This is a genomic window from Cupriavidus sp. FW305-26 (assembly GCF_058787975.1).
Window position 1 is genome coordinate 1 of sequence record NZ_JBYTAH010000003.1, and the last position, 57,671, is coordinate 57,671.

Genomic DNA, 57,671 nt, shown 5'->3' on the forward strand with positions numbered 1-57,671 from the left:
TCAGATTCTCAGCTGAAACCTCCACCGCCTTCAATCTCCCACCTCAATCCCCCGTACACCACTTCCGAGCATATCTCTTTGTACGGTCGCACCGGGCCTTGATACGTGAGGTGGATCGGCGTCTTGCCGAGGCTGGACTGCCAGTCTACGCGTGGTACGACGTGCTGTGGGGGATTGAAAGCGGGCCGGAGGAAAGCCGCCGGATGCATGAGCTGGCCGATGTGCTTGCCATCGAGCGGTACAACCTGACTCGCCTGATTGACCGGCTGGAGCGTGAAGAACTGGTGACCCGTATCCGGTCAGAGGAAGACGGCCGCGCCGCGTTCGTGTCCGTCACACGGCAAGGTAAGGCCTTGCGCAAGAAGATGTGGGGCATCTACGAGGCGGCGGTCAAAGAACTGTTTCTGGCCGAGTTCCGGCCGGAAGACATCGGGCGATTTTCTCGTGCGCTGGATGCGGCGGCAGCCAAAGCGGGGTGGCCGAAATAGGTTCGAACTCCCTTTTCGTGCGGTGACGCTTCTGGCTCGCGCCGGAGGGGACGAATGTGTCCGCTTTTTGGGACACGTTCGACTTAGTTGGCAACGGCGGTACCCTGACGCCTCAATCAAAGGTCAGTGGCATGACCGGCGCTTACCGACCCACCCTAAGCGGACATCAGGATGGAGCAGAGACTGATATCCATTAGGCGCCCCGCATGACTGAAGAATTCCCTCAGAACGTTGTCTGCAGCGCTTCATTTAATAGCTGGACAACGTATGCTTCGACCGCTTTGTGCCCGGTGAGGGCCTAGCTAGAGCGACGGCTGAGTTCCGTCCGTAGCGACAAAACGTAGTTTGGCTCACCAACTATCGGGGCGGCGCCGTACTTTCGCGAACTACAAGGTCAGGCTCGAACTCGGTCTGATTGCGTTTGGACCCGCCTTCAATCTGATCAACCAGGTTACGAGAAGTAAGTTCGCCAATCAGAACGGGATTCGAGTGTACGGTCGTGAGTGCGGGCGTCATCAGTTCCGCCATCTGCCAGTCGCCGAAGCCTGAAACTGAGATGTCGCTCGGAACCGATAGTCCCAATGTGCGGCACTCCGCGATCGCTGCCACAGCAACGAAGTCATTGATGCATATCAGGGCAGTCGGCTGTTCCTGATGCGGCAGCGAGTCATTACGCTCGAGACAGGTCCGAACCGCTTGCCGGACGGCAGATGCTTCGTACGGTGTCGGGAGAATGCGGTCGTCGGGTATCGAAATGCCGTTCTCACTGAGGACGTCTTGGATGCCCAGAAGTCGTTGAGAGGAGAGAAATTGAGTCTCTAGTGGCCCTGGGAGGACGGCAAACTTTCGATGTCCCTGTTTGACCAAATAGCTCGTCAACCTGCGCATCGCCAAGCGATTGTCATATCCCACCGTGGGATGCATACCCTCACGATCGACGGCCCACATTAGGACATACGGAATGGCATGCTTGTGGATTAGCGAGAAGACGTCAGGGTGATGCTGTGACCCGATAATGGCGATTCCGTCGACTCTGCGCTCCAAAAGCGCGCGCGCGCAGCGTAGTTCTGTCTCACTGTCGTCCCGGTGGCACGTCAATAAAACGGTGTATCCGAGCCGATCGAGCTGCGCCTCTAAGGTATCGACCGCTTTCGCGTAAAGCTCGTTCATCAGTGTCGGCGCAATGATGCCGACCGATCGCGTGCGCCCTTGACGCAGGTCCCGAGCCGAGGAAGACGGGACGTAGTTGAGGCTTGCGATGGCGTTCTGCACGCGCTCCAGCGTGTCAGGTCGCAGCCGATCCGGCGATGTCAGTGCACGGGAGACTGTTGCCGAGGAAACGCCGGCGAGGAGGGCGACTTGCTTGACATTCACCATATCGGATCAGCGGTTATCTTCAGCCTGGGATATCGGCCGACTGCCGTCATTGTAACGACCTTGGTAGTCCACAGGCAGTTTCCGTCGTCGGGGGGTATCCCGACGACGGACCGGCATTCCCGGTGAGGGCTAGTCGAGCCGGACCTTTGCTGAATCAGCCACGCGCTTCCATTTCGTAACTTCGGTGCGCAGAAACGCATCGAATGCTTCCGGGGTGCCGCCTGCGATCTGCGCGCCTTGAGCCATCAGCTTGTCGCGGACCTCCGGATCCTGAAGGGCTTTGTTGAACTGGCTGTTCATCTTAGCAACGATGGCTGGTGAGGTCCCGGTCGGCACCATAAATCCACCCCAAGAAACGGCTTCGTATCCGCTTATCCCGAGCGCTTCATCTACCGTCGGCACATCGGGCAGTGCCGGCAATCGAGTCTTGCTCGTGACCGCAAGAGCCCTGAGTTTTCCACTCTTGACATGTGGCATTCCAGCAAGCGCGGTGGGAAGGGCAACATTGATCTGCTGACCGAGCACGTCTGTGAGCGAAGGCGCGTCTCCCTTATAGGGAACGTGGTTCATCTTGACGCCAGCCATGGTACTAAGGAGTTCCCCGGCCAGATGGCTGCCCGAACCGTTGCCTGCAGATCCAAAGGTAATCTGTCCTGGCTTGGCCTTTGCTAATGAGACCAGTTGGCGCAGGTCCTTCACCGGCGAATTTGCTGCCGTGACGATAATGAGCGGCACCTTTGTCACCAAGACAACTGGCGTAAAGTCTTTCAGCGTGTCATAAGGAAGTCTCCCGTATACGGCCGGGTTGATGGCATTCGGCCCAAGGTTGGCCATCAGCACGGTGTAGCCGTCAGGCTGCGCCTTCGCAACGGCTTCATTAGCGATGATGCCGTTTGCGCCAGGCCGGTTCTCCACAACAACAGACTCTCCCCATGCCTGGCTAAGCTTAGCGCTTAGGAGCCTGGCGGTCACGTCTGAGGCGCCGCCAGGGGGATAGGGAAGAACGACCCGAATCGGCTGGACCGGCCATTCCTTAGCGTGGGCGGCGGCCAGACCGATGGTCAGTGTCACTCCGCAAACGGCTAATGCCCCCGCAATTCGTAGCAATCGATGCATGTCTGTCTCCTTTGAACGTGATCTTTATGGTGATCACTGTGGTCGGGCGGATTACACGTCAGATCGTCCCATCGCGGCGCATTGCCTCAATTTGCTCCACAGACTTCCCGAGCTCATTTTTCAGGATGGTTTCAGTGTGTTCGCCCAGCGCTGGGGGCGCGCGAAGGTAGTCGATACTGCTGCGAGAGAACTTGATAGGGTTCGCAACCTGGGGCGCGCTTGCACCGCTGCTGTGGGGCAAAGAGAAAACCATTTCACGCGCCCGGATATGGGGATCCTCCAGTGCTTCTGGAATGCTCTGGATCGGGCCACAAGGTACGCCGACCGATTCCAGCAGTTTGAGCCACGTGTCTCTCTCTTCTTCTTCAAAGCGAGCCGAGAGCACCTCCACAAGACTTTCACGGTTCTTTAGACGATCCGCATTGCGTCGATAGCGGTCATCATCCGGAAGATTGATTAAACCCAGCGCTTCGCACATGGCTCGGAACTGCCGGTCATTACCGACTGCTACGATCAGAGAGCCATCGCTTGCAGGGAATGACTGATAGGGTGCGAGATTGGGGTGCGCGTTGCCCCAACGACGCGGGTGGCTCCCGCCCACCAAATAGTTCGAGGCCTGGTTTGCCAGCCACGCCACCTGCGTATCCAGCAGGCTCATATCGACGTACTGCCCGCGGCCACTGCCGACTCGCTCAAATAGCGCGCTGACAATTGCAACGCTTGCATACATGCCAGTCATCAAGTCCGATATGGGCACCCCGCATTTTTGCGGGCCGCCACCGGGGACGCCGTCGCGCTCGCCTGTGATGCTCATCAGCCCGCCCATGGCTTGCACCACGAAATCGTATCCAGCCCGCTTGCGGTATGGGCCCGTCTGCCCGAAGCCGGTGATGGAGCAGTAGACGAGCCGAGGATTGATCTCACTCAGGGTCTTGAAGTCCAACCCGTAACGTTGCATATCGCCGAACTTGTAGTTCTCAACGAAGACGTCGCAATCTTTGACTAGCTCGTGCAGCAAATCCTGACCGACCTTGCTGCTGACATCCAGAGTGATCGAACGCTTCCCGCGATTGGCGCAAAGGAAGTACGCCGACTCTTCCGTCGTCGTGCCATCCTCACGAGTAAGGAAAGGCGGGCCCCAAGCTCGCGTGTCATCGCCGGTGCCGGGACGCTCAACCTTCATCACGTCAGCGCCCAGGTCGGACAATAGTTGCGTGCTCCAGGGTCCAGCAAGGATCCGGCTCAAGTCTAGGACCTTGATACCTGCAAGGGGGCCTGCCATATCTCCTACTCCTCTTTTTTGAGTTTCTAACTAATTAGCTCGGGTCGAACAGCACGCCAGGGTTCAAGACCTGGTGCGGATCAAAGGCCTGCTTGGCGGCCTTTAGCGCGGTGCAGAACAGCTCCGGCCGTTCCTTGTCGTACCAAGGGCGATGGTCCCGACCAAGCGCATGGTGGTGGGTCACCGTACCGCCTGCGTCCACCATGGCTTGCTCTCCAATGCGTTTGATCGCTTGGAACTGCTCGGGCAATCGAGCCTTATCGCCATAGGCAAACCACGTGAAATATGGCGCAGGGCCATCAGGGTAGAGGTGGGTAAAGCGGCAAGTCACCGAACCCGGGCGGCCGGTAACTTCGCGAATGGCCCGATGCGTTTCTGCCTTGACGTGCGCGTGAAGAGCGGCGAACTTGTCCCACGTGCACGCGGTTTCCATGGTCTCGCGCATGACGCCGCGAGCAATGGCGTACTCGCGCAGGTATGGGCCGCGCAGGAACTTGTTTCGCCAGCTCGATGTCGCAGCGTCCGCACCACCTTGGTTTCCGCTGACCGGATCATCGTCCCATTCGCCGCCGCACTCCGCGCAAATTTCCAGTGCTCGCTTCAGGCGTGCCTCGACCGGGTGGTCGGCGGACTCGAATCCCAGCACGAGAATGTCATAGCTGCCGTCGCTCGAACCCGTGTACAAGGCTTCTTCGCGTTCCACAAGGCGGGCATTGGCAGGGTTCAGTCCAGATTGAGACAGTACCCGTGTGGCCTCGACAGCGCGCGCATAGTCACGGAAACGTACGGTCACCTGCTTGCGGAAGACCGGCCGGCGGTGAAGCTTGACCCACGCCTCGGTAATGATGCCCAGTGCGCCTTCGGAGCCGAGGAAAAGTCGATCCGGATTGGGTCCCGAACCCGATACCGGGAAACGTCGGGATTCAATGGCACCCTGGGGCGTTACCACTCGCATGCTCTCGACGTGGTCGTCGATCTGAGTGAACGCGGTCGCAAAGTGGCCTGCTGCTCGCGTTGCGATCCAACCCCCCAGTGACGAGAACTCCCACGCTTGCAGGAAGAATCGCATGGTCAGGCCGGTGGGCTTGAGCTGTCGTTCCAGCTCCGGGCCAAGGACGCCCGCTTGAATGCGCGCGGCCTGCGATGTTTGGTCTACCTCCAGCACTTTGTTGAAGTGCTTCATGTCGATGGACACCACGCCACGGTAACGATCGTGCTCGGGCGGATTCACGCCGGCCACGACGCTGGTGCCGCCGCCGTACGGAACTGCAGCAACGTTCTGGCGCCCGCACCAGTCGAACAGGTCCACGATGTCCTGCTCAGTGCGCGGGTAGGCGATGACGTCCGGCGGGTTGGAAAATTCCCGGCGCATTGCGCGCGCAACATCCATGGTGCCCGCGCCGTAGGTGTGATACAGGCGGTCGTAATGATCGCTTGTGCAGATTTCGCGAAGCGACGCGGGCAGCTGTACGCGAGGTTTGCGCAGCGAAATTTCTTCGGGCGTCGGAAAAGGTGTCGCTTCGAAGTGCTCGACACCCAGCAAGCGTGTCCACGCTGCCTCGAACTCCCGGATTTCGTCCGGCGTGACGGTGTCACCCTCATAGCCCCACCCGTAAAACTTACGACGACGTTCCTGCATTGTTGCCTCCTGTGTGATGTGGTAATCGATTACATACGTTACGGTAACCTGCGTCAGAGACTGTAAATAACCAATGCCAGTACGGTGATGAGGCGAAAACAGCACTGCGTGCAATCGATTACATAAGTTTAGATTGGTGCGGCATAATGTCAAGCAGTTAACGCAGTCGCGGCCATGGGTTGGAGCAGGAGTCGACGAAGAGGTCGGATCGCTAAGAGACCTTCCCGCGGCGAGGTCACTGTGGGTTGGAGAGCGACTTACTTGGTGGTCTTCCCTTGCAGGGCGTCAGGTACGTCCTTGCCTGAGGACCCAGTGAGTCGATCCTGAGCAAGCAATCTGGGGGCGCTTGCTCGTTGCAGCGTTGGCATGGTGCTCGAGCGACAGAGCAGCAAGAAGTGTGGCCGCTCCCTAGGCCTCAAGCGATGACATGCGGCATATCCGCCCTGGGTAGCCCACCAAACGGAGAGAAGATATGGCCCTGCAACACATCCCGCCCATTCAATGTCTTGTCACCTTCGAGACGGTTGCAAGGCTTCGGAGCGCCACACGTGCCGCCGACGAGTTGTGTGTAACAACCAGCGCCGTGAGTCATCGAATCCGCCAGCTTGAATCTCACCTCGGTGTTGAACTCTTCGGGCGGAGTGACTTCACGCTTTCTGCACATGGTGCAGCGTACCTGGCGAATGTCCGAAGCGGCCTCGCTGCGCTACAGCAGATGCCGGTCAAAAATGGAAAAGCCTCTTCCACGCGACTGCGGGTCGCGGTGACCCCAACTTTCTCCAGGCAGTTCCTGATGCCCAAACTGGAACTGTTCCGCAACAAGTATCCGGACATCGACCTTATCTTGCAGGTCTCCATCCCATTCCTGGACGTCACAGCCGAGCCATCCGATTTGGAAATCCGGTACGGCGCGGGCGGATATGCGGACGTCGATCATCGCGTCGTTCTCTCGGAGGAGGTGGCGCCGGCTTGCAGCCCTACCTATCTCAACGAGTTCGGCCCCTTCGAAGGCTTCGAAATGGCGGGTGAAATCGACCAGGCGCGTCTGATACGTAGCCCGCTTGAGCCTTGGACGACATGGTTCTCCGCATGTGGATTGACGAGAACGGAGCCGCATGTGGGCGCTCAATTCAACGATCTAGGGCTTCTCTATGACGCAGCCGCGTGCGGGTTCGGCGTGGCACTAGTGAGGACCCGTATGGCGCAGTCATGGCTAGAGGGGGGGCGACTCATCCGCATATCGGATCGATCCGTGCCTTCACAGATGGCGCACTACTTATGCTGGGAACCTGGGGCCCTGGAGAGATGGGAGTGCGCCGCCTTTATGGAGTGGCTCACCGACTCGCTAAGTTGAGCGGCCCAAACACGGCAATCAAGTTTTCTGCAACTCAACCGCAAATAACTCTCAACCTGCTATATCGCGTGATTGTCTACAGTCAAGTCATGGCGTCTCGTCGACGCCTTTGACAGAAGTGTATTAGAACCTCCCCACACAATGCATCGCATTCATCGCTCAACGTTTGAGCCTCAGCGCCCGGAAGCAACGCTCCGCCTTGGAGCTGCAGCATCCGTCCAGGCTGATTGCGCGGTTCGCCGGCTCGCTACGGTCGCGCCGTCGCTCCGCACTGATTATCCAATAGACCGGCACAGCACGACGCAGCTTCATCGCACCAGGAGGGCAAAGTCATGAATGCGACGCGTGACGGCTGGTTGGCACATCCTACTGACGCTGAGCGGAGGGAAGCCCGGCGTGCGGAAGTGGTTTCCGCGCTAGAAGGCGTGCTGCCTAGGGACCTTATCCTGTCGCAGCGCGAGGACACCCAGCCATTTGAATGCGATGGCCTTACGGCCTATCGGGCGCAGCCGCTCGTCGTGGTGCTTCCCGAAACAGAAGAGCAGGTTGTTGCCATTCTGCGAACGTGCAAGACGCTCGGTGCGCCCGTCGTGGCTCGGGGCGCAGGCACGGGATTGTCAGGCGGTGCGCTCCCACATGAGATGGGCGTGCTCCTTTCGCTCGCTCGTTTTAACCGGATCGTCAGGGTAGATCCTGTGAGTTGTACCGCAGTGGTCCAATGCGGTGTACGCAACGCCGCAATCAGTGAGGCAGCCGCTACGTATGGGCTGTACTACGCCCCCGATCCGTCCAGCCAGATTGCCTGCACGATCGGTGGAAACGTGGCCGAGAATTCCGGAGGCGTCCATTGCCTCAAGTACGGACTCACGTTGCAGAACGTAATGAAAGTACGGGGATACACCATTCAGGGCGAGGCGATAGAGTTTGGATCGGAAGCCCTTGATGTCCCTGGGCTCGATTTGCTCGGCGTCGTTGTAGGCAGTGAAGGGATGCTCGCAGTGACATTGGAAGTCACCGTCAAGTTAATTCCTAAGCCAGAACTTGCGCGATGCATCGTTGCAAGCTTCGACACCGTCGAAGCCGCTGGTGACGCCGTAGCCAACGTCATCGCGGCCGGCATCATCCCAGCCGGCCTGGAACTGATGGACAAGCCGATGACCGCCGCCGTAGAGGACTTCGTGCATGCTGGCTATGACCTGGACGCGGCCGCAATCCTATTGTGCGAGAGTGATGGGACGGCGTTGGAGGTCGAGGACGAGATTGTGAAGATGAATGCCGTCCTCACCGCCAGCGGGGCCACTCGTCTTGAAGCAAGTCAGGACGAGGCGCAGCGTCTTCGTTTCTGGAGCGGGCGAAAGAATGCATTTCCCGCGACGGGGCGCATGAGCCCGGATTACCTGTGCATGGATTCCACGATTCCTCGCAAGAGTCTCGCTGCGATCCTTCGAGCAATCAGCGAGATGGAGGTGCGCTATGGGCTTCGCTGCGTGAACGTGTTCCACGCCGGCGACGGGAATCTACATCCGCTGATCCTTTTCGACGCCAACAATCCCGAAGAACTGCACCAGGCGGAGCAATTCGGCGCAGAGATTCTGGAAACAAGCGTCACGCTTGGCGGGACGGTGACCGGAGAGCACGGTGTGGGCGTGGAGAAGCTGAACTCAATGTGCGTTCAGTTCTCAGGCGCAGAGCGAGAACAAATGTTTGCGCTGAAACGTGCATTCGATCCGCAATCGCTCTTGAATCCTGGGAAGGTAATTCCGACGCTGCATCGATGTGCCGAATATGGTCGCATGACTGTTCGGCGTGGGATGCTGCCGCATCCAGAAATCCCGAGGTTCTAGAATGACGACGATCCCCACGGAAGTGTCTCATCTGATTGAGACAGTCCTGCATGCAAGAAAAACGAAGACCTCTCTCAACATCGTTGGCGGCGGTACGAAATGCTTCTACGGTGAAGAGCCGTCGGGTGAACCGTGTGATGTCCGGCGCCTCAGCGGAATTTGCAGCTATGAACCGTCTGAGCTGGTTGTCACCGCTCGTGCAGGCACACCGCTAGAAGAACTTGAGGCCGTGCTGGCCGAGCACAATCAGTACCTTGCCTTTGAGCCGCCACGCTTTGCTAAAGGAAGTACTGTCGGAGGAGCGGTCGCGGCAGGTCTGAGCGGGCCAGCACGCGTCGGGGTAGGGTCCATTCGGGACTTCGTTCTCGGCGCGACCATGATTAACGGCAAAGGCGAGCTTCTGACATTCGGCGGGCAAGTGATGAAGAACGTTGCCGGTTATGACGTTTCGCGTCTCCTGGCCGGCTCAATGGGAATACTCGGTGTTATCTGTGAGGTCTCGCTGAAGGTTCTGCCCATTCATTCATCGAGGATCACCCTGGTCATCGAACGCGACGAAGCAGGGGCGTTGTCTCTCTTAAACGGGCTGACTCGGCAAGCATTGCCAGTCAATGCGAGTGCCTGGCACGACGGAAAGCTGTTCCTCCGACTGAGTGGTGCAGCCTCTGCTGTCACGGAAGCCAGAAAGCGTTTGGGCGGGACTGAGCTGGAACCAGACGAAGCGTTGTCCTGGTGGGATGCCGTCCGCGACCACCGCCACGACTTCTTTTCACAGAGCGACGCGCCTCTCTGGCGTGTTTCCGTTCCGGCAGTCTCCCAACCCTTCTTGGCCGCGAATCAGCTTATTGAATGGGGTGGTGCATTGAGATGGCTATACACCGACGATCCCATCGAGGACGTTCGGGAAATGGCGTCATCGCTTGGTGGTCACGCCACGCTGTTCAGGGATCCGCATCATAGGAGCGGCGTGTTCACGCCACCGAGCGATGCGCTCTTCGAGATTCATCGCAATCTCAAGCAAGCGTTTGATCCCGATGGCATCTTCAATGTTGGTCGGCTCTACCCCGGCCTGTAAGGGGCTCCATATGCAGACAAAACTAAGTCATGAGTTTGCCAACACTCCAGAAGGGGCGGAGGCCGAAGAGATTCTGCGCAAGTGCGTGCATTGCGGCTTTTGTACGGCAACGTGTCCGACTTACCTGCTTCTGGGCGATGAACGTAACGGACCCCGGGGACGCATCTACTTGATGAAGCAGTTGCTTGAGGGGGAAGAGGTCACAGCAAGCACCCAACAGAATCTAGACCGCTGCTTGACGTGCCGGAACTGTGAAAGCACCTGTCCCAGCGGTGTCGAGTACGGCAAGCTAGTTCACATTGGGCGGAAGCTAGTCGATGAGCGAATTCCTCGTCCGCCAAAAGACCGCGCGGTGCGTTGGCTGCTGCGTGAGGGGCTAACTTCGCCATTGTTCTTGCCGGCCATGAAGATTGGCCGAATGGTTCGGCCGCTACTTCCTTCCAAGCTCGCCAACAAGCTTACGCCGAGCAGACCTGCGGGTCAGCGCCCAACGCGCCGCCACGCCAGGAAAGTGCTCATGCTCGAAGGTTGTGTGCAGCCGGCGATGATGCCGAACATCAATTCTGCGACCGCGCGGGTACTCGATGCAGCCGACTTTCAGGTTGTAAGTGTTCCTCGAGCCGGTTGCTGTGGCGCGATCCGGCTGCACACCGGAGATCACAAGGGCGGCCTCGATGATATGCGCAGAAACATCGACGCCTGGTGGCCGGCGATTTCCAGCGGTGAAGTCGAGGCAATTGTCATGAACGCGTCCGGCTGCGGCGCGACCGTGAAGGACTACGCCGACTTGCTAAAGCATGACGCGGAGTACGCCGAGAAGGCAGCTCGGGTTAGCGAGTTGACCCGCGACCTGAGCGAATTGCTTCCTGAACTTCTGCCAAGACTGCGCGGCAAAGTCAAAGCGTGCGACAAGCCGGCCTTGGCGTTCCATCCGCCGTGCACGCTGCAACACGGCCAGAAGCTGCGGGGAGTGGTGGAGGAGCATCTGGGACAGTTGGGCTTTTCCGTTCATCGTGCCAGCGTGGAGAGTCACCTTTGTTGCGGCTCAGCCGGCACCTACTCCGTTCTGCAGCCCGAAATTTCACTCCAGCTCAGAGACCGCAAGATCGAGCATCTGAGCGAGAAGCAACCTGACTGCATCGTGTCCGCGAACATCGGTTGCATCCAGCATTTGCAAAGTGGAACGCCCACGCCAGTAAAGCACTGGATCGAGGTACTGGATGATGCAATCGAGCCGGCAGTCCAACCAGAGGAACAAGTATTTATCTAGCGGCAGGGCAAGAAACGGCGTCGAAGTCGGCACGGGCTGCGAGAGCGGCCCATGCAGTAGTGTTTCGCCTCCTGCAAGTAACGCGGTCGGCGAAAAGTTAGTCACATCAAGATAAGAGGAGCATTTTGTGGCGATCTATCGAATTGGAGAGAAAGAACCGACAATTCATCCGAGCTCGTATGTATCCGAGCATGCGGTAATCATCGGCGACGTGGAAATCGCCGAAGACGTGTCCATCTGGCCCGGCGCTGTGATCCGCGGCGACAATGAAAAGATCACGATTAGGCGAGGCGTGAACGTCCAGGAGGGGGCTGTGTTGCACACCGATCCTGGCTTTCCCGTCGAGGTAGGCGAGATGGTCTCCATTGGACACCAGGCGATGCTTCACGGTTGCAAGGTCGGAGCACGTAGTCTGGTCGGCATTCAGGCTGTGATCCTGAATGGATCCGAACTCGGACAACAATGCCTCGTGGGGGCCGGATCCTTGATCGGCGAGCGCAAGAACTTCCCGGCAGGAAGCTTGGTCATGGGCACACCTGCAAAGCAGGTACGTGAACTAACGGAGGAAGTCAAAGCTGCGATCGAGAAGAACGCTGACGACTACATTAACAAGGCGAAGACGTACAAGAAGGACCTGGTCAAGCTGAGTTAGCAAGCTCCGCGCGTCGGCGGATCAAGCGTCGACGCCTTGAGACGAGAGCGCCAGCCAGCGCCTCGTCTCGTCATCCCTCTCCATCAAGATTGGTGCTCCGGCCATCGCGAACGAACGCGACAAGGCCCGGCCTTGAGTTGCTACCCGGCCACAGGCACAGAACCCCTTCACGCGCCGCCGCTGTCTGCGTGGTCGCTACCCTCACCAGTCGGACCATATCGACTCGGTGCCTCCAGGTACTTCGCGCGATCATTCTTCACTGAATCGTTATATCATCTGCTCAGTGATTGCCCCCTTTTTGTAGACATGACAGAACCTACGGTTGAAATGCTTGCGGACGAACTTAGACCCCGCTTGATGCGGATCGTTGTAGCGCTGCGGCGGGAAATGAGAGCGGCGCACGTGCCCCCCGCGCAGAGCGCTGTTCTTAGTGCATTGCTCGTAAGAGGGCCGATGCGAGTTAGCGATCTGGCCAGGAATGAAGGCGTCAGATTGCCTACGATGACGCAGATTGTCGGGCGGATGGTCGACGCCGAGTTAATCGCGCGCTCCGCACCCGTCGGCTCGTACAACAACATGATTCAGATTACTGATGAAGGCCGGGCTGTGGCCGGCAAATTGGCCGCACAGCGGACGGCGGCACTGGGCAAGCGCATGGAGGGATTGACGCCCGAGGAGTTGCAGACGGTGATCGCGATGTTCCCCATCATCGATAAGATGTTCAAAAGAGAACCGTGGCTGGACCACGAGTAATACCAACGAAATCTTCCTGGAAGACGACACGATTCGAGAAGGCTTATCGCTAGCCGGCCGCGCTTGCGCTGCAACTGCGGAGCCATGCAGGGAGTTGTCAGAGTCGCCGAGAGCAACCGCATCGCCCAATATGGGCCGCACTGCCGCGACCTATACGCTAATAAAAAAGGCGCCTAACACTCACTTAGGCGCCAAAACCTGACTGGGAACGTAGCTTCGGGGGAAAGGGCGACGTATCGCCCTTTGCGGCCCCCGATCTACACTTGAGTTACAAATTTCGTGACGAGATAGCCGTCGAACGTCTCGGTCCCACCCTCACTCCCGATACCGCTATCTTTAATGCCTCCAAACGGTGTTTCGGCGAGAGCGCTTCCAAAGTGGTTGATGTTGACCATGCCGGCCTCAAGGCGGGTAGAGACAGCATGCGCTGTCTTCGCTGACTCGGTAAACACGTAAGACGACAGGCCGTAAGTCAGTTTGTTCGCCCGTGCCAGCACCTCATCCAGATCGTCGAATGCTACAACCGGGGCGACAGGGCCGAATGGCTCGCAAGTCATGAGCATGGAGTCGTCTGAAATGTCTATAACGACGCTGGGCGCGAAGAAATGTCCTGTGTCGCTGCACCTGGTCCCTCCCACGACAACCTTTCCGCCGCGCGCTTTGGAGTCGGCAATCAACCCTTCCATTGCAGCAACACGGCGTTGGTTTGCGAGCGGTCCCATCTGTGTCGAGCTGTCTATACCGTTGCCGACCCGCACTGCGCCAATGACGTCCGTAAAACGCCTGAGGAACCTATCGTAAGCCCCGCGCTGGACGAAGAAGCGGGAGGGCGAGACGCATACCTGACCAGCGTTTCGCAGCTTGTAGTTTGCAAGCATCTCGGCGGCGGTATCGACATCCGCATCGTCGAAGACGATTGCAGGGGAGTGACCACCAAGCTCCATAGTGATTCGCTTCATATGGAATCCTGCGAGAGCTGCTAGTTGTTTGCCAACAGCAGTGGACCCCGTAAAGGAGATCTTCTGGACCAGCGGAGATGCAATGAGGTGTGCTGACACCTCCGCCGGGACGCCAAATACAATGTTTAAGCAACCAGGAGGAAGGCCCGCATCATGGAACAGTTGAGCGATCGCCAGCACGGCACTCGGCGTCTCTTCTGGTCCCTTCAGAATGATCGTACAGCCTGCGCCAAGCGCGGCAGAGATTTTCCGGATCGCCTGATTGAAGGGAAAATTCCAAGGGGTGAAGGCTGCGCAGACTCCGACCGGCTGACGTAGCACGAGCTGGCGGACGTTAGGGTTGCGGCTGGGGATCACGCGGCCGTAGATCCGCCGAGCCTCTTCTGCATGCCAGTCCGCATGCTCTGCACAAACCGTTACTTCGCCCACGGCTTCGTGCAGAGGCTTCCCCTGGTCAATGGTCATGTTGCGGCCGATTTCCGGCGCCCTTTGACGGGCGAGCTCCGCAACTTTACGCAAGATTGCACTGCGTTCCAAAGGCGATGAGTCGCGCCACGTCAGGAAAGCTCGATGAGCCGCCTCGACGGCGGTGTCGAGGTCCTCGCGGGTGGCGAGCGGCAGTCGCCCAACGACCTCCTCCGTCGCAGGGTTGACTACGTCCTGGTGTCGCCGGCCTTCAATGCCGAGAAATTCGCCATTGATGTAAAGGGATAATTCTGGATACACAGCGTGTACTCCAATGACTAAGAGGTTAGCTACGAAATTCTGTGCTTGTGACGGAGGTCGATCTATTCGAGCTTAAAATCACCGACCTTAATTACTGCATCAATGCTCTTCTTGCGCTGCTTAAGGTAGCCCTCGAAATCCTCCGGGGACTGCGTAATGACTTCCATTCCAGTGCCTTGCATCCGCGTGCGAAGCTCGCCGTTCTTCAAAATCGTAGCGACATCGCTCTGCATTTTTTTGATTGCGTTCTGGGGCATCTTGGCAGGCGCATACAGGGCGATGGTTCCCGTAAGCTGGACGTCAATCCCCGCTTCCTTGAATGTAGGGACGTTTGGCAGCATAGGCGAGCGTTCTGGCGTCGACACGGCAAAGGCCTTCACTTTTCCAGCCTTAACGAGTTGCGCGATCGGTGCCATATCGATCATGAGCATATCGATCTCGCCTGAAACGATAGCGGGGACACTTTGCCCAGCACTCTTGTAGCCGACTGGGGTCATCTTTACCCCGGTCTTTTGCGCGAACTCCTCCATACCGACACGCATGCCCAAGTTGGCCCATCCGTACGTGAACTTCCCGTTGGCCGCACGAGCTGCCTTAATGAGGTCAGCGAGGTTGTTGTATGGCGCGGAAGCCGGGGTCACCACAACGAGTGGGGTTGCGGCTAGCCCGCTCACAAGGGTGAGTTCCTTGGTGGGATCGACAGCAACAGTGGGGCGCAAGTTTGCGTCGATGATCAACGTGGACGGGGGCATGACCAGAAGGATCGAACCGTCCGGTTCAGCTCGCGCGACAGCCTTGCTGGCGATCGCCCCGTTTGCGCCTGGCCGATTTTCGACGATTACGGGCCGATTCCAGATTTTTGCCAGCTCTTCGCCAACTGCGCGTGCAACTACGTCGGTGCCACCGCCCGGTCCGTAGCCAACAAAGAGCCGGACCGGCAACGGGCCAGATTGCTGGGCGTACAGGATGGAGGGCAGGGCCAGGGAGCAGAGTAGGACTGCTCTGCGGATAGCCGAAGCGGGTTTTGTCATGTTGTCTCCTCTTTTATTATGAAATACAGCCTTAACCTGCTACCGCAGCTGGAGCGTGGCTCTTCGTCCACTCCTCCTTCAACGGCTTGATGTGCTCACGCGCTTTTCTACTGGCGTTCCAACTAAGAACGCCCATCAAAACGTCTCCCTGGTAGTAGCGAAAGATGCAGGAGTCGTCTTTCAGTTGATCCCCTTCGACAACTTCAACGGTGTATTGAGGGCCGATGCGTCCGTAGCTGTGGATTTGGACCTGGTACTGATCCGACCAGAAGAACGGCAGCGGAGCGTATTCAACGCGAGAGCCGAGCATGTTCTTTGCCGCGGCCATCGCCTGTTCGCTTGCATTCGTCCGGTGTTCAATACGCATGTGCTCGCCGTAGCCTTTGTGAAACCACTCTGCAGCATCGCCGGCGGCATATACGTTCGGGGCTGCTTCACAGTATTCATTGCAGACTACGCCGCTGCGGATGTTTAATCCGCTGCACCACTGCACGCTGGGAACTGCGCCGATAGCCACAACAATTACGTCGCAAGCAATCACAACCCCAGTGTCCAAGCGGACTTCGGTAATGGTGCGGTCACGCCATTTCACCTCCCTGAGTTCGCAGTCGTTGTGGAAAACCACGCCGTTGGCTTCATGGAGTTTTTCGATCCGCTTCCCAACGATATCCCCGACTCGCGCCCCGAGAGGAACTTTCGACTTGTCGATGACGGTCACCTCACAGCCGCTGGTCTTTGCAATCGCCGCTAACTCTGTGCCGATGAAGCCCGCGCCGACTACTAGTACCCGCTTTCCGGCAGTCAGATGTTCCCGAATCGCCAGCGCGTCGTTTAAGTTGCGCAGGCTGTAGCAGTTCGCCGCCTGGCTGAGGTTGGGAATCACTCGAGCGTCCGCGCCCGTGGCGATCAGCAAGCGATCATATTGAAGTGTGGAGCCGTTGCTGAGTTGCAGTGAACTGGCGTCCGTATCGAGGCCGGTGGCCGATGTCCCGTCCAGGTAGTGCAGGTTCAGCGCCTTCATGCCGTCTTCGGACACAAGGTTGAGCGCCTCTACCGGACATTCTCCTGCCATCAGCCGCTTTGAAAGAGGAGGGCGGTCATAGGGCATGCCGCCTTCCTTTCCAATCAGCGTGAGCCGCCCTCCCCAGCCCTGTGCGCGCAGCGCTCGTGCTGCCGTGATGCCGGCGGCCGAGGCGCCGGCAACGACGATGTGCTCGGGGGAGTTCATCACTGATCCTCGTGAATCTCGATGGCGAGCGCTGGGCAGATGCCAGCCGCCAGGCGTGCTGATTCGAATTGGTCAGCCGACGGCTCTGCGTTCAAGAGAATGACGATGCCATTGTCCTTTTGGTCGAACAGATCCGGCGCGTTGACGACACATTGACCAGAACCGCAGCACTTTTCGGGGTAGATTGTGATTTTCATGATGCTTCTCATTTAAGTCGGGATTACCAGCGAACAGGGAGTTCCTTGACGCCATACATGAGTGAATCGCCCTTGAACTCAAGGCTTTCCACGGGAACAGCAAGCTCGAGGTTCGGAAACCGCTCCAGCAAGGCGGTGAACATGATCTGCATTTCGAGCCGTGCGAGGGGTTGACCGATGCACTGATGCGGGCCGTATCCGAACGAGACCTGCGTCCTTGAATCTCGGCGAAGGTCGAACACATTCGGATCTTCAAATTTCGAGCTGTCGCGATTGGCCGAGACACTCAGCACTACAACGGGGTCGCCCGCCTGGATCATTTGTCCGTTCACGACAATGTCCTCGGTCGCGACACGACGCTTTCCTGAATGTGTGACATCCAGATAGCGCAGAATTTCTTCCACCGCATTTGGAACGAGGCTTGTGTCTTGTCGAAGCTCATTCCAGATATCCGGTCGTTGCAGGAGGAAAAGCACTCCCATTGCGGTCGTATTCGCCGTGGTCTCGTGGCCGGCAATCAGCAAGAGCCTTGCAAGGGAAACAACGTCCGTTTCGGTGATATCGCCCTTTCGTACGTGATTGACGATGAGGCGGCTGAGGATATCTTCCCCGGGGTTCTCCGATCTCTTCGCCACCAGGCCCTTCAGGTACACCTCGCACAACTCATGATTTGCGGCGATGGCCTCCTCAAGCGTCGCACTACTCGACGTCAGGACCATCGCCAGTTCCTGAAAGAAGTCATGGTCTTCGTACGGAACGCCAAGCAACTCTGAGATCGCCAATGCCGGCGTAGCCAACGTAAAGGCGCTAACCAGGTCGGAGGGTTGAGGCTTTGTTGCGAAGTCGTCCAGCAGCTTGTCTACGATCGCCTGAATCCGCGGGCGAAGGGCCTCGATTTTGCGGATCGAGAATTCACCTGTCAGCATGCGCCGATGCTCTGCATGCTTGGGTGCATCCATGGTGATGAAGGTCCGGTTACTACCCCGGGCAACTTTCATTGCAGCACTGACAGTGGGATAGCCGGGATTCGTAATGTCAGAACTAAAGCGAGGGTCAGACAGGACCGAGCGGACGTCGTCATAGCGCGTAATCAGCCAGGCGATCTTTCCGTCCCAGAGCCTAGCTTGCCCCAAGCCGCTTCCTTGCTGCATCTGGAAGTACACCGGCGGCGGCGACAAAGGATCGACCCGTTCGGGCGGAAAGTCGGGGATGCCGCTGTCCCCGCCAGCGTGCATCGGACACGTGGACTGCGCAGGTGAGGCCGCGTGAAACGGGCAGCCAGTCGACTGCGTGGGGGTTTGGGGGGCGGTCATGAATATGTCTCCGATGGGAAATTGTGAGTACATATTAGGTAGCCTACCTACTATGTGCAAAAGGGGTTTACCCTAATCGGTGCAGAGGATTGACCTCGCGTCACAAATCTCGAGCGGGACCAGGGGTGGGAGAGGAGGGCGTGGCTAGACTGGGGGAGCCCAGTTGGCCTGAAGGCGGGCGACCGCCGATTTCAGTGGTCAAGATATGCCGCCGGTGACCCACTGGGTATGCGCGAGGACTGTTTGCCTTCTGGTTGTTATAGCTCGTCCCAGGGTAGATATGCGGTCCGGCCGGGCTGGCTGACGACAGAGGTCGGTACCGAGTGAGGCGCGGCCGGAGGCCCGCTTGGGACCTGCTGGAGGCCACCTTTGACGCCGGGACCTTCCGTGAGGTCGGGATCGCAGGGCTTCGGTTCTTACCTATGCATAGGCGTGAAAAAACACCCGCATGGACGTGGGGTTAGAAGTGTGCGATCGCCACCACTCGCTGACCAAGGGGGCAGCCTCACGACGCGTTGTTAAAGAGGCGCGGGGGGACAGTGAAGCCGGTGCAAGAAGGCAAGCGAGAAAGCCGAAGCGACCTCGCTTTGGCAGCCTACAAATCAAATAAATAGGCTCCAGCTCTCCCCTAACTCGGCACTGAGGTACTCGAACATCGACATGAATCGAAAGCGCTCCCATTGATTGAACGCCTCGCGTACCGCTGCCATCAGTGACATAGCTACCTCCGGGGTGATCGACTTTAGTTAGGGGGGCCACCGCAAGAAAAAAGCAGGTCTTTCAACACTCGTTCGCATCGGCGCATAGCCCATTCCACGATGCAATCGATTACATGGAGCATAGGTCGCCACGATGGTCTGTCAAGATAAAGTGTAAAAGTGCCATTTGCGGCTCAAAATCAGCCACCTGACTTCGTTGATGGGAGGGTAAACGCCTATTTGATTGTAATAGGTAGGCTACCTAATATTTACGACAAATAAGAGTAAGCGCGCTTCGGTTTTTCAAACATTGCTTATAGAAGTGGAGACAAAATCAATGCAACATCATCCCCGAAGAGGTTCGACCCCCACCCCCCAGCGGGTCCGGGATGTTCTCAAGCCGATCTCCGGTGCCGCCGTGGGAAACATGCTGGAGTGGTTTGACTACTCGTTGTATGGCTATCTATCCGCCACCCTGGCGAAGGTGTTCTTCCCAAGCAGCGACCCGATCGTTAGCCTGATAGCGGCTTTCGCGGCATTCTCCGTCGCATTCGTTACCCGACCACTCGGCGCTCTGTTTTTTGGATCGCTGGGAGACCGGCTTGGACGGCGCGATACGCTCGCGATTGTCGTTGGTTTGATCAGCGTTTCGACGGTGTTGGTCGGTGTCCTACCGGGATACGAGGCGATTGGCATCGCCGCTCCTTTGCTGCTGGTAGCCCTACGCATGATTCAGGGATTTTCCGCGGGAGGCGAAGCAGGTGGAGCACTCGCATTCCTTGCCGAGTACGCCCCGACACGCCGGCGTGGCGTTGTGATCGGGTTCTTTGGTATGTCGGCTGGAATTGGTGCGTTGAGCGGATCCGGTCTTGTTCTGGCGATCACCAGCATTTTTGGTCAGACGGCAGTTGAGGCATGGGCCTGGCGATTGCCCTTCCTGATCGCTGGCCCGATTGGGTTGGGTGCGTTCTGGCTGCGGCTGCGCATCGAGGAAACACCGGCATTCCGGTTGCACTTGGAACGCGAGGGCGCGGCACAAGCACCATTGCGGGAGGCCCTTCGTGACGACTGGCGAAGCATTGTCAAATGTCTTGGCGTAGCGATCTCACACGGCATCCCTTACTACTTGATCCTGGCGTATCTCCCGTCATATCTCGTGTCAACTGGTCGGTTGAGTAGCGGGCAAGCTCTAGCGGCGTCCGGCCTGGCCTTTCTGGGTTCAGTGATTGTGATCCCATTCGCTGCAGCGCTATCCGACCGCGTGGGTCGACGACCCGTCGCCTTTACGGCGGCATTGGCATACCTCGTCGTTGCGCTTCCTTTGTTCCGGATCGTCGTGGGCTCGACACCAGAGGTGGTAATTGCCACGATGGCTAGCGTCGGTGTACTGATAGGGATGTATGGCAGCGCGCCGTTCTGCATGATGACGGAGCTGTTTCCGACACGCACACGCTACAGCGCCATGTCGATAGGCTACAACATGGCCATGGTGCTATTTGGCGGCACCGCTCCTTTAATCAGCGCTTCTCTGACGAAGCTGACCGGAAACCCTTCATCACCCGCCTATTTCATGATGGGAGGCGCGGTGTTGTCTATTTTTGCCATCTTGGCGTCTCCTGAAACGTCACGAGTACCGATTGACGAGCTCGGACAGTCGGACGAGCACATTCGCCGCGTGCGCATGGCGCTCAAGGCATCGGCTCGCGTTGAGTGATCTCCTGATTATGAAAACCGCTACATACGACTACATTGTTATCGGCGCCGGCTCGGCAGGGTGTGTTCTCGCTTCTCGGCTGAGTGAAGATCCCAGCGTCAAGGTACTGCTGATAGAGGCGGGCGCTCCCGCGTCATCCATCTTTGTTCAGATGCCGGCAGGGATCCGGGTTCTCTATAAGAGTCAAAAATTCAACTGGCGCTATTGGACGGAGCCCCAGACACAGCTGGACAATCGGAATATTTATATACCCCGGGGCAAGGTGGTGGGCGGTTCATCCTCGATCAATTCCATGATTGCTATCCGGGGGAACCGATCCGATTACGACAACTGGGCATCTCAGGGCCTGTCGGGCTGGGACTATGAATCCCTTCGTCCTTATTTTCGAAAGATTGAGGATGCATCACTGGTAACGAAGGCGAGGAATGACGATCGCGGGTACGCGGGTCCGATTCGCCTGTCATACGGCACGCAGCAAAACGCCATATCGACTTCGTTCATAGAGAGCGCAGTATCTGCCGGTATGCCCGAGAACAACGGATTCAATGGCGCGTCGCAGGTAGGCGCAGGATTCTACGAGCTTACGATTGCCGAGGGAAAGCGATCCGGCGCTTATCGTTACCTGGATCGAGCAGGTAACCGATCCAATCTGACATTAATGGCGAACTGTAAAGTCCGCAGGATTCTCCTTGCTGGAAAGCGAGCGCAAGGCGTAGTGATTGAGGATGGATGGGAGGAGGTGGAGCTTCGCGCGGACCGGGAAGTGATTCTGACAGCAGGAGCCATTGCCTCACCGCAACTCCTGATGCTGTCGGGGATCGGACCGGCCAAACATCTGCAGTCGATTGGTATCGCTCCCGTGGTCGATCTGCAAGGCGTCGGTGAGAACCTTCAGGACCATCTTGATTGCGCGATTCGCTTAGAAGCGTCGCAGCCCAATACGCTTACGCCCTATATCGGCCTGGTAAGAGGCGGAATGGCAGGAGCTCGCTATCTTCTTTCAGGAGGCGGGCCGGCTTCCTCTCAAGGCGTTGAGGCAGGAGCATTCTACAGCTCCGGCGGAAATCCGGATCTGCCTGAGTGGCAGGCCCATCTGATCATTGCGATGCGTAATCCACCGCCGAACGAAAAAGTTCCCCACGGATTTGCAGTCCGCGTATGCCAGCTGCGTCCAAAAAGTAGAGGCGTGCTGCGACTGCGTTCCTCAGATCCGTCCGCTTCTCCCCGAATCGACCCTCGCTTCCTCTCAGACGAGTCTGACCTGGAGAGTTTGGTGCGCGGCGTGGAACGCACGTGCGAGATTGTCGACCAGCCGGCGCTCCGGAAGTACATCAAACGAAGGCTCGACATCGATGCTTTCTCCACCGGTGCAGCCCGTAAGGCATGGATACGCTCGCATGCGGAAACCATCTATCACCCGGTTGGCACGTGTCGCATGGGAGTCGACGACAACGCTGTTGTTGATGAGGAGTTGAAAGTTCGCGGGGTTGAGAATTTGAGAGTAATTGATGGATCTGTGATGCCCACGATCATCAGTGGGAACACGAACCTTCCCATTATGGCCATGGCAGAGAAGGCCGCAGACTTGATACGAAATTCACGCACATCCGCTCGTTGAAGTTTTCGGAGAACTCTGTTCACTGGCGATTGGAGCTTGCTCCGTCGCCTTCTTCCCGGTTGTCCCCTTACACGGGGACGAAAGGTTGCAGCATAGATTTCCCAGCATCGAACGGGAACGTCTACGGGCTTGCGTCGTTTGATGGAAGCGTTGGGCCACACCCTTTCTCTCAAGCGCCGAAACCGCCGGAATGCCAAAGCGCGGGTTCCAGCAAAGAGGACCACGTGAACAAGGGACTCGCCAGTCAACACATACCCATCACGGGCGCGTCACAGGGCATCGGCCGCTGGACATTCCCTGTACTTCAATAACCTTAAGGAGATAAGAATGGTCAAGTTCACCTATTTGGTACTCACGAACGCGGTTCCGGGGCGTGAAGAAGAGTTCAATCGCTGGTATACCGAGCAGCACCTTCCAGACGTGTTGCGTGTACCGGGCGTGGTGAGTGCACAGCGCTTCAGTCGCACGGAGCAGCAGCGAAAAGCGGGGCCTCATCCGTGGCAGTACCTGGCACTCTATAACTGCGAAGCCGCTGACCCGCAGGTCGTCACAGATGGGATCCAGGCTCGCGTCAACACAGCGGAGATGCAAATGAGTGACACGGTAGGCGATGTCAAATATGGTTGCTATTTCGAGCCAATCACCGAGGTGATTCGCAGTAAGTAGACGGCATGGAAGTACCTGCTTTCCCGTCGTCTCAAAGATGAGTCGGGTAGAAGCTCAACAGCTTCTCCGCCACGTGAGGCGACGGGCCAGGGCGGGTCGCTTACTCCGCCGTAGCGGCGATGGAAGGCCATGCAACCCGGTGCGAGAGCTTGGGACTTGGGCCCAGGAGGCCAGCCTAAAACCTTCAGCGCTGCAATCACATGGGCGACTGCGTTGTTGCCCGTAGCGGATCACGCATCCATTTCGCGGCGCCAGGCTTGCGGGCTCTGCGATGTCCATCTCCGGAATGCGCGAGTAAATGCACTGTGCTCCGAGTACCCAAGTATCCAGGCCACCTCAGCGAGCGAAAGCCGTGGATCTTTTAGGTAATTCTCTGCAATCCGGCGTCTCGTGTCGTCACGTAGCTCGCGAAATTTCAGACCCAGTTTGTCGAGTCGCCGCTGCAACGTGCGGGGGGTCATGTGCATGGAGGAAGCCACTGTTTCAAGGCTCACTTCGCCTTGACGCGCGAGCCCGGCTACCGCTTGCCTGATGGCATGTTCCATGTCATCCATCTTCGGCATGGCACCCAACACAGCCTGTACCTGAAGCTCCATGATTCGCAGTAGCGCTTCATCAGGTTGACGCAGAGGCGCCTGCAAAAGGTCGGCGGGGAAGCGCAGACTCGTCTCCGGTTGGTCGAACTTCACCGGGCAGCCGAAGTATGCAAGATAAGGGGTGGTGTCTTGAGGTGTTGCGTTAACAAAGCACACCTCCTCCAGCCTCACATCACCATCTGTCATGGCTCGCGTGAAACGGGTCATCGCAGCCAAGGCCGTTTCGTCAACGAGCGGCCCCGTTGGTTCCGTCGAACGGGGCCACGTCATCACGACGGACTTACCTTCGGTTCTTAGCTCCGCCGGCGTTACGTTTGCAACCACACGGTCGTACTGTTGCCAGCGTTGCAAGACAGCCCCGACGTCAGGGCAAGCCCCAAGTGCGTATCCAAGCACGCCGAGATGCGCAGGCGCAATGCGCTGGCCAACGTGCAATCCGAGGAGCGGATCATTGCAAACCTCGGCGGCACGCTCAAGCAAACGCCGCCAGTGATCGAGCGCGTAGAGTCGCACTTCCTGGCAATTAGGGCTGGATTCCCCCAGCACATGCACGGCATCCAGCCCTTGGTCCTGCAAGTAGTCGAAAAGCAGGTTCACGTAGGTGCTGGCGTAGTAAGCGGTGGGCGCGGACATGGGATGACAATGAACAATGTCGCGAAGTGTCAAGAAAGTGTCGAGGACTGTCAATGCGGAGGGTCACCAGTTTGATCAAACTGTCGGCAAGCCAAGCGAACAGGAGTCTAAATTGCCGTCCGATATGATGAACTGGCTGCATTCCATATTTGGGAAGTCCGTGGATTGGAAGCAGGCGTTCATGCTCAGCATGGTTCCTCTCTTCATCATTGCATTCAGTCTCGAGACCCTGATCAATCGAAGGCGTAGAGCCGAATCGACACTGAACTGGAAGGAGGTGTGGGCGAACATCGCATTGGGCACCACTTACCAGATCATGGAGCCCCTGGGAGTGGCTCTTGTGACAGGATCCATCTATGCGTGGGTATATTCAAAACGTTTGTTTGATATCCCGGTGGACGGTTGGACCATTCTCCCAATCATTCTGTCGGTCGAGTTCTGCTACTACTGGTTTCATCGCGCCAGCCATCGAATCCGCTGGTTTTGGGCGGCGCACGTCGTTCATCATACCGGCGAGAGCATGAACTTCACTACGGCGGCACGACAATCGATGCTCAATGTGGTCGCTGGGAGTTTCATCTTTTTCCTTCCTCCCGTGCTCCTCGGTGTGCCGCCGGCCGCAGTCGCACTCATCCTGGCCGTGAATCTGTCCTATCAGTATTTCATTCATACCGAACTGATCCGCCGCCTTCCTGGCTGGATTGAGTACATCTTCAATACACCGTCCCATCACCGTGCCCATCATGGCCGAAACGACCAATATATCGACAAGAACTACGGTGGCATGTTGATCATTTTCGATCGCATGTTTGGCACTTTCGAAGAAGAACGGGAGACGGTGCAATACGGCATCACCCAACAGATTAAGTCCTACAATATCCTGGTGCTGAATCTCCACGAGTTTGTCGACATGTGGCGTGACGTGATGTCACCGGGGCCCGTGTGGCAGCGACTGCAACACCTGTGGCGGCCGCCGGAATGGGTGCGCCGTGGTCATGAACCCATCCACACATGGACGGTGGACAGGAACGAGCCGACCGGCAGTGAGTCGACACCCACTCCGTCAACATCCGCTACCTGAGAGCCAACTCATGCATCGCCTCTCTCAAATATACCTGGCCGTTTCGGCACTGGCTTTCCTGCTAATTGGCTTGCATACGTTTCACGACCCCGTTACGGCAATGGCGGGCCTCGATATGCAACCCCATTCGGTGAATGCCTTCAATGAGATCCGTGCCAACTACGGTGGCATGCATCTCGGTATCAGTCTGTTGCTGGCCCTGGGTCTACTCTCGAAGGCGTGGCGAAAGCCCGCGATGTGGATCAACGTCGTGTTCACCAGCGGCCTGGTGCTCGGGCGGCTGGTCAGCATTTCCGCTGACGGTTGGCCAAATGATCTCGTTCGAATGTTGCTTGGAATCGAAGCAGCAGCGGCATTGACCGGCCTAGCGCTGTTGTGCTTCCTCAACAAACATGATGCGCGCTCTTCCATGAGATGAGCGCTCACTTTGAGCGCCCGCGACGCGTGGACATGAGGTCATCGTTCACCCAGTCCTATCAAGTTAAACTCGCACCGATCAACCTCCACCTGTCCTGATACCGGTCTTGCGGACAACGCGCGAGATATCCGCATTGACGGGCTTCACCGCTTTCTAAGCATCCTTTCATCGCGACGGGTCCGACGCAGCGAAGAGAACGCTAGCTCTCCCGAGAGCAGTCAAGGTGTTGGGGCCTGGCCCCAGTAGAGACTACGGAGGTCGCGTCCAGGACCGTAGTGTTCGGTCTCTTCTGGAGTCTTTCGATGCCGTGTCTGCACAGCGCTTTTTTGACGGCTGCCCGGCGGTCCTTACACGCGTGGGCTGGTCGAGGCAAATCGAGACGAATCGCAATGACAAGCGGGCGCCGGCATCCGGGCGCTGGAGTACCTGCTGTAAAAGCGACTCTATGACCCCAGTCCTATTGGGTCAGATCCGCACTTGTCGCGTGATTGAGCAGACGCGCTCAGCGTGCGGGACGCCAGTTGTGGGGAAGCAGCTCGTCGATGCGGCTGTTCAGATGGGTGGGCAGGCGGGTCAGCACATCGGTGATGTAGGCCCATGGATCGTGCCCTTGCAGCCTGGCTGATTGCACCAGGCTCATCACGACCGCGGCGCGCTGACCGGCCAGTTCGCTGCCAGCGAACAACCACGAGCGCCTTCCTAGGGCCCAGGGGCGGATCAGATTTTCTAGGCTGTTGTTGTCCACACTGACCTCTCCATCGAGGAGGTGGTGCGTCAGCGTCGGCCAGTTCTTGAGGCTGTAGTCGAGCGCCTTGGCTGTGATGCTGCCCTCAGGCACACGTGACCGCTCCAGTTGCAGCCAGGCATGCAGTTGCTCCCACAGCGGCTTGGCGTCGCTGTGCCTCCTGGCCTGACGTTGCTCGCTGCTCAGCGTGGCGAGCTCGCGCTCAAGACGGTAGATCTGCGCGATGCGACGCAGCGCCTCTGGGGCGACCGTGCTGTTGCCCTGGTTCCGCAGCAGTTCGTCGTACCGACGTCGGGCATGAGCAAGACATCCCGCCGCTACGCGACCGGGGCTGGCTTGCAACACGCTGTCATAGGCAGCGTATTCGTCGCGCACCAAGGTACCTTGCCAACATCGCTCGTTGCGGTCTTCGCTAGCACCTCCCAGGAAGGCAATCGGGTACTGCGCGCCTCGGCCAATACAGAAGTCGTAGATCACGCCAGGCAGTGGATCGAAGGCGCCGCGCGAGTAGGCCCAGACGTACGCTCGCTTGGTCTTGCCGGCTCCCGGGTCGAGCAATGCCACCGGCGTCTCGTCGGCGTGCAGCCCCCTTGCTGCAAGTACGAAGCGCTTGTGCGCTTCATAGAGCGGTTCAAGCGCCGCACCAGCACGCCCGGACCAGGCAGCCAGTGTTGAGCGCGGCGTGTGTACGCCCGAACGGGCGTTGATCGTCTCCTGCCGGTAGTAAGGCCGATGGTCGACGAAGCGGCTGATCAGCGTGTGCGCCACCAGCCCGGCTGCAGGCAGCCCACCGTCGATGATCTGGGGTTCGACGGGTTCCTGCACCAGGCGTTGGCAGCAGCGGCAGGCCCACTTGCCATAGATGTGGCGGTGCACGAAGAACTCCGCCGGCACGATATCCAGCTTCTCGCTGACGTCCTCACCCACGCGTACCATGGTCCGTCCACAGCCCGGTGTTGGGCAGTGAGTATCCTCGGGTTCGTGGTGATGCTCGACTCGGCGCAGGTGGGCCGGCAGTGGCTGGCGACGGGGCTTGCGCGTGGACCTGGTGTTGTCTTCAACAGAGGGCTCGCCCTTGGCCTGCTGTAACTGCGCTTGCAGACTGGCCTCGTCCTCGGCCAGGGACTCCTCGAACAGCCGGCGCTGCTCAGCGCTCATCGCCTCGGTCTTGGCCCCGAACTTCCAGGCCTTGAGTCGCGCCAGCTCGAAGGTGATCTTCTCGATCTTGACGTCCTTGAGCTTGATCTCGCGTTCCTGCTGCTGAATGTGTGCGAGCATCTGCTGCGCCAATGCCAGCACGTCCTCGGGCGCGAGGTCCTGAAGGCCTTGATCTTGTAGTTGGCGCAGGTTCAGCATGGAGCCATCGTGCCAGCCACCGGGCACTACCACCATCCGGATTTATGCTGTCAACGCGCCGTGATCATCCTCATATCCGCGTAATGGCGCGCAGGTCCTCCAGGCGCTGCCAAGGCAGGCCGAGGACCAGGGCGTCGAACTGCGCCTGCGTCAGTTGTGCGCCGGTGGCGCCGGCCTGTACCGCAGGCCAGACAAATCGTCCCTGGTTGAGGCGGCGAGCGGCGCACCACACGCCAAAGCCGTCATGTATCAATAGCTTGACGCGGGTGTGGCGGGCGTTCGCAAACAGGTAGGCGTGATGAGACTGGGCTGCGCCGAAGACCTGTACCACGCGCGCCAGCAGCCGCTCGGTGCCGGCACGCATGTCGATGGGCTCGACGGCCAACCACAGCGCGTCGATGCGGATCATCGCAGCCAGTCCCGAAGCAGTTGGGCACATTGCTGTGCCGCTGACAGAGGCCAGTGCACAACCAGCGTGCCGCCTGGGCGCTGGATCTCGATGCGGATGGCGTCGGGAGCTACCGGAGCTGGCGTCTCGCATGGGACCGCCTAGGCCGGCTGCATGGTTGGTGTCAAAGGCTGAACATGCAGTGGAATAAACGCACGGCCCTCGCGCTGCGTTGCCCGCATCTGGCGTTCACGTTCCTCTCTGACCCATCTGTGCACCATGTTCGGGTGCAGCCCATGGCTGAGCGCCACGCCGGCTACCGATGCCCCAGGCTGGCGAGCTTGCTCCAGTACCGTCGCCTTGAACTCGGCGCTGTACTCTCTGCGGCGCGGCCGCTCGATAGTTGTCGACACTCGATCCATCGTCCCCACGATCCTCCATCGTGGGGACGATGCAGGATCCCGTGGATCGATTCAAGGCGGAAGAACTGGACGCTTACCCCTCATGTTCCGTAAGCAGCTCTTATAAAATGCAATTAATCGCCTTGATGCGACCAAAAACTTGAACGGAAGCTTGTATCAATGGGATGGCGCCGAAATTTCACGATGGTGAAGGTTCGGCGCAGGCTGCTATTTCTTGCTGCCCCAGCCGATCCGATGCCGCTCCTGAGTAGCTTCATGCCGCGCATCCTCTTCGCTGTGCAAGTAGCCGCTCGTCGTCGGCTGTGCCCAAAGTTGTCGCGCGCAGCCAGTGCGCTGAGGCGCTGGCCAGCACCGCGGCTTGCGGTTCCCATCCCGGCGCGCGCCCCCGCACGCGCTGCGCGGCCATGCGCCCCTACGCGATAGGCTGGCAACCTCAGACTACCATCGGCGTGGTAGCGCCATCGATCGACAGGATGGAGCCCGAAATATAGCTGGCCCGTGGCGAGGCGAGGAACAGCACAGCGTCCGCCACCTCTTCCGGCGTGGCCAGGCGGCCCAGGCCGGTGCGCGCGTTGGCGCGCGCCAGCGCCTGCTCCACTGTCATGCCGCCGATGCGCGCATCCACTTCCATGCCCTGCTGCAAGCGCTCGGTATGCGTAGCCGACGGATTGACCGCGTTGACGCGCACACCCTGCTTGCCGTAGGCATTGGCCAGTCCGGCGCTGGCCAGCATCAATGCAGCGTTAGCTGCGCCACCCGCCAGGTGGGCGGGGTTGGCCATCTTGCCACCCATGCCCACGATGTTGACGATGGCGCCGCGCCCTTGCTGCGCCATGCGCTTGACCACCGGGTCAATCACATTGATGTAGCTGAAGTACTTGGCGGTCATGGCTTCCTGCCACAGTTGTGGGGTCAGCTCGTCCGGCGGCCGGCGCTTGGCCGCGCCGGCCGAGGTCACCAGAATGTCGATGCCGCCAAGTCCTGCCACCGCTTCTTCCACCGCGCGTGCGGCCTCGGCGATATGGGTCAGATCGGCGGATACCGCGACCACGTCCTTGGCAAATTCGCCCTGGCCTTCGGCCAGCTTGGCGCAGGCCTTCGCCAAGTTTTCTGCGCTGCGCGAAACGATGGCCACGCGCGCGCCCTCACGCAGAAAGCCGACCGCGCAAGCGAGGCCGATGCCGCGGCTGCCGCCGGTGATGAGCACCCGTTGATTGCGGAGTTCGAGATCCATGATGGTGTGCCTTGGCTGGTGGGGAGTGCGGGCGTCGTTCGACAAATGGCGCATCCCCATGTGTGGCGGGCCGGTTGCAACGCCGGTGAGATGATAGGGGGTGATCATAGCGCGCCTGTTGGTGCCCACTATAGTTTCATGATGGTGAAATAATTTCCACGGGCGTCTACCTCTTGCTGCCCCAGCCGATCCGATGCCGCTCCTGCGTGGCTTGATGGCGAGCATCCTCCTCGCTGTGCAGATAGCCGCTCGTCGTCGACAGCGAGCTGTGCCCGAAGTTGTCGCGCACAAAGCGCAGGTCGACCTGTTGGTCGGTCATGTGCGAGCCGGCGGTGTGGCGCAGCCAGTGCGCCGAGGCACTGGCCAGCACCGCGGCTTGCGCCTCCCATTCCGGCCCGCGCGCACGCAGGCGCGCCGCGGCCATGCCGAACACCTCTTTCAGGATCAGGTGCAGCGCGCCGCGTGACAGCGGTTTCTCGCTGCCCGCTTTTCCAATCACCGGCAGCACCAGCGGACGCGTCTCCCCGAACTGCGGGGTAGGCGGCAATTCGTGGGCGCGGCGGTAGCGCGCCAACTCGGCAATCAACTCGTCGGTCGCCGGCACCAGCCGGGTCTTGTTGCCCTTGCCGGTGACCTCCAGCCACCAGCGCTCGATGCCCTGGGCATCGCGCCGGCAGAAGAACGCGCCCATGGGGGTGGCCGTCAGCTCGGCGGCGCGCAAGCCGCCCAGATAAAGCACCGTCAGCACCCAGCGGCAACGGGCCGCGTGCAGGCGTTCCCGCGCCGTCTCGGCCGGCATTGCTGCGACCGTGTTTTTGACCACCTCCCACAGGTCGTGGCTCAGATAGCGGGTGATGCGCGCCTGGGCGGGGGCGCGGCGGCGGCGGGCGAGGGCGAGCGGGTTGCCGGCCAGGTAGCCCGCCTCGGTCAGCCAGGCGAACAAGGCGTTCAGGATCACCAGCGCCTGGCGCACGCTGCCGGGCGACAGCGGCCCCGCAAACGGGCGCCAGTCCGGATGATTGCGCGCGAGCTTCTTGGTCCCGGTCAGCACCCAGCGCGCGGCCGGTTGCGGATCGGCGAGGAAGCGCTCGTAGGCAAGCAGGTCTTCATGGGTCAGCGAGGACAAGGGCTTGCCCAACTGAAGCACGGCCCACAGGATCAGCCGCTCCACCTCGCGGCGATACGTGGTGAGCGTCGCGGTGCTGTCTGCGTAGCGGGCAAGCCAGGCGGTCACCGCGGCATTTCCTCAGCGTCGCAGCACGACAAACGTTTCAACCATCGATCGAAATGCAGCACACTTCGCCGGTGCATGAGTCCGAGAAACTCCCGCGCGAGACTGCGGACCTCGCCCACCACGGGTTCGATCTTGCACAGCGCCTTCACGAACCGCTCGTGGTCCGCACTCTTTGGCTCCTCGATGGCGAGGTTCCTCCATCGTAGAACGGAGCAAGTCTGTCACTCCGGAATCCAGCTGGAACCCGCGTCGAATATAGAAATCCGGCCGGTGAATTGACACTATTGCTTGCACTCCCCACGAAGCAAAATCGTCAATTCGCATTAGTCCGGATTAATTTCGTCAATTGGCGTCCTAGACTTCGAATCCCGCTCGTAAGGCATTGATCTCATGGAAGATTCTCTGCATATAGCGGAGCCGGTTGCGCTCGTCCGCCCGCGCGGTGCGCACCGCTTCGAAGCATTCAGTCCAAAGCTGAAGCGGCGGCTGACTTTCTACCGACGCTGTGCGCTCGATCAATGGGTCTTGATCGAATCCGATCCGGCAATCGGCCACTTTTGTGAGCGCCCCGGATTCATTCAGTTTCGAGAGAGGCGGCACTTAGCAGACTTCCTGGTCTCGTACTCCGATCGTCAAGAGTTGATCCTCCTGCCGGATCCAGTGATCGATGAAGAAGCGAAGGAGGGCCTCGAGTTGAACGCTGATACGGTCAATGTCCGGTTGGTCGACGCGGCCGAACACGCCGCTTCACGCGTCTGGATAGAAAACTGGCTGCGTATGCTGCCGAGTATCATAGCCACGCAAGGTCTCGTGTCGGTGTCCTTGCTTGATGCGGTCGAGCGCTTTGTCGCCAGTCGAAAGACGCTTTCAGCCATCGAGCGAGAGTTCTCGAAAGGTGACCCCGTGCTCGTGCGGGCCGCCATCTTCAATCTGCTGCATACCGGTCGCGTGCATGCTGAGGAACTGCGAACCGACGCATTGTCGTGGATGACGAAGTTTGCAGTCAGGGAGTCCTGATGATGCCGCGCCGAAAGCCTGAGTTCCAATCCCTCGATTTGAACGCGTGGCCTAGCATAGCGTGGACGGAGCTTGACGCCGAAGTGCGAGAGGTCACGAAGGTAAGAGTGCAGGCCATCGAGCGTTATGCGAGCGGCGAAAGTGTCAAGGAAATTGAGAAGGCAACCGGCGTGGACCGTCGACAGCTCTATCGGTGGCTCGAGCGAGGCTTGGCGCTGCATCCTGACGGACGCATCTTTGGATTCCGCGCCTTGCTGAGGTACGTGCGGGTCAATGAGTACGTCCGCATAAGTCCCGTCAATGGTCGGCCCAGCGAAGATGGACGGGGTAAAGCAGGCGCGTTCGCGCTCTTCTTAGAAAGCTATCCGGCGCTGGCAGGATGGCTGCTCCTAAAAATAAAACAGCGCCGCGTGTTGCTCAAACAGGTGCATACCAATGGACGACTTCATACGCGCTTGGTCGGCCTGCATGCCCTGCACGGGGAGTTTCTGTTGCAATGCCGGTCCCTCGGCCTGACGGCGGTGGATTACCCCTTCAATACGGAAGGCGGTGCCATTCGGTCGCTATCCGCGCGCCTTAAAGACGAGTTGTCGCGCAGTTTCCGCACCGCGGCACGGGCGGCAGGCGCCACGCACCTGAAGGGGCTTCCGCACTACGATCAGGCGGAAAGTCGGCCGGCCATGCGCCCCTACCAGGTCGTAGAATTCGACGGTCACCGACTCGATATCCGTCTCAAGGTGGTCGTACGCGATGCATTGGGCTTTGAGCATGAATTCGAGATCGAACGCGTTTGGTTACTTGCGATCATCGACGTCTGCACGCGTGCGGTGCTGGGCTTTCACCTTGGGCTTGGCCTACGCGCAAGAGAAAAAAGATGGACATCAGGCCGAGCCTTGAAATTACTGGAATCGGCAGACCGCGAGACGTCCATTAGATTGGGAGAAAAAGTGGACACAACGTCCGTCGCGTGTCCATCTTCCTCCACAAGTTTGCTATATCGTATTTCGAGATCTAGCGCGACTGCAAGGGCAGGACACTACCGCCACGCAGCGCGGCCAGCTCCTTGCGCAGGCTGAATACCTGGCGCAGCAGGGCGAGTTCGCGAGCCAGCGACTCGTCAAGCTGTGCCTGCAGATCCTTCGCGTTGCCCTTCGCTCGGTTCAGACGTTCGGTCAGTTCGAGCTTTGGCCGCTCGGTTACGGCGTTGGCCGCATCGATTGCTGCGATCAGCTCGGCAAACTGAGGACGCGACTTCTTGATGCTGCCTTTCTTGCGGCCCGCCTCGATCGCCACGGTATCGTTGTTGATACGCGCACCCTTGCGCTTCTTCAGCCGCTCAAGGGCGGCGTAGTAGTCGGTCATGGCATCGCTCATGCGGCCTCCGGTTTCATCAGTTTCTCTTGCGCGTCAAGAAGTCGTTGCAGCGTCTGTGCCTCGATGCGGCATTCGACGCTCGCCTCATCGACAGCGCGCAGCTTCTCGACTGTGGTGCGCTGTGCCTTGATCACGCGCTGAAGCTTCGACGGCACGATCACGAGGTTACGGCAGTTCGATTCAAGGCAATCCAGACGCATCCAATCGAGCGGCGTCGACTTGCACGGCTCGACGCTGGCGCACCCGCCAAGCACCGTCTCACGGTACGCCAGTTCGCCCTTCCCGAACATCCTCACCGTCTGCTCGCGTGAGTAGACCGACACAGGCGACGCCTGCACGGCACGGCTCTGTGTCCATGCTGCGTGCCCCCCGAACAGCCGCTCGTCAGAGAACAGCACCTGCTCAGCGTACGCAAGGTACTCGGACAGGCCCTGTGCCTCGGCCCATTCTTTCGCGAAGTGAGCCTTGTCGGTGTCAATGAAGCCCTGCGCAAACGCCGAGCCGCGAGCGTAGTACATGCTCATTTCCTGCGTGATGTGCTGCAACTGACGTTTGAGCGTCGGTAGCGTGACGAGGCCGCTGCGTTGCGCATACAGCGCGAGCGAGCGGCGAAGCTGATGACGCGTGAACGGCCACTGCTGCCCGACCGCGTACTTCGGTTCGTCTTCCCATGCGCGGTGCATGTCGACACGCTTCAGTTCAGCGATGTCCTCGGCCGTGATCGTCGGGAAGACGCGCTCACGAAAAGCTTCGACTTCGATATATATGGTAGTGGGCGCCCGGTTTGCCACGTACTTGAGATGCAGACCCATCCGACAGAACAGCAGGTGGGAACCGTCCTTCGATTCGGCGTAGCCTGGTGCGCCGTGCGCACGATGCGCTTCGCCCGACAGCCGTTGCGCGAGCCTGACGGCGCGAGCACCGAGCGGGCTCGTCACCCAGCATGCGCGTTTGGGACGCCCGCCGGACAGCTTGGTCGTCACGCCCTCGATGGCGTAGTGCATCACACCATCCAGCCGGGTCTCCCTCAGACAGTCGTACGGCAGGTTCTCTGCTTCCATCGCGCGCATGCCGGTGAACGACAGGATGACCAGCTGGCATAACGCGCTGATCGAGGCCACAAGCGACATCACGACGTAAGGGGAGTCCGTGCACCCGAAGTGGACAGCAGCCGTCTTCAGTGAGGCACAGACGTCAGGGCGTTCGCCAGCGTATGCGCGCGCGAGGTAGTCCGATAGCGCGTTCGCGACGCTCTCGGCGATCCCGAGATCATGCTCGCAGGTCGACAGGAAGTGCTGGTAAATCCGCGTCGGGATGACCGCGTATTGGGAGTTTCCGGCGTGTTGCGCGGAGCGTTCGAGCAGGGGCTTATGCAGTTGGGCCAATGGCACGCGCAGCCCTGTGGCCTCGGCGCCCACTCGGTAAAGTTTCGCCAGAATCGAATGAAGGCGTTGGGCCTTCATGTCCATCCCGGCTTGTGCCGCATAGTCCAGAACAACGGCGACGCTGGATAGCCCCTCATAAAGAGTAAGCTGGCGTTCGGCGGCAAAGTAAGCAAAGTCCTTCAGGTAAACTGAGCAACCTTGAAGAGTACTGGACGCAGGTACCGTCTCGCTCGCTTCGTGCATCAGAAAGTACATGACCTGCTTCCACTGACGTGTAGTCGCGTCTGAAAGGGTGCGGCCTGCGTCGTTAAGCGGATGACCCCTAAAGTGGATACTGGTGCGGCGCGATCCAATCGTATATGCACGGATGTCCCAGGCGTCGTCACCAAACAGCGAAGCAGCTTTCCCGGCCTTGTCGGGTGTCACGACCGCATCGTCTTCGATCCGATACCAGTCTGGGCGCTCGGCGAGCGCCGCGATCAGCGTATTGTTCATGCCACTCCCAATTCGTAAAGCTGATCAAGCTTGGTCGACCAGAAAGCGTCCAGGTTTCCATCAATATCAACGTCGTGCTCGATCTGACCGACCAGCGCGGCGTCGCGCTTCCGTATTTCATTCAGGAGGAAGTCGACCCTTCGCAGCACCGCGCCGAACGAGCTCTCGTACTGCTCGAACGAGTCAGCACGCCCGCTTACGAGCCTGACGCAGTGACGGCAGCTCAGCAGCTTGCGGATGTCGGCGGCGTCAGCGTGCACGCGGTACTGATCGCAAAAGATACACCCTTCGGTCGAGCGGCAGTCAGGCAGTACGGTGACCGAAGCCGCGATCGGCGCGGGCTTGTGGAACTCGATGCAGACGCCCACCGCGCTCTTGATGGAGCCCGCCGGGTCGTTGCCAGCCTTCAGCACCGTCTTCTCGACTGAAGCGAGGAATGCACCCATCTCAGCCTTGTGCGCGGTGTCCGTGCCGTTCGAGTACGAGCGCAGCGCCGTGGCCAAGGAGTGGCCCATCAGCCTGGCTGCAACGACAGGACCGTGATTGCTCACCGCCCAATCCTGCTTCGCCGCACGCCACTGACGAGCGCTGATGCGCGGCAGCACAATCCCGAGCGTCTCGAGCCGACTATAAAGCCGATCAAGGAACTGGGCTGAGAGAGCCGTTAGCCGCCGTAGCTGCGCATGATGCCCGAGTACGACGAACAACGCGTCACAGTCTTCGTCCTGCACAAGATACCTGCGCAATGCCAGATACGCCTTGAGCTTTGGCATGAAGGCCAGCGAGACGGTGAACGCAACTTCCCTTCCACCTGCACGGTACTTAACCTCGCGAAACTTCTGACGTACAACAGATGCATCCTGCAGGGTCGCGGCGAGCTCCGGGCTCCATTTCATTGCCAGCAGCTGCGCGAGGCTGACGCCCGTTTCAGCCAGAAACAGCGTGGCGAAGCAAAAGGCCGCCAACGAAGCGTGCGAGCGACGGATCGGTGACTGTGCGTCTTCGTTGGCCGCCACGAGATGTTTGGCAGTTAACCACGCGATGCCCCACGAACGATGGCGAGGATTGTTAGCTCCAGCCTCGGCCAAGCGCCTCGTGATCTCTTCCCGGGTGCGCAGCTGTCCCGTCTCCAGATTCCAGCCAAGCAAGCCGTACGAGTCGTGCCCTTTTCTGCGGCCATGTGTGTGCGGAACGAGGCAAAGATTCTCACCTCGCGCCGTGGTCACGCGCAACGGATAAGGCTTGAAGTCGAGCACCAGCGTGCTGATGCTGCTGAAGAGCGCGTCAGCCCACGCGAGCAAGGCGGCTTGTGCCTCGGCGTCGGGCACAACTGTCGTTCCATTAGCATACCATTGCTGGCGCAGCACCCTCGCATCGGCGCAGAAGTCGTCGTTTCTGAAGAACTCACGAAGCATCGACAACAGATTAGGCTGAATGCCCGCGACGGTATTGTGGTTCAGCTTGCCTAGTGAGACCTGTTCACGCTTTTCGCGAAAGAAGCGATGAACTGCCTCCGCCGTAGCATTCTCGTCACAGAGAACCTGATGCAATCCCAGCCTGTCGGCCCAGTTGGCGAAGTCAAGCACGCCGCGCAGAGCACCGTAGATAGTCTCCGGACGCAAGGCGCCAAGGGTCAAACGCTCGGAAAGCTGCGTCACCAGCAGGCGTACAACCTTAGTGCGTTCGCTGCTAAAGCTTCTGGGATCGAACGTGTGCCGCGCGTGCCGCGTGTTCGACGTGTCACGCGTCAGGTAGCAGATCTGCCCGATATCGGAACGGGTGCGAATTCCTTCCCACTTTAGCAGCGCGCGCTCGGGATGCAGCAGCGTCGTGCCCACCGCGAGTGGCATGCGAACTTCCTCGTACACCCGGCTCATACTGCCACCCCGGTGTCTAGGGCGCGCGTGACCAGCGTCGACAGGTGTGTGCCCCAGCTGTCCTGCACAGCGTCGAACAGCTTGCGGTTCTCGCGGTAGCTGAGGTAGCCCTCGGTGGTGGACAGTCGTGCGTGCCACATCAGCTGCCGCAACTGATCGAGCGCCCGTGTGTACCTGGTCTCATTCGCGGTCATCGCGTCGACCATGTTCAGCCCAAAGGTTGCACGCAGGTCGTGGAAGCTAAACTCGTACCTGAGGTTGCCGAGCCGCTCGCGCATCATGGGCAATAGTTCGTCCTTGATGAACTGGCGCACGGCCTGTCCAGTCTTGACGTGACGGCGCACCTTTGGGCCAGTGCTGACCGGGCCGCGCGATGCGAGATCATCGTAGAGCGGCGCACCGCGATGGCTCAGAAAGAGCGGCTGGTCGTGGTCATCTCCGCCGTCTGCCAGTTGGCGACGCTTGCGCGCACGATCGCTGTGCACGTAGATGTACAGCCGCTCGTAGAAACCCCGGGGCAGGTGCAACACGCCCTTGACACCGCCCTTCGTGTCGATGCCCGTACCCGGCCCGCAGGCGAGACGGATGTCGTCGCCGTGAAACTCGCCTGGCTTGCGCATTACGTGTTTCGCGCGCACGGTCAATACCGTCTGGATGCGAGCGCCCGTCAACAAAGCGAACAGATGAACGAGCGTCATCTCGATGTTGCCGAGAGCGGCTAACGATTCAAGCAACACCGACTGCTCGGAAGAGGAGAGCGGGCGCAGGCGCCCGCCGTCCTGAATGCGATCGTCCCACGGGTCTTCCGCGCGGCGACAGCGGATCGACAGGTCAGTGGTCTTGACCTCGATCACGCCGCTGAATCCCTTCTGGTCCTTGACCTCAATGAAGCGATCAGATTCAACCCACGGCGCGTTCGCGGGCCTGAAGCCGGCTTCGGTTATGAGCCAGCGATAGAAGCGGGCTATAGCACCCATACGACGCTTCGCGACACCCGCAGACAGTTCGCCCGCCTGCACGGCCAGCCTGATCGATGCGCTATAGCGGTAGGTCGGCCGTTGTCGCTTGTTTGCGGGGAACGTTAGCCAGTCGATATCCTCGTCGTCCAGGTAACGACGGAACGCCACCAGATCGTCAGCGATGCTGGCGAACGTCAGCATATTGGGCGAGGACTTCGACTCCAGCATATCGATGAGCCAGATGTTCGCTTCAGCCCACGGCGCGCCGTCAGCAAGTCGGACAACGGGAAAGAGAGGGAAGGTGCTTGGGATCCACTGCGGTCGTGCGTCGCGCCGCTTGCCGGTGGCGGGGTCTGCGAGCGGGACCGTGTGATAGACGGTGCCACCCTCGGGTGTGGTGATGCTAACCGGCGTCGCGCCGGGAGTGTCGCGGTCAACGACCTCGGTAAGCGGTAGTTGCCGGATGGTGGTTCTTCTTGCGATCATCGCCCAGATCCTCTTATGTGTTTGGAGGTGTCTGCTTTAACACAGCCTGCGAGTATCAGCAGATCGTTCTTGGCTTGCGCATATTGGCCGCGAGTATAGCCGCTACGACGTCATCAAGACCATCGAGTCGGCCTTGGAGCCGCATCGACTGCGCGACTTCACGATTCCTGGCTTGGCCTACGGTCCGCACGACGGCTTTCCCTCACAGCGCCTCCCAGAGCTGGCGTATACAACCTGGGAATGGATGAAGCTGGACAACGCGAAGGCGAATCTCGCCAAGGAGACGCTCGACGCGTTGTGTGAGTTCGTTGGCTGTTGCGCAGACACAGGACCGAAGTACAGTCCCGATGATCGCCCCTACATCGAACGCTTCTTCGGGACTATTGCGAGCAGGCTGTCTTCCAGATTGCCTGGCTACACGGGTTCGCATCCCCGTGATTTGCGGCGCGCGCTGGCCGATCCGAAGGGAAAGCTACGCTTGTATGTGTCGTTTGACGAGTTAGAGGAGTTGGTCGAATACGCTATTGCGAGCTACAACGGCACGCCGCATGCCGGCCTGAACAATGTCACGCCGCTTGAAGCGATGGAGTATTTCATTCGCGGCAAGGAACAGTTGGTGACATGGCTGCCCGAGCATCGTCGCCGTACCCTTTGTCTAATGCAATCGGCCAAGCGTTGCACCGTACGAGCATATCTCCAGCAGGGCGTTCGACCGCACATCAACTTGTATGGTGTGCGCTACACAAGCAACGTCCTTGCGTGCAGCACGGATTTGATCGGCAAGAGCTTGCTTATTTACCTGAATGCCGATGATCTTCGCTGTGTCCGCGCGTTCCAACCAGACGGCGCTGAGTTTGGGGTCTTGGAGGCGCAAGGGGCTTGGGGCGTGATACGGCATAACCTGAAACTACGCCAGCAAATCAATCAGGAGAAGAAAGACAAGAAGCGGTCGCGTGGGCCCGTTGATGCGGATCCCATCGGAGACTACGTCGACGGAAAGATGGCGCAGGCAAAGAAGTCACGGAAGGCGGCATCCGAACTGGCGGAAGCAAAGCGGATTCTGTCATCCGCGCCGACGGCGCGAACTGCGATGGGGCGGGGAGCATCCGCCGCGCAGACCGCAACGAACGCCGCGTCAGAGCAGAAAGTAGACAAGGCTTCCGAGCAGAAAAAAACACCGACTCGACCGAAGAAGCTGTCTATCGGTACCGGCCAAGTCTTTTAACCCTGTCCTCCGCGAGGGAGTCATCATGTCGCTTCAGATACCGCGTCCGATCGATCCATCGCTGCACCCCTTGGTCACCGGCAACTATCGTATCGCCACGCCGGCCATCGAAGAGCTCTACGAACTGGTCACTCGATGTCTGCGCTACAGAATTATGGGCGCCCTGATCTACGGCCCGTCGCGCATCGGTAAGACACGGGCGATCGAGTACGTGCGATTGCTGTTGGCACGCGAACACCCACGGATGACCAGCTACCACGCACGATGCGAACACAAGCCGAGGCATGCCGAGGGACCATTCTTCGCCAACCTGCTTGAAGCGGTTGGCGACCCGGATCCTAACGCTGGCGCCAACCCGGCCAAACGTATGCGCCTCGCACTGAGGATTCGTGAGGCCGCCGCTCGGGCAGGAAGTGGGACGGTTCTGCTTTTCTGTGATGAGGCGCAGCGCTACAACGACAATGAATACGAATGGCTGCGTGATGTTCACGATGCGCTGGATCGACAGCAGATCAAGTTGTTCACCTTCCTCGTCGGGCAACAGGAATTGCTCGCTCAGAAAACGGCCATGCAGTTGGCTGGGAAAACTCAGATTGTCGCGCGGCTGATGGTCGAGGAATTGGCCTTCTACGGCATACGAAATGCGAAGGACGTGGCAACGTGTTTGAGCGGCTATGACGAGACGGCTTATCCCGAGCGTAGCGAATGGAGCTTTACCCGATTTTACGTTCCGCAAGCCTTTGATGCTGGCTATCGACTGGTCAGCGATGCCGACGCGCTGTGGGACGCGTTCGAGACGGCGCACCACAAGGCCAGCTTGCCTGGGGCTCTCGAGATCCCAATGGAGTCGTTTGTCCGTGCCGTAGAGATCCTGCTAAAGGATAGCGAGCTCAGGGATTGCCCGGGCTACTGTCCCGAGCCAGCGCTATGGGCGCACGCGGTACGGCATTCCGGTTACGTCCAGTCACGCCATGCAATCGGTCGTGTGCTCGTCTCCGCTGCCTTGTGAGGGCATTCTAAGGTGGCCCGCTTCCCTATCCTCACGCTCGACGAGGCGAAGCTCACTCCGGCGCTGGGCTACGTGTTCGACAAGAAGTGGATCGATCCACGGGAATCGCTCGTCTCGATCCTCTGGAAACTCAAAGTGGCGAATGCCTTGTCAGGCGTCGCTGTGATGCGGTTGGTAAGGTTGGACATCGATCCCTACGAGAGCCTTCCGCCGCAGAGAGGATTCATCGATGTCGTTCGGCTGAACGAAGCGCTGGGCTTGCCAACCAAATCGCTGCACATGGCACTCATCGAGCAAACCAATCAGCGACGCTATAGCGAAGTGTTTCGCTACTGCCATTTCTGTATGGTGCGTGGGTACCACTCCCTCTTGCACCAACTAGAGACAGCGAGTCGATGTCCTGCGCATCGTTGCCCTGTGGAGTCGGCATGTAGGCAGTGCGGACATCAAGCGCCGTATTGCCTGAATGTGCAGCTTCTCGAGGCACCACACCGTTGCGCGCATTGTCATGCATTCTATGGCAACGGGGCCTGGCGACCCGACCGACCACGGCCCATGAGGCCGGACCAACGCAAAGCGTTCGCGCGCTCGTACTTTGAGCAAGGCCTGGGATGCAGGAGCCATGGGTAGAGGGACCTTTACCTCTTTCGGCTCTCCGATGTCGGCTCGCCAGATGGAGCCGGCGTAGCATTCCGGGTCCGTGCAGGCATTTGCACGCCTTCGATTGACACTTCGCGACCCTCAGCCGGTGACAATATTAGTTCGCTGGGCGTAAGTCCTTGATTCTTTTGATGGTACGCCCGGTTGCCGCGCCGTTGCCGCGCGAATTGACGACATTCCTTCGGAAACGGTGACACTCTTCCTTTGTTCTACGGATGCAGGGTCAGTTCGCGCCGTTCCTCGCCCAAGTATGCCGAGACCCTCAGATTGCGTCCAGCCACGGCCGACGTGATCAGAGGGACACCGCCAAGTTCCTCCAGCCGCGACGGCATGGCGTGCCCGCAGGCGTACTCGACCGACGCACAGGTGACGCAGCGCACCTGCGCTAGCTCGATTGCCACCATCTGTTGCGGGGGGTCGGACATCACCCGAATCGCCACGTCCACTTCCTCGCGCAAGAGGTCGTCGACACGGTTGTCGAACAGCAGATCGAGAGCGATGTCGGGATATAGGCGCTTGAACTCGATCAGCCAGCCGGACATCACTATGTGCCCAAAGCCGGTTGGCAGGCTGAGCCGGACCGAGCCGTACAGGCCTTTGCCGAACATGGCCACCGACTCCTTGGCCGCCAACACTTCATTGCGAATGACACACCCATGGTGGTAGAGGCGTTGGCCGACCTCCGTGAGCTCGACCCGCCGTGTCGTGCGCCGCATCAGCTGCATGCCGACCGATTTTTCAAGCTGGGTCAGGTGATAGCTGATATTGGCCCGGCTCATCTTCATGTTCCGCGCGGCCAGGCTGAGATTCCCCGCTTCCACGATGTCGACGAAGAGTGTGAGTGCGCTGCCGTTGATCTGTCAAAAAATATTGAACAGAGTGTTCACTCTCTTTCTAATTGTCAAATTCATTCGATCATTAAACAATCCCTCCCATTCAAAGGAGATTCCCATGGCGCTTGATCAGGAAACTTTCCAACTGCTCAAGGACAGCGTCCAACGCTTCGTCCGGGAGCGGCTGGTGCCCGCCGAAAACCATTTGGAGGAGCACGACGAAGTGCCGGCCGACATCGTGGCCGACATGAAGGAGCTCGGCCTGTTCGGTATCTCGATTCCCGAGGAGTACGGCGGTATCGGGCTGTCGATGGCCCAGGAGTGCGAGGTGGCCTACGAACTCGGCCAGACGGCGCTCGCGTTCCGCTCGGTGGCGGGCACGAACATCGGCATCGGCTCGCAGGGCATCCTGATGGATGGCACGTCCGAACAGAAGGCCGAATACCTGCCGCGCATCGCCAGTGGCGAGTTGATCATCTCGTTCGCGTTGACCGAACCCGACGCCGGATCGGACGCGGCGTCGCTGAAGACGAAGGCCGTGGCCGACGGCAGCGATTACCTCATCAGCGGCACCAAGCGCTTCATCACCAATGCGCCGCGCGCCGGCGCCTTCACGCTGATGGCGCGCACCGGCGGCGCGGGGGCGGGCGGCATCTCGGCCTTCATCGTCCCGGCCGGTCTGCCGGGCCTGACGCTCGGCAAGCCCGACAAGAAGATGGGGCAGAAAGGCACGCGGACCTGCGATGTCAACCTCGACAGCGTGCGCGTTCCCGCCGCCAACATCATCGGTGGCGAGGCGGGCAAGGGTTTCAAGACGGCGATGAAGGTGCTCGACCGCGGCCGCCTGCATATCTCGGCCCTGGCGTGCGGCATGGCGCAGCGCATTCTGCAAGAGAGCGTGGCCTATGCGCAGCAGCGCAAGCAGTTCGGCCAGCGCATTGGCGACTTCCAACTGGTGCAGGCCATGCTGGCCGACAGCCAGGCCGAGCTGCTGGCAGGCTGGGCGCTGGTGCAGGGGACTGCGCGCCGCTATGACGCCAAGCCATCCGGCGTCAGCGATCCGGAGGTGAGTATGCAAGCCTCCTGCACCAAGCTGTTCACGACCGAGATGGTGGGTCGCGTGGCCGATCGCGGCGTGCAGATCCACGGCGGCTCGGGCTACATCAACGAGTTCCCAGTCGAGCGCTTCTACCGCGACGTGCGCCTGCTGCGCCTGTATGAGGGCACCACGCAGATCCAGCAGCTCGTCGTCGGCAAGCATCTGATGAAGGCCGCGTGAGGTTGACCATGCTTGACATCCGCAACGGCATCGCCGTCATCACGCTGGTCCACCCGCCCGTCAACAGCCTGGGCCACGCGCTGCGCGAACGCATCGTGCAGCAACTCGATGCCGCGTTGGCTGATTCCGCAGTGCGCGGCATCGTGCTGACCGGCAATGAGAAGACATTCTCCGCCGGTGCGGACGCCACCGAGTTCGGCACGCCGCGCCAGCTGCAGGACCCCATTTTGCGCACGGTCATCACCCGCATCGAGGCGAGCAGCAAGCCCGTCGTGGCGGCCATCACCGGTGTCGCCCTGGGCGGTGGCCTTGAACTCGCTCTGGGCTGCCATGGGCGCGTCGCGCAGGAAAAGGCCCGGATCGGTCTGCCGGAGATCACCCTGGGCCTGATTCCCGGCTCGGGTGCAACCCAGCGGCTGCCCCGGCTGGTGGGCATTGCTGCCGCCCATGCGCTGATGTCCGGCGGGCAGCCCCAGAGCGCCCGCCAACTCGCCAAGTCGGGCCTGTTCGACGACGTCGTGGCTGGGGACACGGTTGGCGCAGCCGCCGCTCTCGCGACGATGCTCGCTGAAAAGGGGCTTCCTTACCCACGGGCGCTGGATGGCGAGGTCGACGCCACCGAAGTCCAGGCAACGGTGGCCGCGCAACGCGCAAAGCTCACGGCCCGCCAAAAGCTGCAGCCAGCATACGGCGCGCTGCTCGACGCGCTGGCCGCATCCGCGCTGCCGTTCGACGAAGGCATGCAGAAGGAGCGCGAGCTGTTTCTGGCCCTCGTGCCCACGACGGTGGCCCAAGCGCTGCGCTACCAGTTCAAGGTTGAACGGGAAGCTACGAAGCTGCCGCCGGCGCTCCAGGCACCCGCGCGCGAGGTGCGCTCCATCGCTGTGATCGGGGCCGGAACGATGGGCTCAGGCATTGCCATCTCGGCGCTCGATGCCGGCTTGTCCGTACTGCTGCTGGAGCAGGATGAGGCCGCGCTCGAAAGCGGGAGGCAGCACATTGGCGATCACTACCGTGAGCGCGTGGCGGCGGGCAAGCTCTCCGCCGAGGCCGCGTCGTCCAATGAGGCACGCCTGCAGACCAGCCTCGAATGGGAACGCCTGCAGCAGGCCGATCTGGTGATCGAGGCTGTCTTCGAAGACATGGCCGTCAAGCAGGAGGTATTCCGCAAGTTCGATACCCATGCGCGGGCGGGCGCGGTGCTGGCGACGAACACGTCCTACCTCGATATCGATCCGATTGCCGCGGCGACTTCACGCCCGCAGGACGTGCTGGGGCTGCATTTCTTCAGTCCGGCCAACGTGATGAAGTTGCTGGAGGTGGTTCGCGGCGCAAAGACCGCCCCCGATGTGCTGGCCACCGGCATGGCGCTTGGCGCGACCCTCAAGAAGATGCCGGTGCTGACCGGCAACGCATTCGGGTTCATCGGCAACCGCATCTACAATGCCTATCGCCGCCAGTGCGAGTTCATGCTCGAAGACGGCGCGTGGCCTGAGGACGTGGACAATGCGCTCACTGGGCTGGGTTTTGCGATGGGGCCATTCGCGGTCGCCGATCTTTCCGGCCTTGACATCGCTTGGCGCATGCGCAAGGCGCAGGCGGCGACGCGCGATCCGCGCGAGCGCTACGTGGCCATTCTCGACCGGCTATGCGAGGCCGGGCGCCTGGGGCGCAAGACTGGCGCGGGCTACTACGCCTACGTGGACGGCAAGCAGGTGAAAACCACCGATGCGGCTGTGCGCGACGTGATCCTGCAGGCGAGCGCGCAGCGCGGCATCAACCGGCGCACGCTTGCACCCGAAGGGATCCAGCGCCGCGCCTTGCTCGCCATGGTCAACGAGGCCGCCTTGCTGTTTGCCGAAGGCGTGGCAAGCCGCCCCAGCGACATCGACGTGGTGCTGGTGCAGGGCTATGGCTTTCCGCGCTGGGAGGGCGGCCCGGTGTTCTGGGCTCGCCAGCAGGAGCGAGCCCGGCTTGAAGCCGACCTCAAGCACTTGGCAGAAGAGGCCGGTCACGGCTTCTCGTTGGGCGATCTCGATCCGCTGCTTTCAACCTGATTCAAAAATCATCATGAACACTTCCCAAGCCTTCATCTGCGACGCCGTGCGCACCCCCTTCGGCCGCTACGGCGGCGCTCTTGCTGGCGTGCGCACCGACGACCTCGGTGCTGTGCCCATCAAGGCGTTGATGGAACGCAACCCGAATGTGGACTGGACCGCCGTGGCCGACGTGCTCTACGGCTGCGCCAACCAGGCCGGCGAGGACAACCGCAACGTGGCACGCATGTCGTCGCTGCTGGCCGGCCTGCCCATCGACGTGCCCGGCGCCACCATCAACCGCCTGTGCGGCTCGGGCCTGGATGCCGTGGGCTCGGCCGCGCGCGCCATCAAGGCCGGCGAGGCCCGATTGATGATCGCCGGCGGCGTGGAAAGCATGAGCCGCGCGCCCTTCGTCATGCCCAAGGCCGAGAGCGCCTTCAGTCGCAGCAACGCGGTGTACGACACCACCATCGGCTGGCGCTTCGTCAACAAGCTGATGAAGGCGAAGTTTGGCGTGGACTCCATGCCTGAGACCGCCGAGAACGTGGCCGATGACTTCAAGATCGAGCGCGAGGCGCAGGACCGAATGGCCCTGGCCAGCCAGCAGAACGCTGCCGCTGCCATTGCCGCTGGCTACCTGGCCCAGGAGATCGTGCCCGTGTCCATTGCCCAGAAGAAGGGCGACCCCATCGCCGTGAGCCAGGACGAGCACCCCCGCGCCACCACGCTGGAGGCGCTGGCCATACTCAAGGGCGTGGTGCGCCCCGATGGCACGGTCACGGCCGGCAACGCCAGCGGCGTGAACGACGGCGCCTGCGCGCTTCTGCTGGCGAATGAGGAAGCCGCCAAGCAATACGGCCTGGTGCCCCGCGCCCGCGTGGTCGGCATGGCCACGGCCGGCGTGGCGCCGCGCATCATGGGCTTCGGCCCCGCGCCGGCCGTGCGCAAGGTGCTGCAGCTCACCGGCCTGACGCTCGACCAGATGGACGTGATCGAGCTCAACGAAGCCTTTGCCGCCCAGGGCCTGGCCGTGCTGCGCGACCTCGACATCGCCGACGACGACAAGCGCGTCAACCAGTGGGGCGGCGCCATTGCGCTGGGCCATCCGCTGGGCGCCTCGGGCGCACGCCTGGCCACCACCGCCGTGAACCAACTGCACACGCTGGGGGGCCACTATGCGCTGTGCACCATGTGCATTGGCGTGGGCCAGGGCATTGCCGTGATTCTCGAAAAAATCTGACGCCCCAAGCTGACCGATCGCCGCACCGTCCTGTGCTGCGTGTCGCTTTTCCGAGTTCCGAACAGCAGCACAAGAACAATCGCTGGAGACTACCCACCAATGAGCCCTGAAGACATTCTGAGCACCTACGGCCCGCGTGAAGCGATGGAATACGACGTGGTCATCGTCGGCGCGGGCCCGGCAGGCCTATCGGCCGCGATCCGCCTGAAGCAGCTGGCCGCCGACAAGGGCGGCGAAATCAACGTGTGCGTGCTGGAAAAAGGCTCCGAACCGGGCGCGCACATTCTCAGTGGCGCCGTGATGGACCCCAAGGCCATCACCGAGCTTTTTCCGGCCTGGAAGGAACAGGGTGCGCCGCTGAACCAGCCTGTCACCGGCGACGACGTGCTATTCCTCTCCGAGACCGGCCACAAGCGCACGCCTGACGCCCTGGTGCCGCGCAACTTCCACAATGATGGCAACTATGTCGTCAATCTGGGGGCCGTCACGCAATGGCTGGGCCAGCAGGCCGAGGGCCTGGGCGTGGAGATCTTCCCCGGCTTCGCGGCCGCCGAGGTACTCTACAACGAAGACGGCTCCGTCAAGGGGGTGGCCACCGGCAATATGGGCATCGGCAAGGACGGCGAGCCGACCGAGAACTTCCAACTCGGCATGGAGCTGCATGCCAAGTACACGGTTTTCGCCGAGGGCGCGCGAGGCCATCTGGGCAAGCAGATCATTGCCCGCTTCAAGCTCGACGAGGGCAAGGACCCGCAAAGCTACGCCATTGGCATCAAGGAGCTGTGGGAGATCCCAGCCGACAAAGCCAAGCCCGGGTTGGTGGTGCACACCGCCGGCTGGCCGATGGGCAACGACACCTATGGCGGCGGCTTCCTCTACCACCTCGAAGGCAACAAGGTCACGCTGGGCTTCGTGACCGGGCTGGACTACAAGAACCCCTGGCTCTCGCCGTTTGAGGAGATGCAGCGCTGGAAGAGGCACTCGGCGATCAAGGCGCACATCGAGGGCGGCAAGCGCGTGGGCTACGGCGCGCGCGCCATCACTGCCGGCGGGTTGCTGAGCCTGCCCAAGACCGTGTTCCCGGGCGGCGCGCTGGTCGGCTGTGACGCGGGCTTTCTGAACGCAGCGCGCATCAAGGGCAGCCACGCGGCCATCAAGACCGGTATGCTGTGCGCCGAGGCGGCCTTCGAGGCTGTGACGGTGGGCCGCGCCGGTGACGAACTGGCAGCCTACCCGGCGGCCTTCGAGCAGAGTTGGCTGCGCACCGAGTTGCACCAGTCGCGCAACTTCAAGCAGTGGTTCAAGAAGGGCAGCACCATCGGCGCGCTGATGACCGGCATCGAGCAGTGGTTCCTGCCCAAGGTCGGCGTGAGTACCCCGCCCTGGACCATCCACCGCACGCAGGCCGACCACCTGTACCTCAAGCCGGCGGCCGATTGCCCCAAGATTAGCTATCCCAAGCCCGACGGGGTGCTGACCTTCGACCGGCTCTCCAGCGTGTTTATCAGCAACACCAACCACGCCGAGGACCAGCCCGCGCACCTGACGCTCAAGGATGCCGGCGTGCCGGTCAGCGTCAACCTGGCCAAGTTCGGCGGCCCCGAAAGCCGCTACTGTCCGGCCGGCGTGTACGAGTTCGTCAACAAGGACGGAGCCGACCAGTTGGTGATCAACGCGCAGAACTGCGTGCACTGCAAGACCTGCGACATCAAGGATCCGACCCAGAACATCGTCTGGGTCTCACCCGAGGGCGGTGGCGGGCCGAACTACGCGGGGATGTAGCTCCCGCCCGAGTACTGGCCGAGGGAGTCTCGGCTCGGATGCAAGGACTACTGCCGCCTGTCGCGCAGGCCAGGCGGCCCATCGTACGCTACCCCAACTGCTTGACGAGCTCTGGAACGGCCTCGAAGAGATCCGCTTCCAGGCTGTAGTCGGCCACCGAGAAGGTCGGCGCCTCGGGGTCCTTGTTGATCGCCACGATCACCTTGGAGTCCTTCATGCCCGCCAAGTGCTGGATCGTACCCGAGATGCCGGCAGCGATGTAGAGCTGCGGCGCAACGATCTTGCCCGTCTGGCCCACCTGCAGGTCGTTCGGGGCGTAGCCCGCGTCCACGGCCGCGCGGCTCGCGCCGATGGCCGCGCCCAGCTTGTCGGCCAGCGGGGTCATGACTTCCGTGAACTTTTCGGCGCTGCCGAGGGCCCGGCCACCCGAGACGATGATCTTGGCGGCGGTGAGTTCGGGGCGGTCGCTCTTGGTCACTTCGCGGCCCACGAAGCTGCTCTTGCCGCTGTCGGCGGCCGCTGCGACGGTTTCGACGGCGGCGCTGCCGCCCGTGGGGACCGCGGCGTCAAAGCCCGTGGTGCGCACCGTGATGACTTTCACGGCGTCGCTGCTCCGCACGGTGGCGATGGCGTTGCCTGCGTAGATGGGGCGCTCGAAGGTGTCGGCGCTGTCGACCTTGGTGATGTCGCTGATCTGCGCCACGTCTGCTTGGCGGCGACGCGGGGGGCCACGTTCTTGCCGCAGGCGGTGGCGGGGAACAGGACATGGCTGTAGCCGCTGGCGATGGCGAGCACCTGGGCGGCCAGGTTTTCGGCCAGGCCGTCCTTGAGGCTGGCGCCGTCGGCGTGGATCACCTTGGCAACGCCGGCGATCTGGGCTGCCGCCGCGGCGGCATGAGCAGCGCTGAATGGCTGGGCGAGCACCTGGCGGGGCTTAGGGCGTGGCCTTCAAATGCGTCAAAAATTATGTCAATATCCTCGCGTAATGCCGCTAAGATGAGCGAGGGGCTGTCGATGCTCGCAGGGCATAGGCGAGACGCGCCTCGATGAATCGCGGCACGGTGGCCATCCGTCGTCCGCGTGCGGCGATCTGTTACCTGATGGCTGAGGCCTGAACTTTCATGCTCCGAGTGGGGGCCGCCGCTTTTGGGAAGTGTCGGCAGTTCCAGATCGAGCATCTGACTCGGATTCCAGGTGTTCAGGATCTAGAAACTGAGGTTTCCACGCAGACGGATAAAGCTGACGTTGGCCCTACCTGTCAGAGTCTTTGAAACTGTCTGAATACATACATGCCCATATCCGATAACGACAACTACGATCAATCGGTCTCCGCGGTTCACAACCGATTGTTTTTTCGCCTGTTCCAGGCTGGCAATACCTTGGATCGCCAGTCCGTCAAGGAGCTTGGCATCACGACAGTTCAGTGGGCTACGCTGGGGGCTCTGTCGCGCCCGCAGGTGAAGGACGGAATGTCGTTTTCCGATCTCGCGGACTATCTGGTCGTGAGCCGTCAAAGTCTGGATGGGGTTCTCAAGCGTCTCGAGCGTGAGGGGCACGTGGAGCGCGTCGTCGATCCCGCCGACAGGCGTGCCAAAAAAGTGGTGTTGCTGCCCTCGGGGCGAGCGTTCTGGAGCGATATCCAGCCAAGAATCTACGAGTTCTATCGCCAGGCGGTTGCAAGCTTTCGCTTCGACGACAAGATCGCCCTGCTGCACCACATCAACCTGCTCAATGATGGCATGTCGAAGGTTGACCTTGGGGCTGGCGCCAAACCTGGAGAGATGGAAGGCTAGAGCCAGGGCGAGGTTCGAAGGCAAGCCTTCGTGAGTTGCGTTGAACGTCGCGGGCTGGTAGGAAATCATGGCTGCCGGCCCCCCTCGCCTGAAGGGGCTCCGTGCCAATGCAACGGTAGTTCAAGCGTTTGCTTGACCACCGTGCAGGGAATTTCGGTCTGGACGCGCCGAACTCCGTTGGCAGGGGTCAGGTGTTGGGCCAGGAATCGTCGATAGTCTTCGAGATCGCTGGCGACGACCCGCAACAGCGCATCGCAGTCGCCGAACATCAGATAGCACTCCAGCACCTGGGGCAGTTCCGACATCGCAGCGGCGAACTGCTGGGTGGTGTCCCCGTCTTGCGCTCGCAGCGAGATCCGTGCGAAGAAGGTGTGAGGCAAGCCCACTTCGGATGGAGCCAGCACGGCAGTGTAGCGGCGGATCACTCCTGTGTCCTCCAGCATGCGCAGCCGGCGCAGGCAGGGAGAAGGAGACAGCCCCACTTCCAAGGCCAAATCGTTGTTCGAGATCCGCCCATCACGCTGCAAGGCAGCGAGGATGCGCCGATCTATGGTGTCAAGGACCGGCATGGACGCAGGAATCCTTCTTCGCGTGGTACGGGCGTGGACGTGAACCTGAGGATCGTCAAGCCGATGTCACGGCGCTTCGCCAAAGCCCTCCACGATCACCAGCGAACCTTTCGAGGCGCCTTGGCGAATCGGTACCAGCGCCTGGTATTCGGGTGACTCGTACCAGGCGCGGGCTTGCGCCACGGATGGGAACTCCAGCACGACGAGGCGGTCGGCCGGAAGTGTGCCTTCGCGCAGTTCCTTGGCGCCATTGCGGATGAGGTACTTGCCGCCATGGGCCGCGATCGTTGCGGGAGCGCCTGCTGCATAGGGGGCATAGCTTGACGGGTCTTCCACGTCAATGAATGCGAGCACATAGGCTTTCATCCGGGTCTCCGAAGTGTGTTTTGGAGTGCATCACTCTAGGAGGCGCGGGCCCGGTTGTCCTTCAGATGGGGACATACCGGACTTTTCTGAAATCAATATCTGGCGCGATGCAGCGCGGGGTGCCCGAGAACACCGAGGGGCGTCGCAGTCGTCGCGTTCAGTTATAAGGGGCGCTCATATCTGATAGAAGCACCCCCGACTCGCACTGGCCCATGCGCCTTCCTACCATTTGCCGCAATGCAATTGAACTAGGGGCACATGCCATGGAGACAAGAACAGCACTCGTATGCGGTGGGACAGGAGGGCTTGGCGGCGGCGTCGCGCAGGCTTTGCGGGATCAAGGTGTGCGCGTGGTCGCCACCAGCTCGCGAGCGAATCCCGCCGCCGGTGTGGTCGATGGCGTAGCCCATCTCGACTTCACGGACAGACGCTCGATTGCGGGATGTGTTCAGGCACTGGAGCGAGCTGGGATCCGCCCGGACATTCTGGTGCTGAATGGGCCAGGCCCGGCCAAGGGGCGTACTGCCGAGGTACCTGAGAGCGCGTGGTTTGAGGCATTTGAAACGCTCTGGGCCGCACCCTTGACGTTGGTTCGCACGCTGCTGCCATCGATGGAGGAGCGCGGCTGGGGGCGCGTCGTCTGGGTGACGTCGGTCGCATGCATGCACTACGTCCCTGAGATGGCGATCTCCACCTCTTTGCGGGCCGGGTTACACGGCCTCGTCCAAACGCTGAGCGCCGAGTACGCGGGAAGCGGCGTGACGGTGAACGCGATTGCACCGGGTTACCACGAGACCGACCGGATGCGTCAACTCGGCGTGCCGCAATCGATCCTGGGCCAGATACCGGTGGGGCGGTTGGGGACGACAGCGGAGTTTGGTGCCGGCGCGGCCTTTCTCGCATCGGAGTCTGCCGGGTACGTGACAGGCCAGGTTCTCCTGTGCGACGGGGGATGGGGCCATGGGCACGGCGGGCCTCGCCCGGCGACCGGAGCAGGGCATTGACGCCGTTTAGGACAGAGGAAATCACATGAACAGTCCACTTCCCGAGGCGATCCGCAAGTCTCTCGAAAAAGTCACGCTCGACGACAAATACAGCCTGGATCGCGGCCGGGCATTCATGAGCGGCGTACAGGCGCTGGTTCGCCTGCCGATGTTGCAGCGCCAGCGCGACCTTGCCGCTGGCTTGAATACCAGCGGCTTCATCAGCGGCTACCGCGGCAGCCCGCTGGGCGGCTACGACCAGGCACTCTGGGCCGCGAAGAAGCACCTGCAGGCGAACCACGTGGTCTTCCAGCCGGGGCTGAACGAGGAACTGGCCGCCACCGCGCTGTGGGGGTCGCAGCAACTGGATCTGTATCCCCAGACCAAGAAGTACGACGGGGTCTTCGGTCTCTGGTATGGCAAGGGGCCGGGGGTGGATCGCTGCTCGGACGTCTTCAAGCATGCCAACATGGCCGGAACCGCGAAGCACGGCGGCGTGATCGCCATCGCGGGCGACGACCACGCATCCAAGAGCAGCACGGCGGCGCACCAGAGCGACCACATCTTCAAGGCCTGCGGGATGCCGGTCTTCTTTCCCTCGAGCGTGCAGGAGATCCTTGATCTCGGCCTGCACGCCTTTGCCATGAGCCGCTTCTCCGGCGTGTGGATGGGCATGAAGACGATTCAGGAAGTGGTCGAGTCCACGACCTCGGTCAGCGTCGATCCGGATCGGGTGCAGATCGCTCTGCCGGAGGATTTCGCCATGCCCCCCGGCGGCGTTCACATCCGCTGGCCGGATCCGCCGCTGGAGCAGGAAGCCCGGCTGATGGACTACAAATGGTATGCCGCGCTCGCGTACATGCGCGCCAACCGCCTCAATCGCAATGTGATCGAGGGCCCTCAGGATCGCTTCGGCATCATCGCCAGCGGCAAGGCGTACAACGATACCCGGCAGGCCCTGGTCGATCTGGGCCTGGACGACGATACCTGCCGCCGCCTGGGCATTCGCCTGCACAAGGTCAACGTCGTCTGGCCGCTGGAGGCGACCGCCACCCGCGAGTTCGCGATGGGCTTGCAGGAGGTGCTGGTGGTGGAGGAAAAGCGCCAGGTCATCGAGTACCAGATCAAGGAGGCGCTCTACAACTGGCGTCCCGACGTGCGGCCGAATGTGCTCGGCAAGTTCGACGAGCAGGAAGGTGACCACACCGGCGGCGAGTGGTCCATGCCCAACCCCAGCGAGAACTGGCTGCTGCGTGCCAAGGCCGACCTCACGCCGGCCATCATCGCGAAGGCGATCGCCAAGCGCTTGCGCAAGATCGGCATGGCGCCGGAAGGCAGCGACATCGCCGCGCGCATGGATGCGCGACTGGCCGTGATCGATCAGCGCGAGCGAGCCATGGCGGAGATGAAGATCGACACCGGGGATCGCATGCCGTGGTTCTGCAGCGGCTGCCCGCACAACACCAGCACCCGCGTGCCGGAAGGCTCGCGCGCGCTGGCGGGCATCGGCTGCCATTACATGTCGCAGTGGATGGACCGCAGCACCAGCACCTTCAGCCAGATGGGCGGCGAGGGCGTGGCTTGGGTGGGGCAGGCCCCGTTCACGACCGACAAGCACGTGTTCGCCAACGTGGGTGACGGCACCTACTTCCACAGCGGCCTGCTGGCCATTCGCCAATCGATCGCGGCCGGGGTGAACATCACCTACAAGGTGCTCTACAACGATGCGGTGGCCATGACCGGCGGCCAGCAGGTGGGCGAGCGCCCCGAAGGCCACAGCGTGCTGCAGATCCAGAAGAGCCTGGTCGCGGAAGGCGTGAAGAAGCTGGTCATCGTCACCGATGAGCCGCAGAAATACGACGGCGTGACGCTGGAGGCGGGGGTCACCGTGCATCACCGCGATGACCTCGACAAGATCCAGCGCGAGCTGCGCGAGATCGCGGGCTGCACGGCGATCATCTACGACCAGACCTGTGCCACCGAAAAGCGCCGCCGCCGCAAGCGCGGCAAGCTCGCCACGCCGGCCAAGACCGTGGTCATCAACGAGTTGGTCTGCGAGGGTTGCGGCGACTGCTCGGTGCAGTCCAACTGCCTGTCGGTCGAGCCCCTGGAAACCGAGTTCGGCCGCAAGCGCCGCATCAACCAGAACTCCTGCAACAAGGACTACAGCTGCGTCAAGGGCTTCTGCCCGAGCTTCGTCACCATCGAGGGTGGCGAGCTCAAGAAGCCCAAGAAAGAGAAGAAGGGGGACCTCGCCGCGCTGCCCCGCATTCCCGAGCCCGTGCTGCCGGTCGCCGAGGAGGCCTGGGGCATTCTCGTCGCAGGCGTTGGCGGAACCGGCGTGATCACCATCGGGCAAGTGCTGGGCATGGCCGCGCACCTTGAGGGCAAGGGCATTGTCACGCAGGACGCGGCGGGCCTGGCGCAGAAGGGCGGATCGACCTGGAGCCATGTCCAGATTGCCAACCGGCCGGAAGCCATCCACACAACCAAGATCGATACGGCCAACGCGGACCTCCTGATCGCGTGCGACGCCATCGTCGGTGCGAACAAGTACGCAACGGGGCTGATCCGCGAAGGGCGCACGTTCGTTGCGCTGAACACGCATGGCACACCGACCGCTGCCTTCACGCAGAACCCCGACTGGCAGTTCCCCGGCGGCAACTGCGAAGCGGTGCTGGCCGCCGCGGCGGGTGCGCAGATGGTGTCCAGCTTCGACGCGGAGCAGGCTGCGGTGCAGTTGCTGGGCGATTCGATCTACACCAATCCGCTGATGCTGGGCTATGCGTGGCAGATGGGCAAGGTGCCGCTCTCGCACGCTGCCTTGATGCGTGCCATGGAACTCAATGGGGTGCAGATCGAGAACAACAAGGCGGCCTTCGAGTGGGGACGCCGGTGCGCCCATGACCTCAAGGCGGTGCAGGCCTTGTACCAGGCCGCGGCCGTGATCGAGATCGTGCGCAAGCCGTCGCTCGACCAGGTCATCCGCAAGCGCGTCGAGTTCCTGACGGCGTATCAGAACGCAGCCTATGCGGCCGACTACCAGTCCTTCGTTGAGAAGGTTCGCTCGTCTGAAACACGCCTAAAGAGCACTCGCCTGACCGAGGCGGTGGCGCGCTACCTGTTCAAGCTGATGGCCTACAAGGACGAGTACGAAGTGGCGCGGCTGCACACCGATGCGGCATTCACGCAGAAGCTGGCCGACATGTTTGAAGGCGACTTCAAGGTAGTGCACCACCTCGCGCCCCCGACGTTTGCCAAACGCAACGACAAGGGTGAACTGGTCAAGCAACCCTTCGGCCCCTGGATGCGCCGCGCTTTCGGAATCCTCGCCAAGATGAAGAGCCTGCGCGGCACGGCGCTCGATCCCTTTGGCCGGACCGAGGAACGCAGGACGGAGCGCGCCCTGATCCAGGACTATCGCGCCAGCGTCGAGGAGCTGCTTCCCATGCTGTCGCCGGAGAAGCTCTCCCTCGCCGTGGAAATCGCCCGCATTCCCGAAGAGATCCGGGGGTATGGCCACGTGAAGGAGCGCCATCTTGCGGCGGCACGCGAGAAGTGGGCGGCCCTTCGCCACCAGTGGCGCAACGGGACCGTGGCGAAGGAGGTCGCCTGATTCACCAGCCTTCGGCATGACGCGGTGCCCGAAACACCGGGCATTGCGTCATCGCCGGTTTCTCCGGTCAGGCCACGCAGGCCAGACCGACCTGCGTAGTTCTTTCCTCGAAATTCAGATCGATTCCGGACAACACCGGCATAGCAACCATGAAAACAACTCGCTCATTCCTTGCGATTCCGGCTGCGGCCGTGCTTGCATGCTTTGGCCCGTCCGCGCACGCGGAAACGGTGAAGATCGCTTTGGCTGGCCCCGTGAGCGGCCCCGTCGCGCAGTACGGAGACATGGCAAAGGCCGGTGTGTTGACGGCGGTCGAGCAGATCAATGCTGCAGGCGGCACCGGCGGGCGCAAGCTTGAGGTCGTCATGATGGACGATGCCTGCGAACCCAAGCAGGCCGTGGCGGTCGCCAACAAGATCGTCAGCCAGGGGATCCGGTTCGTGATCGGCCACCTCTGTTCGGGATCGACGATTCCCGCCTCGGAGATCTACGAGAACGAGGGCGTGGTGATGGTGACGCCTTCCGCGACCGCGCCGCAGCTGACCGAGGGCAAGAAGCGCAAGTTCATCTTCCGCACCATCGGTCGCGACGACCAGCAGGGCCCTGCGGCGGCCCGGTACGTCATTGCCCAGAAAGGCATCAAGGCGGTGGCCGTCCTGCACGACAAGCAATCCTACGGCCAGGGCATTGCCGCCACTGTGAAAAAGAACCTCGATGCGGCCAAGGTTCCCGTCGCATTGTTTGAAGGCATCAACGCGGGCGATACCGACTACTCGGCCATCATCACCAAGCTCAAGTCGCAGAAGATCGACTTTGTCTATTACGGCGGCTACCACCCGGAAATGGGACTGCTGCTGCGTCAGGCGCGCGAGCAAGGCATCAAGGCCGTCTTCATGGGGCCGGAAGGCGTTGGCAACAAGGACGTGACCGCGATTGCCGGTGCGGCTTCCGAGGGGATGCTGGTCACGCTGCCTGCGGATTTTTCGACCGACCCCGCCAATGCGGCCGTGGTGAAAGCCTTTGCAGACAAGAAGCGTGACATCAATGGTCCGTTCCAGCTGCCGTCCTATGCCGGCGTCAAGGTGCTTGCGGATGCCATTGCCGGCGCCAAGAGCACCGACCCCGCCAAAGTGGCTGCGTTCATGCACCAGAACAGTTTCCAGACGCCCATTGGCAAGGTCGAGTACGACGCCCAGGGTGACTTGAAGTCTTTCCGGTTCACCGTCTTCACCTGGCACAAGGACGCCACCAAGACGCCCGCCAACTGATTTTCCGCTGGGTCCGTCACGCTCCGGGAGGGCGGGGCGGGCCTCGGTGCTTTGCCCATCCCTACCTATTTCAACAATGGAGACTGCCATGAAATCCACGATTCGTCCTCATCGGCTTGCTGCGGCTGCCGTCCTCGCCGTCCTGGGGCTGTCCGCGCAAGCCCAGACCGTCAAGATCGCCATTGCTGGCGCCATGACGGGTTCGGTGGCCCAGTACGGCGACATGATGAAGGCAGGCGCCCTGACCGCCATCGAGCAGGTCAATGCCGCAGGTGGGGTGAATGGGAAGAAATTGGAGCCCGTCATCAT

The 57,671-nt window shown here is 60.7% G+C and carries 44 protein-coding genes and 5 pseudogenes (1 of these 49 running past the window's edge); 25 read left to right on the plus strand and 24 right to left on the minus strand.

Annotated elements, in window-relative coordinates:
* The first annotated feature begins 98 nt into the window (after positions 1–98).
* Positions 99–488, plus strand: coding sequence for a MarR family winged helix-turn-helix transcriptional regulator (locus tag AC3WQZ_RS03075; RefSeq protein WP_492300050.1), 390 nt, complete (start codon positions 99–101; stop codon positions 486–488).
* A gap of 357 nt (positions 489–845) precedes the next feature.
* On the opposite strand, the gene AC3WQZ_RS03080 is transcribed toward AC3WQZ_RS03075, so the two are convergent.
* The 4 genes from AC3WQZ_RS03080 to AC3WQZ_RS03095 form a co-directional block, all read right to left on the minus strand.
* Positions 846–1,865 carry a LacI family DNA-binding transcriptional regulator gene (locus tag AC3WQZ_RS03080; RefSeq protein ID WP_058698231.1) on the minus strand — a complete coding sequence of 340 codons (1,020 nt, stop codon included), beginning with the start codon at positions 1,863–1,865 and terminating at the stop codon, positions 846–848.
* Between the two features lie 129 nt (positions 1,866–1,994).
* Positions 1,995–2,981 (minus strand): Bug family tripartite tricarboxylate transporter substrate binding protein, encoded by a 987-nt coding sequence (locus AC3WQZ_RS03085; RefSeq protein ID WP_043355346.1) that lies wholly within the window; start codon positions 2,979–2,981, stop codon positions 1,995–1,997.
* 58 nt (positions 2,982–3,039) lie between these two features.
* Entirely contained in the window at positions 3,040–4,263 is a 1,224-nt protein-coding gene (locus AC3WQZ_RS03090) for a CaiB/BaiF CoA transferase family protein (protein ID WP_058698232.1), read from the minus strand.
* A 34-nt stretch (positions 4,264–4,297) separates the two neighbouring features.
* Positions 4,298–5,902, minus strand: coding sequence for an FAD-binding oxidoreductase (locus AC3WQZ_RS03095; protein ID WP_043355342.1), 1,605 nt, complete (start codon positions 5,900–5,902; stop codon positions 4,298–4,300).
* Between the two features lie 472 nt (positions 5,903–6,374).
* On the opposite strand from AC3WQZ_RS03095, the gene AC3WQZ_RS03100 reads away from it, so the two are divergent.
* The 6 genes from AC3WQZ_RS03100 (at position 6,375) to AC3WQZ_RS03125 (ending at position 12,850) form a co-directional block, all read left to right on the plus strand.
* Positions 6,375–7,256: a LysR substrate-binding domain-containing protein gene (locus AC3WQZ_RS03100; RefSeq protein WP_058698233.1), complete on the plus strand. Its 882-nt coding sequence runs from the start codon at positions 6,375–6,377 to the stop codon at positions 7,254–7,256.
* A gap of 332 nt (positions 7,257–7,588) precedes the next feature.
* A complete protein-coding gene (locus AC3WQZ_RS03105) occupies positions 7,589–9,100 on the plus strand; it encodes an FAD-linked oxidase C-terminal domain-containing protein (RefSeq protein ID WP_043355338.1) in 1,512 nt (503 codons plus the stop codon).
* Position 9,101: 1 nt separating this feature from the next.
* Positions 9,102–10,175, plus strand: coding sequence for a glycolate oxidase subunit GlcE (glcE, locus tag AC3WQZ_RS03110; protein ID WP_058698234.1), 1,074 nt, complete (start codon positions 9,102–9,104; stop codon positions 10,173–10,175).
* A 10-nt stretch (positions 10,176–10,185) separates the two neighbouring features.
* On the plus strand, positions 10,186–11,445 hold the full coding sequence (glcF, locus tag AC3WQZ_RS03115) for a glycolate oxidase subunit GlcF (protein WP_043358198.1): 1,260 nt from the start codon (positions 10,186–10,188) through the stop codon (positions 11,443–11,445).
* Positions 11,446–11,572: 127 nt separating this feature from the next.
* Positions 11,573–12,097 (plus strand): gamma carbonic anhydrase family protein, encoded by a 525-nt coding sequence (locus AC3WQZ_RS03120; protein ID WP_058698235.1) that lies wholly within the window; start codon positions 11,573–11,575, stop codon positions 12,095–12,097.
* Positions 12,098–12,484: 387 nt separating this feature from the next.
* Positions 12,485–12,850 (plus strand): MarR family transcriptional regulator, encoded by a 366-nt coding sequence (locus tag AC3WQZ_RS03125; protein WP_224040759.1) that lies wholly within the window; start codon positions 12,485–12,487, stop codon positions 12,848–12,850.
* Positions 12,851–13,107: 257 nt separating this feature from the next.
* Here AC3WQZ_RS03125 and AC3WQZ_RS03130 read toward each other — a convergent pair whose 3' ends face one another.
* The 5 genes from AC3WQZ_RS03130 to AC3WQZ_RS03150 all read right to left on the minus strand — a co-directional run bounded on the left by AC3WQZ_RS03130 (position 13,108) and on the right by AC3WQZ_RS03150 (position 18,304).
* On the minus strand, positions 13,108–14,535 hold the full coding sequence (locus AC3WQZ_RS03130) for an NAD-dependent succinate-semialdehyde dehydrogenase (RefSeq protein ID WP_058698237.1): 1,428 nt from the start codon (positions 14,533–14,535) through the stop codon (positions 13,108–13,110).
* A 62-nt stretch (positions 14,536–14,597) separates the two neighbouring features.
* Positions 14,598–15,566, minus strand: a complete 969-nt coding sequence (locus tag AC3WQZ_RS03135; RefSeq protein WP_043355327.1) for a Bug family tripartite tricarboxylate transporter substrate binding protein — start codon at positions 15,564–15,566, stop codon at positions 14,598–14,600.
* 31 nt (positions 15,567–15,597) lie between these two features.
* Positions 15,598–16,794, minus strand: a complete 1,197-nt coding sequence (locus AC3WQZ_RS03140; RefSeq protein ID WP_058698238.1) for an NAD(P)/FAD-dependent oxidoreductase — start codon at positions 16,792–16,794, stop codon at positions 15,598–15,600.
* Positions 16,794–16,991, minus strand: a complete 198-nt coding sequence (locus tag AC3WQZ_RS03145) for a ferredoxin (RefSeq protein WP_043355325.1) — start codon at positions 16,989–16,991, stop codon at positions 16,794–16,796. The genes AC3WQZ_RS03140 and AC3WQZ_RS03145 overlap by 1 nt, the downstream gene beginning before the upstream one ends.
* A gap of 23 nt (positions 16,992–17,014) precedes the next feature.
* A complete protein-coding gene (locus tag AC3WQZ_RS03150; protein ID WP_196765234.1) occupies positions 17,015–18,304 on the minus strand; it encodes a cytochrome P450 in 1,290 nt (429 codons plus the stop codon).
* Between the two features lie 1,035 nt (positions 18,305–19,339).
* Here AC3WQZ_RS03150 and AC3WQZ_RS03155 point away from each other — a divergent pair.
* From AC3WQZ_RS03155 to AC3WQZ_RS03165, 3 genes are all read left to right on the plus strand, one after another.
* Complete coding sequence (locus AC3WQZ_RS03155) at positions 19,340–20,716, plus strand: MFS transporter (RefSeq protein ID WP_070940839.1); 1,377 nt, start codon at positions 19,340–19,342, stop codon at positions 20,714–20,716.
* On the plus strand, positions 20,709–22,334 hold the full coding sequence (locus AC3WQZ_RS03160) for a GMC family oxidoreductase (RefSeq protein WP_199414553.1): 1,626 nt from the start codon (positions 20,709–20,711) through the stop codon (positions 22,332–22,334). Before AC3WQZ_RS03155 ends, AC3WQZ_RS03160 begins: the two co-directional genes overlap by 8 nt.
* Before the next feature lie 327 nt (positions 22,335–22,661).
* Positions 22,662–23,000, plus strand: a complete 339-nt coding sequence (locus AC3WQZ_RS03165; RefSeq protein ID WP_052495067.1) for an EthD domain-containing protein — start codon at positions 22,662–22,664, stop codon at positions 22,998–23,000.
* Positions 23,001–23,230: 230 nt separating this feature from the next.
* Here the strand turns inward: AC3WQZ_RS03165 and AC3WQZ_RS03170 are convergent, their stop codons facing one another.
* Positions 23,231–24,229, minus strand: a complete 999-nt coding sequence (locus AC3WQZ_RS03170) for an AraC family transcriptional regulator (RefSeq protein WP_116318641.1) — start codon at positions 24,227–24,229, stop codon at positions 23,231–23,233.
* Between the two features lie 16 nt (positions 24,230–24,245).
* Here AC3WQZ_RS03170 and AC3WQZ_RS03175 point away from each other — a divergent pair, with 16 nt between their 5' ends.
* Both AC3WQZ_RS03175 and AC3WQZ_RS03180 read left to right on the plus strand, forming a co-directional pair.
* Positions 24,246–25,310, plus strand: coding sequence for a sterol desaturase family protein (locus AC3WQZ_RS03175; protein ID WP_327077466.1), 1,065 nt, complete (start codon positions 24,246–24,248; stop codon positions 25,308–25,310).
* Positions 25,311–25,320: 10 nt separating this feature from the next.
* Entirely contained in the window at positions 25,321–25,728 is a 408-nt protein-coding gene (locus AC3WQZ_RS03180) for a DUF4345 domain-containing protein (RefSeq protein WP_058698241.1), read from the plus strand.
* Positions 25,729–26,230: 502 nt separating this feature from the next.
* On the opposite strand, the gene tnpC is transcribed toward AC3WQZ_RS03180, so the two are convergent.
* The 6 genes and pseudogenes from tnpC to AC3WQZ_RS03210 all read right to left on the minus strand — a co-directional run.
* The gene (gene tnpC / locus AC3WQZ_RS03185; protein ID WP_058698262.1) at positions 26,231–27,829 is read right to left on the minus strand and encodes an IS66 family transposase; all 1,599 of its coding nucleotides are present in this window, start codon (positions 27,827–27,829) and stop codon (positions 26,231–26,233) included.
* A gap of 70 nt (positions 27,830–27,899) precedes the next feature.
* Positions 27,900–28,238, minus strand: a complete 339-nt coding sequence (tnpB, locus tag AC3WQZ_RS03190; protein WP_058698242.1) for an IS66 family insertion sequence element accessory protein TnpB — start codon at positions 28,236–28,238, stop codon at positions 27,900–27,902.
* Between the two features lie 140 nt (positions 28,239–28,378).
* Positions 28,379–28,639, minus strand: a complete 261-nt coding sequence (gene tnpA / locus AC3WQZ_RS03195; protein WP_233528040.1) for an IS66-like element accessory protein TnpA — start codon at positions 28,637–28,639, stop codon at positions 28,379–28,381.
* A 207-nt stretch (positions 28,640–28,846) separates the two neighbouring features.
* Positions 28,847–29,045: pseudogene (locus AC3WQZ_RS03200) on the minus strand (tyrosine-type recombinase/integrase); the annotation flags it as partial.
* A 27-nt stretch (positions 29,046–29,072) separates the two neighbouring features.
* Positions 29,073–29,873 carry an SDR family oxidoreductase gene (locus tag AC3WQZ_RS03205; protein WP_058698243.1) on the minus strand — a complete coding sequence of 267 codons (801 nt, stop codon included), beginning with the start codon at positions 29,871–29,873 and terminating at the stop codon, positions 29,073–29,075.
* A gap of 166 nt (positions 29,874–30,039) precedes the next feature.
* Positions 30,040–31,113 (minus strand): annotated as a pseudogene (locus AC3WQZ_RS03210) (tyrosine-type recombinase/integrase); the annotation flags it as partial.
* 384 nt (positions 31,114–31,497) lie between these two features.
* Between AC3WQZ_RS03210 and AC3WQZ_RS03215 the strand changes: the two are divergent.
* The gene (locus AC3WQZ_RS03215) at positions 31,498–32,124 is read left to right on the plus strand and encodes a hypothetical protein (RefSeq protein ID WP_058698244.1); all 627 of its coding nucleotides are present in this window, start codon (positions 31,498–31,500) and stop codon (positions 32,122–32,124) included.
* Positions 32,091–33,200, plus strand: coding sequence for a helix-turn-helix domain-containing protein (locus AC3WQZ_RS03220; RefSeq protein ID WP_327077467.1), 1,110 nt, complete (start codon positions 32,091–32,093; stop codon positions 33,198–33,200). The genes AC3WQZ_RS03215 and AC3WQZ_RS03220 overlap by 34 nt, the downstream gene beginning before the upstream one ends.
* Here AC3WQZ_RS03220 and AC3WQZ_RS03225 read toward each other — a convergent pair.
* The 4 genes from AC3WQZ_RS03225 to AC3WQZ_RS03240 are packed head-to-tail and all read right to left on the minus strand — an operon-like array spanning position 33,136 to position 38,700.
* Positions 33,136–33,498 carry a hypothetical protein gene (locus AC3WQZ_RS03225; RefSeq protein WP_058698246.1) on the minus strand — a complete coding sequence of 121 codons (363 nt, stop codon included), beginning with the start codon at positions 33,496–33,498 and terminating at the stop codon, positions 33,136–33,138. The two genes, AC3WQZ_RS03220 and AC3WQZ_RS03225, sit on opposite strands and share 65 nt — an antisense overlap.
* The gene (locus tag AC3WQZ_RS03230; RefSeq protein ID WP_116318642.1) at positions 33,495–35,378 is read right to left on the minus strand and encodes an integrase; all 1,884 of its coding nucleotides are present in this window, start codon (positions 35,376–35,378) and stop codon (positions 33,495–33,497) included. The genes AC3WQZ_RS03225 and AC3WQZ_RS03230 overlap by 4 nt, the downstream gene beginning before the upstream one ends.
* Positions 35,375–37,228 carry a hypothetical protein gene (locus AC3WQZ_RS03235; RefSeq protein WP_058697491.1) on the minus strand — a complete coding sequence of 618 codons (1,854 nt, stop codon included), beginning with the start codon at positions 37,226–37,228 and terminating at the stop codon, positions 35,375–35,377. The genes AC3WQZ_RS03230 and AC3WQZ_RS03235 overlap by 4 nt, the downstream gene beginning before the upstream one ends.
* A gap of 23 nt (positions 37,229–37,251) precedes the next feature.
* Entirely contained in the window at positions 37,252–38,700 is a 1,449-nt protein-coding gene (locus tag AC3WQZ_RS03240; protein ID WP_058697492.1) for a site-specific integrase, read from the minus strand.
* 82 nt (positions 38,701–38,782) lie between these two features.
* On the opposite strand from AC3WQZ_RS03240, the pseudogene AC3WQZ_RS03245 reads away from it, so the two are divergent.
* Positions 38,783–39,796 (plus strand): annotated as a pseudogene (locus AC3WQZ_RS03245) (integrase core domain-containing protein); the annotation flags it as partial.
* 154 nt (positions 39,797–39,950) lie between these two features.
* Entirely contained in the window at positions 39,951–40,934 is a 984-nt protein-coding gene (locus AC3WQZ_RS03250; RefSeq protein WP_058697493.1) for an AAA family ATPase, read from the plus strand.
* An 872-nt stretch (positions 40,935–41,806) separates the two neighbouring features.
* Here AC3WQZ_RS03250 and AC3WQZ_RS03255 read toward each other — a convergent pair.
* A pseudogene (locus AC3WQZ_RS03255) lies at positions 41,807–42,451 on the minus strand (LysR family transcriptional regulator); the annotation flags it as partial.
* Positions 42,452–42,545: 94 nt separating this feature from the next.
* Between AC3WQZ_RS03255 and AC3WQZ_RS03260 the strand changes: the two are divergent.
* The 4 genes from AC3WQZ_RS03260 to AC3WQZ_RS03275 all read left to right on the plus strand — a co-directional run bounded on the left by AC3WQZ_RS03260 (position 42,546) and on the right by AC3WQZ_RS03275 (position 48,767).
* Positions 42,546–43,706, plus strand: coding sequence for an acyl-CoA dehydrogenase family protein (locus AC3WQZ_RS03260; protein WP_058697494.1), 1,161 nt, complete (start codon positions 42,546–42,548; stop codon positions 43,704–43,706).
* 8 nt (positions 43,707–43,714) lie between these two features.
* On the plus strand, positions 43,715–45,763 hold the full coding sequence (locus AC3WQZ_RS03265) for a 3-hydroxyacyl-CoA dehydrogenase NAD-binding domain-containing protein (RefSeq protein ID WP_058697667.1): 2,049 nt from the start codon (positions 43,715–43,717) through the stop codon (positions 45,761–45,763).
* A 13-nt stretch (positions 45,764–45,776) separates the two neighbouring features.
* The gene (pcaF, locus tag AC3WQZ_RS03270; protein WP_058697495.1) at positions 45,777–46,985 is read left to right on the plus strand and encodes a 3-oxoadipyl-CoA thiolase; all 1,209 of its coding nucleotides are present in this window, start codon (positions 45,777–45,779) and stop codon (positions 46,983–46,985) included.
* A 99-nt stretch (positions 46,986–47,084) separates the two neighbouring features.
* Positions 47,085–48,767: an electron transfer flavoprotein-ubiquinone oxidoreductase gene (locus AC3WQZ_RS03275; protein WP_058697496.1), complete on the plus strand. Its 1,683-nt coding sequence runs from the start codon at positions 47,085–47,087 to the stop codon at positions 48,765–48,767.
* 88 nt (positions 48,768–48,855) lie between these two features.
* On the opposite strand, the pseudogene AC3WQZ_RS03280 reads toward AC3WQZ_RS03275, so the two are convergent.
* A pseudogene (locus AC3WQZ_RS03280) lies at positions 48,856–49,670 on the minus strand (electron transfer flavoprotein subunit alpha/FixB family protein); the annotation flags it as partial.
* 386 nt (positions 49,671–50,056) lie between these two features.
* On the opposite strand from AC3WQZ_RS03280, the gene AC3WQZ_RS03285 reads away from it, so the two are divergent.
* Positions 50,057–50,560 (plus strand): MarR family winged helix-turn-helix transcriptional regulator, encoded by a 504-nt coding sequence (locus AC3WQZ_RS03285; RefSeq protein WP_058697497.1) that lies wholly within the window; start codon positions 50,057–50,059, stop codon positions 50,558–50,560.
* A 65-nt stretch (positions 50,561–50,625) separates the two neighbouring features.
* On the opposite strand, the gene AC3WQZ_RS03290 is transcribed toward AC3WQZ_RS03285, so the two are convergent.
* Complete coding sequence (locus AC3WQZ_RS03290) at positions 50,626–51,129, minus strand: Lrp/AsnC family transcriptional regulator (RefSeq protein ID WP_058697498.1); 504 nt, start codon at positions 51,127–51,129, stop codon at positions 50,626–50,628.
* A gap of 66 nt (positions 51,130–51,195) precedes the next feature.
* Complete coding sequence (locus AC3WQZ_RS03295; RefSeq protein ID WP_058697499.1) at positions 51,196–51,495, minus strand: DUF1330 domain-containing protein; 300 nt, start codon at positions 51,493–51,495, stop codon at positions 51,196–51,198.
* Positions 51,496–51,758: 263 nt separating this feature from the next.
* On the opposite strand from AC3WQZ_RS03295, the gene AC3WQZ_RS03300 reads away from it, so the two are divergent.
* The 4 genes from AC3WQZ_RS03300 to AC3WQZ_RS03315 all read left to right on the plus strand — a co-directional run.
* Positions 51,759–52,499, plus strand: a complete 741-nt coding sequence (locus AC3WQZ_RS03300; protein WP_158577652.1) for an SDR family oxidoreductase — start codon at positions 51,759–51,761, stop codon at positions 52,497–52,499.
* A 25-nt stretch (positions 52,500–52,524) separates the two neighbouring features.
* Positions 52,525–56,094 carry an indolepyruvate ferredoxin oxidoreductase family protein gene (locus AC3WQZ_RS03305; RefSeq protein ID WP_058697501.1) on the plus strand — a complete coding sequence of 1,190 codons (3,570 nt, stop codon included), beginning with the start codon at positions 52,525–52,527 and terminating at the stop codon, positions 56,092–56,094.
* Positions 56,095–56,243: 149 nt separating this feature from the next.
* Positions 56,244–57,362 (plus strand): branched-chain amino acid ABC transporter substrate-binding protein, encoded by a 1,119-nt coding sequence (locus AC3WQZ_RS03310; protein ID WP_058697502.1) that lies wholly within the window; start codon positions 56,244–56,246, stop codon positions 57,360–57,362.
* A gap of 88 nt (positions 57,363–57,450) precedes the next feature.
* Positions 57,451–57,671: the 5' end (the start) of a branched-chain amino acid ABC transporter substrate-binding protein gene (locus tag AC3WQZ_RS03315; protein WP_058697503.1), read on the plus strand. Its footprint extends 898 nt past the window's final position; only the first 221 of its 1,119 coding nucleotides appear in the window; it begins with the start codon at positions 57,451–57,453; its stop codon lies off the right edge, out of view.

What these genes read in the sequence shown, in the direction of transcription:
- AC3WQZ_RS03080 (WP_058698231.1), bottom strand. Translation starts at nt 1,865, where the DNA reads ATGGTGAATGTCAAGCAAGTCGCCCTCCTCGCCGGCGTTTCCTCGGCA.
- AC3WQZ_RS03085 (WP_043355346.1), bottom strand. Translation starts at nt 2,981, where the DNA reads ATGCATCGATTGCTACGAATTGCGGGGGCATTAGCCGTTTGCGGAGTG.
- AC3WQZ_RS03090 (WP_058698232.1), bottom strand. Translation starts at nt 4,263, where the DNA reads ATGGCAGGCCCCCTTGCAGGTATCAAGGTCCTAGACTTGAGCCGGATC.
- AC3WQZ_RS03095 (WP_043355342.1), bottom strand. Translation starts at nt 5,902, where the DNA reads ATGCAGGAACGTCGTCGTAAGTTTTACGGGTGGGGCTATGAGGGTGAC.
- AC3WQZ_RS03100 (WP_058698233.1), top strand. Translation starts at nt 6,375, where the DNA reads ATGGCCCTGCAACACATCCCGCCCATTCAATGTCTTGTCACCTTCGAG.
- AC3WQZ_RS03105 (WP_043355338.1), top strand. Translation starts at nt 7,589, where the DNA reads ATGAATGCGACGCGTGACGGCTGGTTGGCACATCCTACTGACGCTGAG.
- glcE (WP_058698234.1), top strand. Translation starts at nt 9,102, where the DNA reads ATGACGACGATCCCCACGGAAGTGTCTCATCTGATTGAGACAGTCCTG.
- glcF (WP_043358198.1), top strand. Translation starts at nt 10,186, where the DNA reads ATGCAGACAAAACTAAGTCATGAGTTTGCCAACACTCCAGAAGGGGCG.
- AC3WQZ_RS03125 (WP_224040759.1), top strand. Translation starts at nt 12,485, where the DNA reads ATGAGAGCGGCGCACGTGCCCCCCGCGCAGAGCGCTGTTCTTAGTGCA.
- AC3WQZ_RS03135 (WP_043355327.1), bottom strand. Translation starts at nt 15,566, where the DNA reads ATGACAAAACCCGCTTCGGCTATCCGCAGAGCAGTCCTACTCTGCTCC.
- AC3WQZ_RS03140 (WP_058698238.1), bottom strand. Translation starts at nt 16,794, where the DNA reads ATGAACTCCCCCGAGCACATCGTCGTTGCCGGCGCCTCGGCCGCCGGC.
- AC3WQZ_RS03145 (WP_043355325.1), bottom strand. Translation starts at nt 16,991, where the DNA reads ATGAAAATCACAATCTACCCCGAAAAGTGCTGCGGTTCTGGTCAATGT.
- AC3WQZ_RS03150 (WP_196765234.1), bottom strand. Translation starts at nt 18,304, where the DNA reads ATGACCGCCCCCCAAACCCCCACGCAGTCGACTGGCTGCCCGTTTCAC.
- AC3WQZ_RS03155 (WP_070940839.1), top strand. Translation starts at nt 19,340, where the DNA reads ATGCAACATCATCCCCGAAGAGGTTCGACCCCCACCCCCCAGCGGGTC.
- AC3WQZ_RS03165 (WP_052495067.1), top strand. Translation starts at nt 22,662, where the DNA reads ATGGTCAAGTTCACCTATTTGGTACTCACGAACGCGGTTCCGGGGCGT.
- AC3WQZ_RS03170 (WP_116318641.1), bottom strand. Translation starts at nt 24,229, where the DNA reads ATGTCCGCGCCCACCGCTTACTACGCCAGCACCTACGTGAACCTGCTT.
- AC3WQZ_RS03175 (WP_327077466.1), top strand. Translation starts at nt 24,246, where the DNA reads ATGTCGCGAAGTGTCAAGAAAGTGTCGAGGACTGTCAATGCGGAGGGT.
- AC3WQZ_RS03180 (WP_058698241.1), top strand. Translation starts at nt 25,321, where the DNA reads ATGCATCGCCTCTCTCAAATATACCTGGCCGTTTCGGCACTGGCTTTC.
- tnpC (WP_058698262.1), bottom strand. Translation starts at nt 27,829, where the DNA reads ATGCTGAACCTGCGCCAACTACAAGATCAAGGCCTTCAGGACCTCGCG.
- tnpB (WP_058698242.1), bottom strand. Translation starts at nt 28,238, where the DNA reads ATGATCCGCATCGACGCGCTGTGGTTGGCCGTCGAGCCCATCGACATG.
- tnpA (WP_233528040.1), bottom strand. Translation starts at nt 28,639, where the DNA reads ATGGATCGAGTGTCGACAACTATCGAGCGGCCGCGCCGCAGAGAGTAC.
- AC3WQZ_RS03205 (WP_058698243.1), bottom strand. Translation starts at nt 29,873, where the DNA reads ATGGATCTCGAACTCCGCAATCAACGGGTGCTCATCACCGGCGGCAGC.
- AC3WQZ_RS03215 (WP_058698244.1), top strand. Translation starts at nt 31,498, where the DNA reads ATGGAAGATTCTCTGCATATAGCGGAGCCGGTTGCGCTCGTCCGCCCG.
- AC3WQZ_RS03225 (WP_058698246.1), bottom strand. Translation starts at nt 33,498, where the DNA reads ATGAGCGATGCCATGACCGACTACTACGCCGCCCTTGAGCGGCTGAAG.
- AC3WQZ_RS03230 (WP_116318642.1), bottom strand. Translation starts at nt 35,378, where the DNA reads ATGAACAATACGCTGATCGCGGCGCTCGCCGAGCGCCCAGACTGGTAT.
- AC3WQZ_RS03235 (WP_058697491.1), bottom strand. Translation starts at nt 37,228, where the DNA reads ATGCCACTCGCGGTGGGCACGACGCTGCTGCATCCCGAGCGCGCGCTG.
- AC3WQZ_RS03240 (WP_058697492.1), bottom strand. Translation starts at nt 38,700, where the DNA reads ATGATCGCAAGAAGAACCACCATCCGGCAACTACCGCTTACCGAGGTC.
- AC3WQZ_RS03250 (WP_058697493.1), top strand. Translation starts at nt 39,951, where the DNA reads ATGTCGCTTCAGATACCGCGTCCGATCGATCCATCGCTGCACCCCTTG.
- AC3WQZ_RS03260 (WP_058697494.1), top strand. Translation starts at nt 42,546, where the DNA reads ATGGCGCTTGATCAGGAAACTTTCCAACTGCTCAAGGACAGCGTCCAA.
- AC3WQZ_RS03265 (WP_058697667.1), top strand. Translation starts at nt 43,715, where the DNA reads ATGCTTGACATCCGCAACGGCATCGCCGTCATCACGCTGGTCCACCCG.
- pcaF (WP_058697495.1), top strand. Translation starts at nt 45,777, where the DNA reads ATGAACACTTCCCAAGCCTTCATCTGCGACGCCGTGCGCACCCCCTTC.
- AC3WQZ_RS03275 (WP_058697496.1), top strand. Translation starts at nt 47,085, where the DNA reads ATGAGCCCTGAAGACATTCTGAGCACCTACGGCCCGCGTGAAGCGATG.
- AC3WQZ_RS03285 (WP_058697497.1), top strand. Translation starts at nt 50,057, where the DNA reads ATGCCCATATCCGATAACGACAACTACGATCAATCGGTCTCCGCGGTT.
- AC3WQZ_RS03290 (WP_058697498.1), bottom strand. Translation starts at nt 51,129, where the DNA reads ATGCCGGTCCTTGACACCATAGATCGGCGCATCCTCGCTGCCTTGCAG.
- AC3WQZ_RS03295 (WP_058697499.1), bottom strand. Translation starts at nt 51,495, where the DNA reads ATGAAAGCCTATGTGCTCGCATTCATTGACGTGGAAGACCCGTCAAGC.
- AC3WQZ_RS03300 (WP_158577652.1), top strand. Translation starts at nt 51,759, where the DNA reads ATGGAGACAAGAACAGCACTCGTATGCGGTGGGACAGGAGGGCTTGGC.
- AC3WQZ_RS03305 (WP_058697501.1), top strand. Translation starts at nt 52,525, where the DNA reads ATGAACAGTCCACTTCCCGAGGCGATCCGCAAGTCTCTCGAAAAAGTC.
- AC3WQZ_RS03310 (WP_058697502.1), top strand. Translation starts at nt 56,244, where the DNA reads ATGAAAACAACTCGCTCATTCCTTGCGATTCCGGCTGCGGCCGTGCTT.